The following is a 57,671-nucleotide window of genomic DNA, read 5'->3' as shown; positions in this document are numbered from 1 at the left end:
GGGGAAGTCTGGACATATTGGCCGCAAGATAGCTGCCACCCTGGCCAGTACCGGTACTCCGAGTTTTTTCGTGCACCCCGGTGAGGCCAGCCATGGAGACCTGGGAATGATTACCCGCGACGATTTGGTAATCGCCATTTCCAATTCAGGTTCTTCTGCAGAGGTCCTTACCTTGCTCCCCCTACTGAAGCGGCTGAGCATCCCAATGATTAGCATGACAGGTAAGACAGATTCTCCTCTGGCCCAGGCAGCGGATGCCAACCTGGATATTTCAGTTCAAACCGAGGCTTGTCCCCTAAACCTGGCCCCAACTTCCTCAACAACCGTCACCCTGGTGATGGGTGATGCCTTGGCAGTGGCACTATTGGAGGCCAGAGGATTTACGGCGGAGGACTTTGCCTTCTCCCACCCTGGCGGCGCCCTGGGGCGACGACTGTTGTTGAAAGTAGAGGATGTCATGCATGCAGGAGATGAACTTCCCCAAGTTCAAATGGATACTCTGCTATCCAAAGCCCTGCTGGAAATGACCAGCAAAGGCTTCGGCATGACGACTATTGTCGACTCAAAGGGGGAATTACTCGGTGTATTTACCGATGGTGACTTACGTCGAGTGATAGACCAGAAATTGGAGCTGGATAAAGCCACCATGAACCAGGTTATGAGCCGCAGACCCAAGACGGTTTCTGCCGAAACCCTGGCTGCAGAAGCGCTTCGAATCATGGAGGATTATAAAATTACTGCTCTGGTGGTAGAGGACGAAGCACACTTCCCCATCGGCGTTCTACATATGCACGATATACTCCGCGCAGGAGTAATCTGAGATAATTTAATAATTACCGAGCGGATTAGTACCGCCCACCAACAATATGTAAGGATTACCCTGGTGATTTCCGAAGAAGAATTAAATAGTGCGCTGATGAAAGTTCGTTGGCTGGTACTAGATGTAGATGGTGTGCTCACCGATGGCAAACTGTATTTCGATAATAGCGGAAATGAGCTAAAAACTTTCAATACGCTGGATGGACACGGTATCAAAATGCTGCAAAATTCTGGCGTTCAAGTAGCCATCATCACTGGCCGGCGCAGCAATGTAGTCGAGCGTCGGGCACACGACCTCGGAGTCAACAAACTGATCCAGGGCCGGGAAGATAAGTTTGCCGCCCTGCAGGAGCTTTTGACTGATGAGCCCTGCCGCCTGGAGGACATCGCCTACATAGGCGATGACTACCCAGATCTTCTGGTGATGACTCGTATAGGCTGCCCTATCGCCCCACCTAACGCCGCCGCCCCTGTGAGGGATCGCGCCCTTTGGATTACCAATACCCGCGGCGGGGAAGGCGCTGTAAGGGAAGTCTGTGATCGCATCATGCAAATTCAAGGCACTTTTGACGCTGCACTTGCTCCCTACATCGGAGAGCAGTAATGCGCACATGGTTACCGCTCTTATTGGTAGTAACACTAATCAGCGCAGGCCTTTGGTTTTCTGAGAGCCCGCCTGAGGAATTGCTGGGCATTCGACCGACCCCCCAACAGCATGACCAAGCTGCTGACTTGATCATTCGCGGTGCCAAGACACGCCATTTCAATGAAGATGGAAATCTGGCCTATCGAGTGGATGCGGAACAAATCACTTATTACCAGTTCAAGCTTCGGGACAGGGCCGAGCTGACAGAACCTCGCATGCTCTTTTATCAAGATGACCAACCCAAATGGCGCACAGAATCCAGGCAAGGGGTGGCATACAACCGCGGGGAGCGCCTTGTTTTAAGTGGCGATGTAGAAATTGATGAACTCCCCACTCCGGGAGGCATCAAACTACAAACGTCCAGTATTACCATACTGCCGGATAAGGAATTCGCCGAAACGGACAAAGTTGTTACTATTAGCTCCGGCCCTAACCGCACTATCGGGAAGGGTATGCGTGTGTACCTGAATGAAGATCGGGTGGAAATCCTATCCGATGTAAAGAGTAACTATGACCCTGACTAAATTATTTCACTTTGTAGTAAGGACTTTCGCTCTCACTACTTTGCTGACCCTAACCTCGGTAGCAAATGCACTACCTGAAGACCGCCAACAGCGTATTAATATCAGCTCTGACGCTATGAATGCCGGTTTAAGCAGCAACCTGGTCGTTTACAACCATAACGTAGTAATAACCCAGGGATCCCTGAAAATAGAAGCCGATCGGGTTGAAGTTTACTTCACGCCTGACAAAGAGATCAGTCGTGTCATAGCCTTAGGAAAACCTGCACGTTTTCAACAAAAAATACTGGAAGGGGAAAATCCAATTAAAGCCCATGCCCAGAAAATTGAATATGCAGTCAGCTCTGAACAACTCCAGCTTACCGGCAAGGCCTACGTAGACCGGGATGGCAATACTTTAACTGCTGAAAGAATTGACTACGATCTGACCACGGAGCAAATGAGCGCCGAGGGACAAGCGGGTAAACGGATAGAAATGATCTGGCAGCCGGAGAAGAAAGAAGGCAGCCAATAAGCCCAAGGGCACTCAAGTAGCACTCAACAACAGATAAAATTCGTACCTGTGGGCACTGCTTGTTCCCGCGGCATGACTAGATTTCGGTACACTCTATGCCAACGCTCAAGGCGTTACACCTAGCCAAGCAATACAAAAAGAGAAAAGTCGTCCAGGATGTATCTGTCTGCGTCTCCAGCGGCCAAGTAGTCGGCCTTTTGGGGCCCAACGGCGCGGGCAAAACCACCTGCTTTTACATGATTGCCGGCTTGGTACAAGCGGATGCCGGCCAAGTACTCATCGACGATGAGGATATCACGCACCTCTCAATGCACGGCCGCGCCCGCAAGGGAATTGGCTACCTCCCCCAAGAGGCCTCAGTATTTCGCCGCCTCTCGGTTCGGGACAACATCCTTGCCATTCTTGAGACCCGCAAAGACCTCACTCGCGCAGAGCGCCAACAACAGGCCCAAGAGTTACTCCAGGAATTTAACATTACCCACATTGAAAACAGCCTCGGTATGGCCCTTTCCGGGGGAGAGCGCCGCAGAGTTGAGATCGCAAGGGCCCTAGCCACCAACCCTAACTTTGTATTATTGGACGAGCCTTTCGCAGGTGTGGACCCAATCTCGGTCAACGACATCAAGGAAATTATTCGCCATCTGCGAGATCGCGGTATTGGTGTTCTCATTACCGACCACAATGTACGAGAAACCCTGGATATCTGTGAGACCGCCTACATCGTTAGTGAAGGACATATCATTGCAGCTGGCACACCAGATGCGGTGCTCGCCAACCAACAAGTTCGCGAAGTGTATTTGGGACATGAATTTACCATTTAGGGACAGGCCAATTCATTTGTCACCATTTACGCCAGTCCACAGCCATATCTGTCATAAATATTGAGGACATACACTAACTTGTTCCAATCTGACCGGCACGTTTATTGCTTGTAATACTCAAGGGGGCAGGGTAGTCTGCGCCATCTCAGGTTATTTAGATAAACCCCCTGTGGTATCAGTCTGCAGCACCTCAATATGAAGCAGTCTCTTCAGCTCAAGCTCGGCACCCAGCTGACCATGACCCCCCAGCTGCAACAGGCCATACGCCTGTTACAGCTGTCGACATTGGATTTGCAGCAAGAGATTCAATCCGCCCTTGATGGCAACCCTATGCTGGAAGCCGAAGCTGACGAAGCAGCACCTACAGCAAATGCCACAGAACCCCAAACTCAGCCCGAATCTATAGCCGAACCAGTCAATGCTTCCGAAGAGGCAATAGAGGAGCGGGAACTCGCAGAAGATGACTGGAACCAAAGCATCCCCGAAGAACTCCCCGTAGATTCCCGTTGGGATGATGTCTATACCAGTCACAGTGGAGGCACAGAGGGCGAGGAGGCCGGCTTTGAACGTCATTCCACGACTGACAGCCTACAGGATCATCTACGTTGGCAACTCAACTTGACCTCTCTATCCGATCTGGACAAATCAATCGGGGAGAGTCTGATCGACGGAATAGAGCCCAACGGCTTATTGAGCACTTCCATAGAGGAGATCTCCAGCTCCCTTCTGGTTGAGGAGGAAGAAGTTGTTGCAGTTTTGCGGGCCATCCAACAGTTTGAGCCTGCTGGCTGCGGCGCTCGCGACTTACAAGAGTGCCTGCTCCTGCAGTTACAGCAACTCCCCACTGAAACCCCCTGGATAAAACAAGCGCAAAATATTATCGAGCGCCACCTTGATCTGCTCGGCAAACGGGATTTCCGTCAGCTGAGCAGGCGCACCCGCCTGAATGAGGCCCAACTCGGCGAGGTTATTCGCCTGATCCAATCCTTGAACCCAAATCCAGGCGAAGGCTTTACAGAACAGGAGGCGGCCTATGTGATTCCGGACGTTATTGTATCCCGCAGGGGGTTAGGCTGGCAGGTAGATTTGAACCCGGAAATCACCCCCAAAATTCGGATCAACAGTCACTATGCCTCAATGGTCAAACGGGCAGATAATTCCAGGGACAATAACTTCCTCAGAGACCACCTACAGGAAGCGCGCTGGTTTTTGAAAAGCCTGCAGAGCCGCCACGATACGCTGCTCAAGGTAGCCAACTGTATCGTTGAGAAGCAACAGGGTTTTTTTGCGGAGGGCCCTGAGGCCATGCGTCCAATGGTGCTGGCGAACGTGGCTGAGGCCATAGGTATGCATGAATCCACCATTTCCAGGGTGACTACGCAAAAGTTCATGCTCACACCTCGCGGAGTCTTCGAGCTGAAATACTTCTTCTCAAGTCATGTGAGTACAGATTCCGGTGAGGACGCATCCTCGACCGCCATTCGCGCACTGATCCGCAAACTGATCGACACCGAGGCACCACGCAAACCCCTCTCCGATAACAAAATTACCCAGGAACTGGACAAGCAGGGTATCAAGGTGGCACGCCGTACTGTGGCGAAATACCGGGAATCGATGGGTATCCCCTCCTCCAGTGAGCGGAAGCGGTTAGTTTGAGCGCTGGCGCCTCTTTGTGACCGAGATAAAACCATAAGTCACAAACTGTCTGACGTCCCCAACCACCTATCTACAACCGAACTCCAAACTTTGAGTGTATCCTTCCATTCTGGCCTACTTCCTAGTAGGGTTGCGACCCAAAAGGGAAGCGCGCCGGTATGTGATGCACTCGATAAGGAGAAATCCATGCAGATCAACATTAGTGGCCACCACGTCGACGTTACCTCACCAATGCGCAATTACTGCGAAAACAAGCTGGAAAAACTCTCCCGGCACTATGACAACATTACCAACGCCCAGGTCATCCTGTCTGTTGAGAAATTGATTCAAAAGGCCGAAGCCCGAGTACATATTAACGGCCACGATCTCTGTGCCGGCTCGGAAGACAAGGATATGTACGCGGCCATTGATGCACTTACCGACAAGCTGGACCGCCAACTGAAAAAGCACAAAGAGAAGTTGCAGAACCACCGCTGAACTATGACACTGGAAGCTTTACTCTCTCCCCGCCTCAGCCTTTGCCACTTGGCGGGGAGCAGCAAAAAAAAATTACTGCTCAATATTGCCCAGGCTATTGCCGAACAATATCCGCAACACGACTCTGATACCATTTTCAACCAGCTGATCGCCCGCGAGCGCTTGGGGTCAACCGGGATTGGAGAGGGTGTCGCCATACCCCATTGTCGACTGCCCGGTTGTGAGCACCCTATTGGTGTAATCTGTACTATTGAGCCCGCCGTAGACTTCGATGCGATTGATCGCCAGCCAGTCGATTTACTATTTGCCTTGCTGGTCCCCGAGGATGCGGAGCAGCAGCACTTAGAAACTTTGGCCGAAATCGCCGCATTGTTTTCGGACGGCTTGGTAAGGGATAAATTGAGGCAGGCTAAGACCAGTGACGAACTCTATGCACTGGCCATAGACAGTGCCGCAGCAGCCTGAACCTTACCGAGGGCTTTACCGCGAACAAGACAGGAATAGATTTTAAATCTGGCGGCAATCCCTTTGCTGCCAGTATTATCGAAGCAAATATTCCAATAAATAGTGGTGTAAAGGCCTGATAAAGGGGATCCCCATGCGCTTGGTCATCATCAGCGGCCGCTCCGGCTCCGGTAAAAGCTCCGCCCTGCAACTATTGGAGGATGAGGGATTTAACTGTATCGACAACCTGCCTACCAGCCTGCTTCCCGAGTTGGTAAAACGGGTGAAAGAGCAACCCCCAGAAGAAAATACCCGCTTGGCATTGGGTGTAGACGCACGCAACCTGTGGCAGGACATCAAACAGGCCCCCCGGGTAATCGAATCTCTACGTGCCAGCGGCGTGCAGTGTGATGTGATTTTCCTTGATGCGCGCGAACCCGTACTGGTTCAGCGCTTTAGCGAAACTCGGCGCAAGCATCCCCTTAGCAATAATTGCACTCACCTACTCGAAGCCCTGAATCAGGAAAAAGAGCTACTCACTCCCATCTCCGCCATGGCGGATATAGTGATTGACACGAGCAACCTCAGCTTGCACGAACTTCGGGGCTTGGTAAAAAGCCGCGTAGTTGGCGAGCATTCCGAGGGTATGGCAATTCTGTTCCAGTCTTTCGGTTTCAAATATGGTGTCCCCGTAGACGCAGACCTGGTGTTTGACCTGCGCTGCCTGCCAAACCCTTACTGGGAGCCAACTCTAAGAAAGAAGACCGGCCTTGATCCGGAGGTTGCTGAATTTCTGCAGGCTCACCCTGAAACCGACAAAATGAAAGTGGATATCGCCAGCTTCCTTGAAAATTGGCTGCCCGCTTACCAGAAAAGCAATCGCAGCTATACCTGTATTTCTATTGGCTGCACCGGGGGGCGCCATCGCTCTGTCTATATGGTGGAAAAGCTGGCCAGTACTTTTTCAAAGCAATTCGACAATGTTCAAGTCCGCCACCGCGAGCAACAGAAATAGAACTCGATCAACAAAAAGACCTCCATGCAAAAACAGCGCCTGACTATTATCAACAAACTCGGCCTTCACGCTCGCGCTGCCAGCAAGTTTGCGCAAACTTCTGCACGTTTTACCTCTGATATTAAGGTGCGTTGCGAAGGTAAGTCAGTTGATGGCAAAAGTGTGATGGCACTAATGCTACTGGCCGCTGGCAAGGGTACTGAACTCGAGTTAGAGATAGAGGGGCGTGACGAGGACGATGCGCTGGGGGCAATCTCCAATCTGGTGTCAGACCGCTTCGGCGAAGCCGAGTAGTTTGCGAAGATAAACACCCCTGGATAGAGACCTGGCATAAGCATAAAATCGCCGCAGCTTCCCGGCGGCCATCGCCTCACCAATCACCACTAAGCAGTAAGGATTAGTCGTGTCCAGCCCACCCCAAGCCGAAATCAAGTTCCGCACCCAAAACCAGCTTAGTGAGCTGTTCGCCGCACTCGATAGTGGTACCGGGCAGGAAGTCCGGCGCATGCTCAAAACCCTCACCCCCCAGAGCATTGCGCAACTGCTGGAAAGCTCCCCTCCCCGAATTCGCCAGGTTCTATGGAATCTTATTGACCGGGATGTTGAAGGTGAAGTACTGCAGGAACTGACTGACGAGGTGCGCAGCCAGATCCTCGACACCATGGATACCGAGGAGATGGTGGAGATCATGGAGGGGCTCGATGCGGACGATATCGCCGATATCCTCCAGCAGCTCCCCGAGCGCGTCGTCTCAGAAGTCCTCTCTGCCATGACCGAAACCGACCGGCTTCGAGTGGAGAGTGTTCTCGCTTATGACGAGAACACCGCCGGCGGACTGATGGACACCAATACTATCTCGGTGCGTCCCAACCTGAGCCTTGACGTGGTTCTCCGTTACCTACGCCGCCATGAACAATTGCCGGAGTCCACAGATAGCCTCTTCGTGGTCAACCGTAAAGGACAATATATCGGGCTACTCCCCCTTTCCAAACTACTTACGACGGACCCGGCAGTCACCGTTCGCGAGGTCGTAAATACCGATGTGGAGCCCATCCCCGCCGATATGCGCGATACAGAAGTCGCCCGGCTATTCGAGAAGTACGATTGGATTACAGCGCCAGTGGTGGATGAGGACAACCGCCTGCTGGGGCGTATCACAATTGATGATATCGTAGACGTAATTCGAGAGGGCGCCGATCACTCGCTAATGAGCCTGGCCGGTCTCGACGAAGAGGAGGATACCTTTGCCCCGGTGCGTAGAACCGCTCGCAGACGAGCCCTGTGGCTAGGTATTAACCTACTCACCGCCCTGCTCGCTTCCTGGGTCATCAGTCTATTTCAGAATACTCTGGACAAGGTTGTGGCACTGGCCGTGCTAATGCCCATCGTTGCTAGTATGGGGGGAGTCGCAGGTAGCCAAACTCTTACCGTCGTCATCCGCGGCATGGCCCTCGGCCAGATTGGTAAAAGTAACCTGAGCTGGTTACTCTCCCGCGAGCTGGCTTCTGCCGCCTTAAATGCCCTACTCTGGGCCCTGGTAATGGGTGTAATCGCAGCCCTTTGGTTTAGCGATGTCACCATCGCCATTATTATTGTCGCAGCAATGGTCATAAACTTGATCACAGCAGCTCTTGCCGGTGCAATATTACCAGTTGCCCTGCGAGCTATGCGCATAGATCCCGCCCTGGCAGGAGGAGTAGCGCTCACAACAGTAACCGATGTTGTGGGGTTCATGTCATTCCTCGGCCTCGCCACCTGGCACTTTGGCTGAATCGAGAATTTAGCCTGGCGGTACAGCCGCAGGCACGAACAAAAACGGGGCTGCCCCAGCTAAATATATGGAATTCAAGATGTACGAGTACGACGACGAACCGCCAAAGAGCAAGACCCAGGTCAAAAAAGAGATGCACGAACTGCAAGAGCTGGGAAAGCGAGTTGCCGAGCTGTCCAAAGCCCAACTCGCCGAAGTGCCCCTGGATGAGGACCTGCGAGAAGCCATCGATACCTTCGGCCGCATCAAGTCCAATGAGGCCCGCCGCCGCCAAATGCAATATATCGGCAAGCTGATGCGCAACTCTGACCACGAGGCAATCGAAGCGGTCCTGCTTAAATTCAAAGAGCGTGATCAGCAGCACCTGCGCTTCGACAAAATGGCCGAGGACTGGCGCAAGCGCCTACTCGAAGAAGGCAACAGTGCCCAGGGTGCTTTTTTTGATCAGTACCCGCAGACAGACCACCAGCAGCTACGCCAGCTAGTTCGAGATTCCCAGCGCGAAATTAGAAACGGCAAGCCGCCCACAAATCAGCGCAAGCTATTTCGTTACTTGCGAGATTTTTTTATCCAGGAGTCGCAGTAACTCACCCACTGCAACGCTACTCTCAATGGCTTTATTCCGCTCTTTTAGTTGGCTTCAAAATAAAGCCTTTGCAGAAACAAAACCCGTACTGCAGTAACCACCTATGACTCCCCGAGCGTGACAGTTCCAAGTAGTTTTTAAACAGCCGACAGGAGAGTATTGGCAGCACTGTTCCTCCAGCGCTGCCACAGCAAACTCCCTACTTCTTTTTTACCTCTGCGGGTTCAAAATCCAGAGCAAGGGAGTTAAGGCAGTAGCGCAAATTAGTCGGTGCAGGGCCGTCTTTGAATACATGCCCCAGATGCTCACCACACTTGGACAATACTTCTGTGCGTCTCAGGCCCCAGCTGAAGTCGTCCTTCAATACAATATTTTGTGGGTAGGCCACATCCCAGAAGCTGGGCCAGCCGGTGCCTGACTCGTATTTGTGTGCAGAGCTGAAGACTGGCAGGCGACATCCAGCAGTGACATACACCCCCTCTTCCTTGTTGAAGAGTAGCTTGCCACTGAAAGCCCGTTCCGTATTCCCTTTCCAGAGAACCTTGTAACGATCTTCTGGCAGTATCTGTTTCCACACTGGCTTAGGGATCTGATCCAGGCCCCTACCTTCGGCAATACGCACCTTCGCCTCACCCACAGTCATGGCCTGAATTCTCTGGTCATCTGCTTCAGAACAGGCAGAAATCGCCAGGGCCGCCACGAGTAGGAAACCAGGTAATCTCGAACTCTCCATCTCCTAAACTCCCTTCTTCAGTGTGTAGCTATCACCTCAAGATTAGAGTGCCTGGAAAAGTGTCGGTTCAGATAGCTCACCCTCCTAGTACTGCAGAGACCTTCCCCCCAAGGATTAATGGCCTGCACTAACAGATGTTGGCGAAATTGGCTCACTAAAGTCAGTGCCAACTTGAGAACGGCTGTTATCTTTTTTCCTACTGGCGGCCCCCTGCCGCTCAGCGCCACCACCGTCAAAGAGTCTCTCAAAGCGCATTTGGGGGTCGGCCCAACCGCCGCTGATGCGGTAGCTGACGCTGGCCATTTTTTTCATCTGCTTTTTGAAGGCCTTACTGATAAGGTAAACCCCTGCTGCCGCGGGGAGCCCACCAGCCAATGCCGCCACCAAGGCAAGATTATTACTCACGGGCAAAGTCGCCACTAAGGTGAGGTCTAGATCCTCTCTCAGCAAGTTCACCCTGCCCGCCATCTGTAGCTCGCTGGTGGGCCCCTCAACCTGGATTGGCACCGCAATCAACAGCTGACCGTCCCCTTCAAAGACCACCTCTCCCCGAACACGATCAAAGGCCATGCCACTCTTATAGAGATCAGAAAAATCCAAACGCAAGCGCCGCGCCCAGGTATCAAAGTTAAACAGCGATAGCAGGCGTAAAACCGTAGATCCCGCCGCTCCCGTGGATCTCAGGAAGCGTCCATCCCTAATATCGATCTCCAGCTCCCCCGACAGCAGACTGCCCTTAACCAGGGCTGGAGAGCCATTCCAATGCAGGGCGGTATCGAAGCTCGCGGACTTGCTCTCGATCAGCGGCTCATGCCCCATTGAGCGCTGGATATCAGCGAGATCATCAGCGACCAGGCGGCCAATAAACTGGGAGGAATTTTTACCTTCAGCATCGCGCTTCCAGATTAGCTGGGCCCCCGGGCGCTTCTCCCCCTTGCCGCGTCCCTCCAAGCGGAAACCACGAATAGCGCCATGGATATTATCCAACACCAAACGCTCTTTGGATGGTCGCACATTGAAGGACCAACGTCCCAATTCCTCTTCGCCCAATTGCAGACTTTCGGTGCTGAAATCAATCACCGGCAGGCCCTGAAAATCGAAATCCGCCCAGGGGTCAGGGGCCTCCTCTGTAAAGGGTTCCAGAGCGAAGGGATCTTGCTGGAATTCCACTTTTTCCTCAGGAGACGGCAAGCGTAAATGGGCTAAATTCAGCTGTAGAGGTGCTTCGCCCCCCAAAATCCCACTCAACTTGCCCGCAACCATTTCGCTATCAAAATCCAGCTGCCATTTTGCTCCCTCACCCTGCCCAGTGATATGAATATGCTCAATATCAATAGCACCCAACTGAAGCCGGTCAGTACTGAGATCGAGGCTCACTGGCAATGGCTCTAGGGGGGCGGCAACTTCACCCTGATCATCAATGCTGGGCGATTGAGTGCGACTCACTATTGAAACCTGTTTATTTTCCGTTTCAACTGCAGACACCAATAGGTCACCAACTGCGGAAGGGATATCGTCCTGATACACTCGCAGTAGTTGCTCCCAGAGAGGCAAATCAATATTGGAAATATCACCAGTGATACTCAAGCCCCGTTCTGCGGGTAACTTGGCCTCGGCATTTAGAGCAATGGCAGCGCGCTCCAAAGCCCCCTGCACCAGCCAGAACTGCCCCTGCAAGTGCTCTCCATAGTCCAGATGGAATAAACTGCCCTGATCACCAATCGGTGCGCGCAACACAAAATTTGTCTTAACCTCAGCAGGCTTACCCAGTGGCTCAGGCAAGTTTACTGCGATACCTGCCAAACTGGACGTCAGCTCGAATACCGCCGCATAGGGGGCTTCTTTCGCTTTTGCCGGAATGGTGATCAACGCTTGGTAATCCAAAGCGCCATCCAGCCACTGCAATTCCGGTCGCTGGCTCCATTCATGGATAGACTCCGTAGCGGCGCTACCGTCTACAACTACCTGGGTATCCCGTAGAGCTCCCTTGCCAAAATGGCGAATATGTGCGGAAATCGGTCGTTCCCACAATTTACCAGTCACTTGAGTGCCAGTGAGACCTTCTGAGCTGTCATACACGATATCTCCCGACAGCTCCCGGGCATGTAGGCGCAGGTTTTGTAATTCAAGCTCCCCGCGGTTCAACTTCATTGCAACCCGCTGACTGGAAGCCACATCGCCTCCTCCGAGGGCTTGAATCAGGTTTAACTGCCCATTAATTTGCCCTCCCAGGCGCCACTCATCAAAGGTATTGCCCAGTTGTTGGCGCAGGGGGGACTCCCTCAACAGGCGCAAGCCATCGGCAGCGGGGCCTGAGAGCTGAGCCTGGACATCAAGCCGCGACCCTTTACCTGAAAGCGGTGAAATCCCGACAAAGATATCTCTGGCATCAATATTCCAAAGTTTGGCCCGCTCGGCACCGACTGATACTTTTCCATCATTAATAAGCAGGCGACCGTCTACAGCATTCGCCGAAGGCCAGTCATCGGCATATTTCAGGTTGGCATTGGCAAAATCCGCTGCCAACTGCACGGTTTGACGTTTTGGATGGGCACCCAGGACACGTAGCGATTTCTCTCTGCCATCTTGGCGATAGCTGCTACCACGATAGATAAATGCGGCAGTTTCCACTCGCCCAGAGTTGTTTATTCCCAGGCCTTCCTTTAACCACCTACGTAATTCTTCGCTGACGGTGGTAGGTACCAGCTGTTCTTGTGTCGTCACTAGGGCATCGCGCAAGGACAGAGCCAATAACAAATCCGCTGGTCGGCTTTGCGCAAGAACCGGCAGAGACAGAAAAAACTGCCCCTTGACCTCGCCGGTGGGACCATTTAATTGGAGGGGCCCGGAAAAGATGCTGACTTCGTTATTATCTTTGTCCAAATTCCAGGCCACCGTGCCGCTGGCCTTTTCAAATGAAAAGGAATTGCGGTACAAGTCGGGGAATTGAGCAGTTAGGGCCGTGTCATCCAGCTCGACGCGACCATTTGCCCCATCAAGCTCCAGATAGCCACTCAGGCCAGCAACTGCAGGAGCCCCCCGGAACGCCTCGGCACGAATATCATGCAGATTGGCTCTCAAACTGACCGAACCCGCGGGAGTTCGCAACAATTGTACCCGGCGCAACTGGCCTCCGGGATTCAGTGCCCGCAGCCAGTCATCTGCAGCGCCCTCCAACAGGTCCAGGCGTTTGAGAATATTGCTCCAACCAGACAAGTCGATGACATCGGCACTGAGCGACAGCCCCTGCTGATCGCTACTGACTTGCAGGTTCAGAGGGGGCATTTGCAGGTCTTGCCATTCAATCTCGATATCCTGTAAAGCCAAGCGCCAGCTCTCACCAGGCAACCAGCGCCCGGAAATATCACCAGAGAAGGCTCTTAGTGGCGCCATGAGATGATCGGCACCGACTGTGTCTCCCTGCTCGCTTTCCTTCCCTTCCAGGGCTTCCTCAAAGTTCTCCACCTGAGCAAGATCCACCTGTCCTGCTAGGCGATAGCCACTTTTGGCATCGTTATGAAGCCACAGCCGACCATCCGCCCATTTGCGGCCACTCCAGTGAAATTGATCTGGCAGGGGAGTCAGTTCATGCAAAAGAGAGACGATATCCTCGTCCAATAACAACTCGTTAAGTTGCATATAGCCGCGCAGAGAGAAATGCTTTTTATCCCGAGGGTTGCCGCGGCCTTCAAGTACAAATCGCAGAGTCTCGGAATGAACCTCCGCATTTTCCCCCTCCCGGGAGATAAAGGCGCGGGCAACAAGGCGATGAAAATCGCCCTGATTTTCCAACTGTACCTGCGGCAGGTTTACCTCAGCCAGCTTGTCATCCGGAAGCCGAACCTTAATTGTCGCATCCCGGATCTGGACTTTAGGGCTGAGTTGAAACAGGCGTGCCGGATCCGCTGCCTTCGGGTCTGCGACGATCCTGCCATCAGGTTTCAGGGAAATATCTGGAAAGCCATCCAGGCGCCAGTCTCCACGTACATTGCGACTGAGGCCGGCGGCAAAGTCGTGCATCTGCAGGTCTTTCCAAACCAGTTCGCGATTCCACAAGCTGGCCAAAAGATCCAGTTGAAACAGGCCATATCCCATACTCAGCTCGCCATTTTCGCCGAGGCGTAAGCCATCCAGTTGCAGAGCCACCTGCAAGGCCTCCCAACGCAGGGAGATCCGGTCCATCTGCACCGGCACACCCAGCTGACCGGAAAGCCACTGACTGATTTGCGGACGGTATTCCTCAACTTGTGGCGATAATAAACGGCCGGTTTGTACCAGGATCGCCAGGGCAATTACCAAGCTAACCGACAGCAGCCAAAACTTACGGGCGAACCAGCGCAATACAACCATTGTCACTGCCCCCAGGCCGCACAGCGACCGTAAACACCGCAGCATGCAATGGCAGATGGCAAAGGTAGGATCGTGAAAAAATCAAACAAGAACAATGTCGTACTGCTCCTGGTTGTAAATGGGCTCAACCTGAAACTGTATGGGACGGCGAATAAACTCCTCCAGATCGGCAACATTGGCCGACTCCTCGTCCAGCAGCAAATCTATAACAACCTGACTCGCCAGAACCATAATTTTCTCACTGTCGTAAGCCCGTGCCTCCCGGATAATCTCGCGAAATACTTCAAAACAGACAGTCTCGGCACTTTTCAAGGTGCCGCGTCCCTCGCACACTGGGCAGGGCTCGCAAAGGATTTGACCGAGGGACTCCCTGGTGCGCTTGCGGGTCATCTCCACCAAACCCAGCTCAGATACCCCTGTAATACTGGACTTGGCGTGGTCCCGCTCCAGGGTCTTCTCCAGAGTTCGCAGCACCTGGCGCTGATGCTCGGGGTCCTTCATATCGATAAAGTCGATAATGATGATTCCCCCGAGGTTGCGCAGGCGCAACTGGCGGGCAATTGCCGTAGCCGCCTCCAAATTGGTTTTGAATATAGTCTCCTCCAGATTGCGATGACCGACAAATGCACCGGTATTTACATCGATTGTGCTCATCGCCTCGGTCTGTTCGACAATAAGGTACCCTCCAGACTTTAAAGTCACCTTGTTTTGCAGAGCTCGCCGAATCTCTTCCTCTACGCCGTAGAGGTCGAAGAGCGGACGCTCTCCTGGATAGTGTTCCAGGCGGCCGGCGATTTCCGGCGCATACTTGCCGGCAAACTCCGCAGCGCGACCATGTGCCTCGCGGGAGTCTATACGAATCTTCTCGGTGTAAGGGCGCGCGAGATCACGTAGGGCGCGCATAAACAGTGGCAAGTCCTCATAGATAACCGAGGGTACCGGGCGTGCCTTGATACGCTGTTCCAGTTCCCCCCACAGTTTGTAAAGGAAAGGGATATCCCGCAGCAACTCCTCTTCGCTGACGCCCTCTGCCACGGTACGTAAAATAAACCCACCGTCGGCGGAAACGCCATCCTCAGCAAGCCGAGACGACGCCGCCTCGACCAACCGACGCAAACGCTCCCGCTCGCTCTCATCTTCGATCCGGTTAGAAATTCCAATATGGCGGGTTTGCGGCATATACACGAGATAGCGTGCAGATACAGACAGGTGAGTAGTTAGTCGCGCCCCTTTGCTACTAATTGGATCCTTGACTACCTGGACTACCAAGGACTGCCCTTCGCGCACCAGGGCGCGGATATCCGCTACTTCAGCATCCCGTGCTTCCATTCCCTCGTCATCCAGGGGGGCGATATCGGAAGCGTGGATAAACCCCGCCCGTTCCAGACCAATGTCCACAAACGCCGCTTGCATGCCAGGCAAAACCCGAATCACTTTGCCTTTGTAGATATTGCCGACGATTCCCCGGCGCGCACTGCGCTCCAGGTACACCTCCTGCAATACACCGTTTTCTACCAATGCAACTCGGGTCTCTGTAGGGGCAACATTGATTAATAACTCTTCACTCAAGACTGGGACTCCTGCCAATAAGGGATAGCAGCGTGCTCCAGCATGGGGATCAGCGCTTCCAGCGGTAAGCCGACAACATTGCTATAACTGCCGCTGATAGATTCCACCAGCGCAGCACCCATCCCCTGGATACCATAACCACCCGCTTTATCCACCGGCTCACCAGTCAGCCAATAAACTTCAATTTGGGGCTTGGATAAATGGCGAAAACGCACACGTGTCTCCACCAAGCGACTAAATTGCCTGTCAGCATTACGCAGGCAAATAGCACTCAGCACAGAATGCTCCACACCCGATAAGGCCAGCATCATGGATTCAAAGCCAGCATAATCCCGGGGTTTTTCCAGTACATTTTCCCCGCTGAGCACGATTGTATCGGCTCCCAGTGCCCACAGCCCTTCAGGGTCCTCAGAAGATTGCAGGCCCACAGAAGACTTATTGTGAGCCAGGCGCTGAATATATTCCTGTGGGCTCTCTCCGGGCTGCCTCTGCTCTACCACAGAAGGGGTTAGTTGAGTAAACGGAACACCGATTTGCGCCAATAACTCAGCGCGACGCGGGGAGCCGGAGGCCAGGAGAAGACGACCTGGAGTAGTGGTATTTGTCACTGTGCTACATATTCCCTGTGGGCCAGCGGCTGATTATAGCGATATTGCTCGAAAAATGATCAACCTTTTACGTTGATTTACAGTGTTGACGAGACGGTCAACGAATATGCAAGCGCGCACACACACGCAGTAAAGGGGGTGCGACGCAGGGCCACAAGAGTGCCGTTGTCAGCGCGGGCCAGAGAAAGGTCAATCCGGGCACAGTTTTTCCCTCAAGCCCATGCACCCAATTGCCCACCACCTGATTAATACCCACAAGAACAAACACCCACAAGAGCTGTTGCGCCGGATTGAAGGCCCTGGTGCGTTGATAGGTCAATAAACTGAAGTAGGCCAGTACCGCCAGAGCCAAAGCATGAGTGCCAAGGGTTGCCCCGGTCACCAGGTCTTCCAGTATCCCCACCAACCAGGCGAAACCCACACCCAAGGTCTGGGGCATTCGGGAAACCCAGAATATGATCAGCAAGGCGGGAAATGCCGGGCGAAACCAAAGCCACTGCTGTGGCAAAGGCATAACCACAAGCAGCATTGATAAGAAAATGGTAACGGCGATAAACCAGCGGTTACTTGCTTGCAAGACCCCGCCCCCTGTCGCCGATTACAGCCAATACGAAACGGCTGCGATTCATGCGACCACGGGGCAACACTTCAGCCTCAGCAAAAGGTTTTCCTGGGTCGCGAGTTACTGACATGACCTCTCCCACAGGGTAACCGGCCGGAAAGCGCCCCCCCAAACCGGAGCTGAGAAGTATATCGCCCTCGCGGATATCACTGGTATTCGCCAAGTGTCTCAGTTTGAGGCGGTAGAGATCTCCGGTGCCCTCTGCCACGGCACGCATACTGTTGCGCAGCACTTGCACAGGGATAGCATGACTGGAGTCCGTGATCAGGAGGATTCGACTAAATGAATCTCCCGCCTCAATCACTTGACCGAGCAAGCCCCCAGCATCCATTACTGGCGTACCCACATCAATACCGTCATTTCGACCTTTATCAATCAGCAGCACATGCTCCAGAGGGTCAGGAGAAACACCGATAATTTGGGCAACCAGTACCCTGTCATCCACCATTTCCGCCGAATTCATTAATTCCTTGAGCTGAGTATTTTCCGCTTTGACCGCCGCCAACAGCTGACTGCGATGCTCAAGCAACAACACCCGACGCTTCAGCCGATCATTTTCTTCCAGCAGCTCCTCCCGGGAACGAAACTGCTCACCGGCCCAATCACCAACTCGCTCCGGAGCACCAGTTATCCAGTACAGCGGAGCAACCACGTCAAATAAGCGTTCACGAGTTGATTGGAACCAATCGGTATAGTAACTAACCGCGAACAGCGCGATCGACAAAATGCCAAGGGCAATAAGGCGGGACTCAGGGGAGGGGCCGCGGGTAAATAGCGGTTTCAAAGGCAGCCCTCTTTGTACAGATCAATGGTTATTGGTCTCACAATATATCGGATGTCGCTGAAAGGTAAAGCCAGCTGCCGGCACGACCCCGGGCAGTTGCCGCCGGGGCGCTGCACCAGCTTCAAAGGACTCAGTTCGACATCAGGTACAGGCGGCTGCGATCCAGCATATCGAGCGCCTTACCACCACCGCGGGCTACACAGGTCAGAGGATCATCGGCGACAATCACCGGCAAACCGGACTCCTCCATCAACAAACGGTCCAGATCTCGCAGCAGCGCACCACCGCCAGTCAGCACCATACCGCGCTCAGCAATATCGGAAGCGAGTTCCGGTGGGGATTGCTCCAGAGCACTTTTCACCGCTTGCACAATACCGGTTAGGGGCTCCTGCAAGGCTTCGAGAATCTCATCGGAATTCAGGGTAAAGCTGCGGGGTACACCTTCCGCCAGGTTGCGACCGCGCACATCGATCTCACGCACTTCACTGCCCGCATATGCACAGCCGATCTCTTCTTTAATGCGCTCAGCAGTGGCATCACCAATAACACTGCCGTAGTTGCGACGCACATAGTTGACAATCGCCTCATCAAAACGGTCGCCACCAATACGTACGGAGTCGGAGTAGACCACGCCGTTCAAAGAGATAATGGCGATCTCAGTGGTACCACCACCGATATCCACCACCATGGAACCGCTGGCCTCTTCCACATTCAGGCCGGCTCCGATCGCCGCAGCCATAGGCTCTTCAATCAGGGATACTTCACGGGCGCCTGCACCCAGGGCAGACTCGCGAATCGCGCGGCGCTCCACTTCGGTGGACTGACAAGGTACACACACCAGCACGCGGGGGCTTGGACGCATCCAGCTGTTTTCATGTACTTTCTTGATAAAGTGCTGCAGCATTTTTTCAGTCACCTGGAAGTCGGCGATAACACCATCCTTCAGGGGGCGAATGGCCGTGATGTTACCGGGGGTACGGCCTAGCATACGTTTGGCTTCTACACCGACAGCCTCAACGATTTTCTGACCATTGTAGTGACGGATGGCAACGACGGAGGGTTCATCGAGTACTACGCCGCGATCGCGAACGTAAATCAGCGTGTTGGCGGTTCCCAGGTCGATGGAGAGGTCACTGGAGAACATGCCCCGCAAACGTTTAAACATGGAATTCGATTACCTTGTACTAAATTGGCAGCCCCCAGGTCGGGCACTGCGGACGCGGCTTGTTTTATGGATACAAATCCTAGTTAGTCCGCGCAAATAATTCTGAGTTCCGAGCCGCATTTCGAATCGGAATTTATGCAACACGCCGGAGGCTCGCAGCACTCGGCAGGATTGGGCAAACTCTAACAACGGCACCGGTTCAGGGCAAGGCTGAAGCCGGGCTAATTGATTGCGGAGAGCCCAAGTCGCCTGGGCCGATGAGAATAATGGCCTGTTGTGCTAAATTTGCCGACCCTGTCCAGCACACAACTGCGGCAGATATCGATTCGCAACTCAAGTCGGAGGAGCCCATCGCCATGGCAGTGGACACCCAAACTGTAGAGAAGCTGGCAGAACTGGCCCGCATCGCCATATCCAATGAAACCATTGAGGAAGTGAGTAGCCGTCTCGGCGATATCCTGCAGCTGATCGATCAGCTACAGGCCGTCAATACTGACGGCGTCGCCCCCATGGCACACCCACTCGATGAAGTGCAGACCCTGCGCACCGATTCAGTGACAGAACCCGACCAGCGCGAAAGCTTCCTCGCCCAGGCACCACAGTCAGAAGAAGGCCTCTACCTGGTACCCAAAGTTATCGCCTGAGCCGGGCACTATCGCAAGTCCACCCGATTGATCCAGTCTCGAGCCTGTCTAGAGCCTTTTAAGGGAATAACATGCATCAGCTTACCATCGCCGAGATCATCCGCGGATTGCGGAGTAAAGAGTTCTCCAGTACTGAGCTAACCCATCATTTACTCAGCCGTATCCAACAGCTGGACAGCAGCTACAACAGTTTTATCAGCGTCACCGAAGAACTCGCCCTGAATCAGGCCAAGGCTGCCGACAAATGCCTTGCTACTGGTGAAGCTCCAGCCTTGTGTGGTGTCCCCATCGCACACAAGGATATTATCTGCACCAACGGCGTTCGTACCAGCTGCGCATCAAAAATGCTGGACAATTTTATTCCACCTTACGACGCCACAGTCGTGGAAAATCTGAATTCGGTGGGCACCGTCACTCTGGGCAAAACCAACATGGATGAATTTGCTATGGGCTCCTCCAACGAAAGCAGCTATTACGGCCCTGTGAAAAACCCCTGGAACACTGGTTACGTACCCGGTGGTTCATCCGGCGGTTCCGCCGCTGCAGTGGCAGCCTTACTTGTCCCAGGAGCCACCGCTACCGATACCGGCGGCTCTATCCGCCAGCCAGCAGCATTAACCAACACGACTGGTCTAAAGCCCACTTATGGCCGTGTATCCCGCTGGGGCATCGTTGCCTACGCATCGAGTCTGGATCAAGCCGGCCCCATCGCGCGCAATGCGGAAGACGTAGCCTACTTACTATCCGCTATGGCCAGCCACGACCCGAAAGATTCCACCAGCCTGGATCGTCCGCAAACAGACTATACAGCGAAGCTGAATGACTCCATCACCGACCTTAAAATCGGCGTACCCAGGGAGTACTTCGGAGAAGGACTCAATGCTGGAACAGCAGCCCGTGTACAGGATGCGCTCAAGGAATTCGAAAAACTTGGTGCCGAGCTGGTGGATGTCAGCCTGCCCCACACTGAGTTGGCAATTCCCGCCTACTACGTAATCGCACCGGCAGAGGCCTCCGCCAACCTGTCCCGCTTCGACGGGGTGCGCTACGGGTATCGCTGCGAAGAGCCCTCCGATCTGCGCGACCTGTATATGCGCTCCCGTGGTGAAGGCTTCGGCGAAGAGGTACAGCGCCGAATCCTGGTGGGCACCTATGCCTTGTCAGCCGGCTATTACGACGCCTACTACAACAAGGCCCAGCAAGTGCGCCGCCTGATCAAGCAGGATTTCGTGCAGGCCTTTGAAAAAGTGGACGTTATTATGGGGCCCACCACCCCCTCTCCCGCCTTCAAACTGGGGGCCAAAAACTCAGATCCGGTAGCCATGTACCTGGAAGACATCTACACCATCGCCACTAACCTGGCCGGTCTACCGGGTATGTCCCTGCCCTGCGGGCTGGTAGACAATATGCCGGTAGGCCTGCAGATTACCGGCAATTACCTGGATGAAGCGCGCATGCTCAATATCGCGCATCAGTACCAGCAGGTTACCGACTGGCACAAAGCCAGCGCCGTATAAAGGAGACATATTGTGGAATGGGAAATTGTTATCGGACTGGAAGTACACGTACAGCTCTCCACCGAGTCAAAACTTTTCTCCGGCGCGAGCACCCGCTTTGGCGCAGCTCCAAATACCCAGGCCTGCGCAGTAGACCTGGCTATGCCAGGCACCTTGCCAGTGCCCAACGAGGAAGCCTTTCGCTATGCAGTGATGTTTGGCCTGGCGATGAACGCGGAGATTGGCAAGCGCTCCGTTTTCGAACGCAAGAATTATTTCTATCCGGACCTGCCCAAAGGCTACCAGACCACCCAACTGGGCCAGCCTATTGTCGGTGCGGGTGAAGTGGAAATTCACCTGGAAGATGGCAGCAGCAAGAAGGTGCGCTTGCACCACGCCCACCTCGAGGAGGATGCCGGTAAATCCCTGCATGAAGATTTCCATGGCATGTCCGGAATCGACCTCAACCGAGCCGGCACTCCGCTGATTGAAATTGTCTCTGAGCCCGACATGCGCAGTGCTGCAGAAGCGGTCGCCTACCTAAAAAAAATCCACAGTATTGTGACATATCTGGGAATTTCCGATGGGGATATGTCCCAGGGCTCCCTGCGTTGCGATGCCAATGTTTCCGTACGCCTGAAAGGCGAGGAAGAGCTGGGCACTCGCACCGAGCTGAAGAATATCAATTCTTTCCGCTTCGTTGAGCGCGCTATTAAAGTGGAAGCCGAACGCCAGATCGATATCCTCGAAGACGGCGGCAGCATAGTACAGGAAACCCGCCTCTACGACGCCGACAAGAATGAGACCCGCTCGATGCGCAGCAAGGAAGTCGCCAATGACTATCGTTACTTCCCTTGCCCCGACCTTCTGCCGGTAGTGCTCATAGAAGAATACATTGAACAGCTGCGTATGGAACTGCCGGAGTTGCCGGATGCCAAAGCCGAGCGTTTCCAGTCTGAGTACAAGCTCTCCGCTTACGATGCAGACCAACTGACCCAGGAACGCGCCAGTGCCGAGTATTTTGAAACAGTGTGCAAGTCCTGTGGCGAAGCTAAACTGGCTGCCAACTGGATAACTGGAGAGCTGGCTGCACTGTTAAATCGTAAGGAAATCGGTATTACCGAGTCCCCCGTTTCCGCTGAGCAACTAGCAGGCTTAATTACACGTATCAAAGATAACACCATTTCCAGCAAGATCGCCAAACAGGTATTCGAGGCTATGGGCGACGGCGAAGGCAACGCCGATGAAGTGATCGAAAAGCGCGGCCTTAAACAAGTATCGGATACCGGCGCTATCGAAAAAATGGTGGATGAGGTTATCGCTACGAGTGATACCCAGGTGGACAATTACCGCAAAGCTGATGAATCCAAACGCCCCAAAATGATGGGTTACTTTGTTGGCCAGATCATGAAGGCTTCCAAGGGCCAAGCAAATCCGCAGATGATCAATAAGATCCTGAAGGAAAAGCTGGATGCCCTGCTTTAAATGTAAATCTAAAAAATGCGTCCCTAGGCTCAGCCTGGTTGCATCGATAGTTGTAAGGATAAAATTTTGAACCTTAAAAAAGACAAACAGAAAGTACTCGGAGAAGTTTTCGGCCAAGAGCGCATCGCCGGTTTCCTGATTGGTAAAGCCCCCAAGGGAGTGAATCTGGATTACTACCTGCTTGAACGCGCCTACCGCAGTATGAAAGCGGAGAACTTTGTCACTTTTATACAACTCTTCCTTGCGGAAGGCCACGATTTGAACAGTGAGGGCCCCGACGGCAAAACCTTACTAGCCCGAATTGCTGAACACCGCCAAAGCAGTGAATACTCTGAAATACTTGAAGCCGCCGGCGCCGGGCAATAAGAATTTTGTAGCGCGCCAGTAAGAGAGAGAGTTATGACTTCAAACCCCGTCCACGGTATCGACGCGCTGGTGCGCGGCGTCCACCTAATAACCCGGCGCGAACTGCGCCCCTTTATCCTGGTCCCGCTACTGATCAACCTGGTGCTGTTTATTATTATCAGCGGCATCATGATTTCACAGCTGGGAGGACTCAGCGACTATATCAGCAGTTTGCTTTCACACACGCCTGTAGACACGGAGAATATGTCCTGGTGGGAGGCCATCATGGCCAAGGGAACTGCCTGGGTCGCCAGTATTTTCCGCTGGCTCGCATGGATAATAGCATTGCTAGTGCTATTCCTGTTCTTTCTGGTATACGGTTACCTATTTGGTGTTATCACCAATATTATTGCCGCACCCTTTAACGGCATTCTCGCGGAAAAAGTGGAAGAGCTGCTGACCGGCAAAGCACCGCCACCCGAGCCACTAATGCAAATGGTATGGCGTACCCTGGGACGGGAGCTACGCAAACTGGGATACTTTATTTTTTGGGGCCTGATTATTTTGCTGGTCGCCACAGCCACCAGTTGGACGATCATTGTTCCGGCAGTATTGACTGCCCTTTGGGGTGCCTGGTCCATGGCAATCCAGTATGTAGACTACCCCCTGGATAACCATCAACGACCTTTTAGTGAACTAAAAAGCGTGCTGCACCGCCGCAAGCTAACCAGCCTGACTTTTGGCGGAACCGTTATGCTGGCAAAGATGGTGCCGATTTTAAATATTTTTGTGATGCCAGCAGCAGTGGCCGGCGGCACCGCTCTGTGGATTGAACGTCTGCGTGAAGAGGGAGATCCAGGTACCGACAGCTTCCCTGCAACAACCTCCAAATCAACCATCGGGTAAAAGAACTTTCTTGCCTGCCCTTTTTAAGATGGGACCCTCCAAGGGTCCCGATCGATGGCAAAGTTCAATCATCAATTTAGCTACTTGTAGATTCCTGCAGCTACCTGCCCGAACGTTTTTTCTTCTTGATCATTCTATACCAGGGCTCTTGAACTTGTGCGATATGGGCCGTTGCCTCCAGACACATGACTAGCCCTTCCAGTTCCTCCATCAATGCTGCATCCATAAATTTTTCAGTCATCAAAGACTGAATTCGACCCACTAATAAAGCATCACGCAGACCCGCTGGCTCTTTTATGCCTGCGGCAAACATTTCGGGAAGCCATGCAGCCAAGTCCTTAGCACACAGGCGATCATTTCCCTGCTCTGGATATGCACTGAAATCATCACTAAAGGCCAGACCTGATGCATGAGGCAAAAAATTGTCATTTAGTAGACGATTGGAATCCTCAAACTGTAAGAAAAAATTTTCCGCACTACGACGCGAAGGTGCTAAAGCACTATCATCTGCGGCCATCATCGGTTTTAACTTAAGTATTTCAGACTCTGCTACACCAAGCTCAAGCAATTTATGGGTTAAAAGAAACTGCTTACGACCGACACCCTCGTTGACACGGCAGGAGGGAATTTCTATATTCCCGTCAAGAAGTGCCGAAAAATCACTGACAATATCTCCCCCTACCAAAGCAGTGCGGGTAAAAGACCGAACATGCAGAAACTCTTTGCCAAATACCTCCTGCCACACTTTTAACTTCGCAAAATAGTTATAGTAATCCTTGATATTATAATCGAGGGCAGGAAGAGCGTTTTCTGAATGGCCCAGTAATTTACTGGATGAGCTGACATTCAAAGCAGCGCCACGGGCGGCCTGCTTTTTGAATGAGTTCGCCTGCAGGTCTTGCCGACGTAAATAAACGATAATTTGAATACGATCAAAATACTTCGCACATATTCTGCAAATCTGCTCAATATCCTCTCGGCGGCAAAAAAACAGAAATGTTCAGCTGATATTATTGTAGTGCCGACGACATTTTGTTTTGAGGCTAGCAGCTCTTCAAATCTATGATTCACCTTAAAAGCTAGGTGTTCACCCAATTTAGATACATCAACACAACTGGAGGAGTTTCCTTTTTTTCCAAGAGTAAGAAACTCAATCCCCTGTGTTTTCAATGCCTGCATATGCCCCTTCAAAGCAAGCTGTAGTGAACTGGAACCTGTCTTGTGGAAACCAATGTGCAAATAGAGAGTCCGTATTCGGGATACAACATTTGTTACATAAGGGAGAGATTTGAAAATACAACAATACCTTCAATCACGGGATTCACCAGGACCTGTATTTTCTTAAGGTAATAGTGATTGGTATTATTTTAGAATAAAATCTAATAATTAAAGAGGTGATAAAGTCAAAAATGGTACATTTGTCGCAACTTGTATTTTAGCAGATGGCGACACTCTTATTTTTACGCAAACTATGTATAGGGCAGCTAATAAACGGGATGAACCCGCGCTTTTTTTGGAGAAAGCTTGCAGTTTAACCCTCTCGAGCTGCACGCGGCCACACGACCAAGGCTCGATCCGACAAGTGAGGAACCAGCTGCTCTGAGCCAAAAGTGCTCAAGTGATCATCATCGCGGTATAAAGGCTTACCTCCTACCTGGATCTGACAATCCGATCGACAGAGTTCAGATAGAAGACTTGCCCGCTGTATTTGGAATTCTTTAGTCAGAGTTTTATAGATCAGCCCCGCCCGACGATTACGCTTTAGAACCTGCTCCCGGGTTGGTGCCGCTTGCACCTGAGCCCCAATAAACTCCGCACTGGTAATAGCCAATGGAACCGAGAAGGGAATCTCTGGAACTCTCTCAACAATATGCACTTCCCGACCTGTTGCACGGATCCTTGCAACAGTTTCCCTGAGGCCACGGACAACTAATTAAAATTTCGAGCAGAGCCACCCTCTCTCTTCAGTGACTCCCCTGCACCTTTCGCTATGCCCATGACTGCCGGCGGACCACTTTCTCCCGGAGAACGAGAACCTTCCACTACCAGAGCCCAACGGGTCACTAAAACTACGGTCCCGATATCTGAGCGCTGCTCCAGCATTTCCATCACTTCGCTGTTGAAATTGTTGCAGCCATGGGGTGCCCCCTTCTCCAAGCGCGCGACGCCGAGTATTGGTGCGCAGGCGGACTTTGCGGCCACAATACCGTTACGCTCCTTCTCTTCTAACCAGCGTTCAAATCCCGCTAAAAAAGCGCCGAAATACCTGCCATAACCAGCCACATGAAGCCGCGACCGCGTAATGCGAGCTGGCAAAGCAATAGTGGAAAGCCGAGGTAAAACTGCTCTTCCTCCGACAGCGACCAGGTGTGCAACAATAGCTGTCAATTCGCGCCAGTGCCAAGCAATTCTCAGTACTCTGCCAAAACCAGCTATTTGAAACGAATAGCAATGTTGTCAGTACCGATTGTCCAAGCTCTTTCAACGGCTCCGGTGGTAGCACGAACCAACCTGCAGCGATAATCGCGATCAGGACAAAAATAGAGTGGGTAGGATACTGCGGACGCAGTGTTCGTAAAAATTCGCCAGGGAAAAGCGACCTGCGTCAATCTCCCTTATCAACCTTATAAAAATGCTGGTGATCAGATAACGTAAAAGATATCTACCCCAACATAGCCACCGGAAAATCCCGGCAGCCACGCATGGGCCAAAACAAGTGGGAGAACGGCTATAGCAGGCAAGCCGTCAATATCTCAACGGTACCCAATATTATTCATCACTTACTACCGTGAAATCTCTATATGCAAAAGCAAAATGCCAAACGCCACACTGAAACCAGAAACTAGTGACGACGGGGACGACGGTGCCCACGGCCACCACGATGATCGTCATGGCTGCGCTGCACTTTTACCTTTGGAGGCTCCACCAACAGCTCCTCAGGCGGAACTTCACATTTAAGTTTTCCACCTAGTAACTGCTCAATTGGCTCGAGACGCATAGCATCATCTTCACAGGCGAGACTGATTGAAGTACCAGTTTTTCCCGCGCGTCCGGTACGGCCAATACGGTGTACGTAATCCTCTGGCTCCTCCGGCAGGGTAAAATTCACTACATGGCTTATACCATCGATATGGATACCACGGCCGGCCACATCCGTTGCTACCAGAACTTTGGTCTTACCAGACTTAAAATCATCGAGGGTACGCACGCGCTTATTTTGCGCGACCTCCCCTGAAAGCAATCCTGCAGAGATACCATGGGCAAGCAGGTGCTCATGCAGACGTCGACACTGATCCCGGCGGTTGGCAAAGACAATCAGGCTCTCTACATCATCCCGTTGCAGAATGTTGTATAGGAGGGTGTACTTTTCTTCACTGGCTGCAAGATATACGTGTTGCTCGACAGAATCAGTAGCTACGCGCTCTGGCTCGATTTCCACAACAACTGGGTCCTCAGTCCACTGCTCTACCAACGAATCCACTTCTGGAGTAAAGGTTGCTGAGAAAAACATGGTCTGGCGATGGGTTTTGCGCGGGGTTTGACGCACGATACGGCGAACTTGCGGGATAAAGCCCATATCCAGCATGCGGTCTGCTTCGTCGATCACCAGGACCTCGACCTGATCCAGATAGCAGTCGCGGTTGCCAACAAAATCCAATAGGCGCCCCGGAGTCGCCACCAGGATATCCACCAAACGCTCATTCAGCTTGCGTTGCTGCTTCTCATAATCCATACCACCAACCAGGGTATGTATTTCTAAGTCGGTGTACTTGCACAGGGCTTTGGCGTCATCGGCGATCTGCATCACCAGTTCACGTGTGGGCGCGATAATAAGCGAGCGGGCTTCCCCTGCATAGCGCTCACCCTCGAAGGGATGGCGCAACAGATCTTCAATTACAGTAACCAGGAAAGCCGCGGTTTTGCCAGTACCGGTCTGAGCCTTACCCACCAGGTCGTGGCCATTTAGAGTATGTGGTAGAGAGCGGCCCTGGATGGGGGAGCAGTATTGAAAGCCCAATTCGTGAATAGCGCGCATCAGCTCCTCTGGCAGGCCCAAGTCGTGGAAACGGACCTTGCCTTCCTGCTCAGGAACCTGGAACTCCTCCAGTGACCAAGGAGTTACTACCGTTTCCGCCTTGGTCTTACGATTGCGCCCACGCTGAGGACCTTTTCCGCCGCTCCGGCGCGATTTCCCCTCGCCCTGACCAGTTTTGCCTTTGGCTGATCGGCCTTTCGCAGCGTGATCAACTGGCTTCTGATCATCTGTACGACGCTTGGAGCGCTCGTCTCCCTGGCGGGGGCTCTTGTCCTCTTTAGGGGAGGAACGACGGAACAACTTTCCTATCAAGTGAAATACTCGCTCAAATGTTCAAATAATCGGCGAGTATACCATCACTCTAAGTGGATTCCCGCCTGCTAAAGTGGCGGCACAGCCAATAATCAAGGCTGAAAAAGCGCCCAGCCCCGCCGCAGAGCAGCGCCAGCAACATGATGAAGTAGGTTGCGGAGAACTCAATACCATTCTTCAAGATGGTGATACCGCCGGTCTCAGACAGCCACTCGTAGTTGCCGTGTTCTTTTAGCAGCTCAACCGCCTTCTCCTTGCGGGTAATGGCTTTATCAATCAAATCCTCACGCCACTCCCAAGGGGCCACCAAAGTTTTATCGGGCAAAGCTGACCAGCCATTCTCCCAGTGCGCGGTTACCGCTGCTACCGCCATTACAAACATCAGCGGGATCGCCACCAGGCGGGTTACAAAGCCAAATAGGATGGCAATGCCACCAAAGAACTCCACCAATGCCGCCGCCCAAGCCATAAACATCGGCGCCGGCAAGCCCAGCCCCCAGTCAGGATTGCCAAACCACGCAGCCACCTCTTCAATACTGCTCATTTTGTTGAGCCCCGCCATAATAAATATAGGTGCCAGGTAGATCCGCAACGCCAAAGGCCCTAGCCAATCAATCTTGCGCACGAAGTGTAGAAAGCAACCATACCAGCGACTCAGGGTATTCATCCCTCCACTCATCCTCTTTGCTCATTTTTGGTGTGTTTGTTCACTTTAGTCGAGCAAACGAGACATCTCTTACACCGGGCTTCAGCTCGAGTGCTAACTATGCTTGTTCATCTATTAACAGAGTGAGATAAGCATGTGGTAAATACCTACGTACTGGTCCACGGCATGTTCCTCGGGGGCTGGTGCTGGGCTCGTGTCGCCAGGCTCCTTACTGGTGCCGGACACCGGGTTTTCACCCCCACCCAGACAGGACTTGGTGAAAGGCACCACCTGCTTTCGCCTTCAATAGGAATGGATACCTTTATCCAGGATCTGGTGAATGTGATTGAATTTGAGGAATTGGAGCAGGTAATTCTGGTGGGCCACAGCTTTGGCGGCATGGCCGCTACCGGCGCTGCCGATGCCCTGCCGAAACGTATTCGCCGCCTTGTCTACCTAGACGGCGCTGTTCCACAACCCGGCCACGCTTTTGCCGAGCAGCTGCCCACAGAAATCCGCTCAAAACGCTTGGCCGCCGCTCAGGAAGTCAGGGGTACCCGCTGCTTTATGCCAACGAATCCAGCTTTAATGGGCGTCAAGGCAGCGGACGAACTGAGCTGGTTTCACAGGCGTATGACACCACACCCGGTGAAAACTTACTTGGACCCAATTCAACTCAGGCAAGCCCCGGAGAAAGGACCCGCCTGCACCTTTATTCGCTGTAACAAGCCCTACTATTCTCCCGCTGATACTAGTGGAGAGCTCGCGCGCAACATCCCCGGGTGGCATTACAGGGAGATTGCCGAGAGTCATGGATGCATCATCAACGCAGCGCACAATGTAGCCAAATTATTGCAGGAAATACCTTTGTAACAACTGGGCGGAGAAAGGGTTTCACCGTAGAATACCCAGCCTTTTTGGCGTCGGGTTACCCGTGCTGTACATTCCTTTCCAGCTCCTTATTCGTGCCCTGAAGGTCATTTGGCATAGCCGATTGGTTCAATAAAACTGTACTGCCACAGTCCTCCGCTGGATTTGGCTGATATCCCACAATCATCAATAGGCACGACCCTAAAAAATCTGGTTTTTCCTTTGTTCAAGCTTTACCGACGCGCCATCTCCACCGAATTATCCCACCTGACCACTTTGGGAGGGCCCCTGGTGATCAGCAACCTGGCTGTGGTGAGCATGGGGGTTGTGGATACTATTGTTGCCGGTCGAGCCGGAGAGGTAGACTTGGCAGGTTTGGCCTTGGGTTCCAGCATCTGGGCAGTATGTGCTGTCACCTTGATCGGCCTCCTCGCTGCGGTCTCTCCGGTTGTCGCCCATTTGCGTGGCGGGCGAGATGAAGAGGGTTGCGCCAAGCAGCTGCACCAGGCGCTGTGGATCGGCCTTGTTGGCGGCATACTCGTGATCCTCGCCCTGCTCTCAGTGCCGATCTGGAGCCAGTGGATCGATACAGAGGAACCTGTTCGCCAGGTTCTACAAGGCTATATTCTGGCCCTCACCGTAGGAACATTGCCCTTCGCCCTCGGAACAGCGCTGCGCGGATACTGCGAAGGCATGGGACAGGTGCGTCCGGTGATGCGTATTTATCTTGCGGCGGCCTTGCTCAATATCCCCCTGGATATCCTTTTTGTCTTTGGCGCCGGCCCCATTCCTGCCATGGGTGGCGCCGGCTGCGGCTGGGCGACCGCCATGGTCAGTTGTTTGATAGCTTTGGCGCTATTTTGGCACGCAGGCAATGACCCGGCCTACCACGCCCTAAAACTCAAGTTGCTGCCCTCCAAACCACACTGGCCAACGTTGCAACACTTGCTCGCGGTAGGATTACCTGTATGTGTAGGTGCCGCCGGAGAGGTAACATTTTTTGCGAGCCTGACCGTTCTGCTCGCACCCTACGGTGCGGCAATCGTAGCAGCGCACCAGATCAGCATGAGTGTTGGTTCTATATTTTACCTCGTAGCCCTGGCACTGGCACAGGCACTCAGTATTCGCACGGCACAATTACTCGGCCAAGGCCGCCCCAAGCGAGCCCTGTTTACCGGCAAGGTGGGGATCGGCACTGGTCTGATTTATGCCCTGGGCACCGGTATTCTGCTCATCACCTTGCGCGGCCTGTTTGTACAGGCCTACACAAGCAACGCGGAAATAATCGCGGTAGCGACTAACCTGCTGTTACTCTGCGCCGCCTTCCAATTAGTGGATGTAGCCCAGGCCATGACTTGGGGGGCGCTACGAGGCTACAAGGACACCCGTGTTCCAATGTATATCCAGCTATTTTCATACTGGTTGGTGGGACTCTCCAGTGCTTACTGGCTGGGAGAAAACTTCTGGGGAGTCTACGGCTACTGGGTAGGTGTCTGTATTGGTCTTGGCACCGCCTCAATTTTGATGGTCTTGCGCCTGCGGCGAACCAGTCGCAAAGCGATAGAAAGCGCCTGGGGGCTCCAATAGTCCGCGATATGTCATATTCCTAGGGAACGCTTCGACTATATTGGCGCTCAAAGTCCCCATGTGTGCCGAGCGGAAGAAAAATCGGCAATGCCCCCCCAAAAAGAAGTTGACCGGAGTTATCGAATGATTTTGCGCCTCTCCTCTAGTAGCAGGCCACGTCGCCTGTTGAGCCTTGCCCTGTTATTGACCTCTAGCCAGGCAATGGCACTGAATAATGAGGACGGCAATGGGCTGGAGCAGGCCGTGCCCAAAGCGGAAAATCTCCAGCTGGACCAGCCGGTTATTAAAGAGCTAGGGCCGCCAATGGGGACCACCGAAAGTACCGAAACTGCGGAAGCACCTTCGGAAAACTCGGAAAGTGACGAGCAGCAATCCCTACCACAGGCAGAAAATTTACAGTTAGACCAGCCAATCGGCGAGCTTGAGCCCACTTCCGTCACAAAGAAAGAGCCCGGAGTCAAGTCCACTGCAGAGCCGGCACCCTCGGTACAAAATCCCTCGACGGGAACCATTTCTATTGAGGTGGAGAAGGCCAAACCACTTCGCCTGCTCGGCGCCGAAGTACCGCCAGCCACCTCCACCCGCCTGGCTTGGTCTCCCAGCCAACATTTCGAAGGAGTTTACAGCCCTACCGCGGTGTTGGTGGTCAACGGCGCAAAGCCCGGACCGGTACTCTGCCTCACCGCTGCGGTTCATGGAGATGAACTAAATGGTGTGGAAACTGTGCGAAGGGTTATGTATGACCTGGACGCTGAACAACTAAACGGTGCGGTTATCGGTGTGCCTATCGTCAACCTGCAAGGTTTCCACCGGAGCTCCCGCTATCTCACTGACCGTCGCGATCTCAACAGGCACTTTCCCGGTGATCCCAACGGCTCTTCCGCTTCACGCATTGCCAACTCATTTTTTCACGAAGTGATCAGCCATTGCGATGCGGTGGTTGATCTGCATACAGGCTCCTTTTACCGAACCAACCTGCCACAGCTACGCGGTGACTTGAGCAATCCCAAGATTGTGAAGATGACCAAGGGCTTCGGTTCTACTGTGGTATTACACAGCGCGGGAGCCAAGGGCACATTGCGGCGCGCCGCCGTGGAAGCGGGTATACCCACAGTCACTCTGGAGGCCGGCGCCCCCATGGTGCTGGACGAGCGCTCTGTTAGCCACAGCGTCAAAGGTATTCGCACCCTGCTGAACCAACTGGGTATGGTGAGCAAATTCCGTTTATGGGGTGATCCAGAGCCCGTGTACTACAACTCCACCTGGCAAAGGTCCTCCACTGGCGGCATTATTTTCAGTGAGGTACAGCTAGGCGAGTTTGTACGCAAAGGGGATCTACTCGGTACCGTCACCAATCCAATCACCAATGTGCGCACAGAAATACGCTCTGAGCACAATGGGCGCGTGCTCGGTATGGCGCTCGACCAAGTGGTACAACCCGGCTTCGCCGCTTACCATATTGGCATCCAGGCTCCCCAAGAGCAGATAAGCAAGCCCCAGGAAGTAATCTCAGAAGCACCTTCTGCGGAAAAGGTCCAAGTACAATCGAATAAACCCGTTGAAAGTGCCACTGATAGTGCTGCCGAATTACAGGGCGACAGGAACTAACCGATTATCCTGGACCGCTCACCTTATCTATAACCCTGAGCCTGACTTGCTCAATAGGCTCCGGCTGCAGGGTGATATGATCAATACCAAAGCGCTTGATCAGGGTTTCCCTCAAGCGCTCCAATACCGCCGGCCAGGCGTGCAGATCATCCACTACAATATGCGCTGACAGGGAGATAGTGCTGGAGTCCAGGCGCCAGATATGCAGATCGTGTACCGAGCGCACACCGGTAATCCCCGCCAGGGTTTCTCCCACTACCGGCAAACTCAACTCCCTCGGTACCCGCTCCATTAACACATCCACCGCATCGCGCAGCAGGCGCACACAGGAAATCAGAATCAAAAAGCAGATAAGCAGGGACAAAAGAGGATCGATAGGTACCCAACCAGTGAAATAAATCACGGCCCCTGATGCAAGTGCCGCGATGGAGCCCAGCATATCCCCCATCACATGCAGAAGTGCACCGCGAATATTGAGGGTACGCTCTCCTCGCAACAATACCCAAGCCGCCAGGATATTTATGAGTAAACCCACTGCTGCTATCAGCATCACGGTGCTACCGTGCACTGGCTGAGGGTTGCGCAGGCGATTGATTGCCATAAAGGAAATTCCCACAACAATCAGTAGCATGATGAGAGCGTTGGTTACCGCAGCCAGCACCTCTGCACGCCCCCAGCCAAAAGATAATTCACGGTCCGCCGGCTTCTTTGCCAGCATTGCGGCAATGGCACCGAGCGCCAAAGCAAAAGTATCCGTGAGCATATGTGCGGCATCCCCGAGTAATGCCAGAGAGCCCGATAACCACCCACCAATGGCCTCGACAACTGAAAAGCTCAGCGTAAGGATCAAGGCGATAAGTAGTGGACGCAAGGCGCCGTTGCCATTGCGGTGGTGGACATGATCGTGCATAAACTCCCTCCCTCTCAGTCCTCCAGGGTATTTTTCTATCTACTGTTGGGCCACAGTTATTTGCGCCCCAGCGTTAATCTCTCCCAGCCGGAATAATCCCTTCGACTCTCCACTGCCCGGTAACCCGCCGCAGTAAAAATCCCCCGTACAGATTCTGCCTGCTGCCAACCATGCTCCACCAGTAGCCAACCGCTGTCCTCCAGGTATTCACCGGCCTGAACGGCAATCTGCTCTATATCCGCAAGCCCCCCCCGGTCAGCCACCAGTGCGGTATGCGGCTCGAAGCGTACATCACCCTCACTCAAGTGCGGATCGGCCGCGTCGATATACGGGGGGTTACTGACAATCAGGGAAAAACGCTGGGGTGGCAACTGCGCAAACCAGTCACTCTCAAGCACTTGAACATTGGTGAACCCGAGGCGCTTCCGATTTTCTTCTGCCAGTGCCAGTGCTTTCTTAGATTTTTCCGCGGCCACAATATGCCAACTGGGTTTTTCCGAGGCCAGGGCAAAAGCAATAGCTCCAGTCCCTGTCCCCAGGTCGAGGGCGTGCAACCCTTCCTGAGGACAGAGAGTCAAGGCAACTTCCACCAACAACTCAGTATCCGGGCGGGGAATTAAGGTGGAGGGATCGACTTTTAAAGTCAGCGACCAAAATTCCCGCTCTCCAGTCAGATGTGCCACCGGCTCGCCGTTTTTACGCCGCTCTAGAAGCGCATCAAATTCGCTCTGCTCAGCGACTGAAAGCTCATATTCCGGCCAGGTGTAAAGCCAGGTGCGCTCGCGCCCGAGAATGTGGGCGAGCAGCACCTCCACATCGAGACGCGCCGATTCACTGCCGACCAATTCGATACTGCGAGCGACATTTACCTTGACGCTGGTCATTGGGAAATATTACCTGTGGTGACACCGCCGACTTCGGCGCACAAAGTCACAATTACTGGCCCATAGCCGCCAGCTGATCTGCCTGGTGTTCAGTGCGCAGCGGCTCAATCACCTCTTCCAGGGCCCCCTGCATCACCTCATCCAGTTTATAAAGGGTCAGACCGATACGGTGGTCGGTCACCCGCCCCTGGGGGTAGTTGTAAGTACGAATACGCTCAGAGCGGTCGCCGCTTCCCACCAGGCTTCTGCGTGCATCGGAAATTTCCTGTGCCGCTGCCGCTTCCTGTGCACTGGACAGCTTGGCCTGCAACAGCGCCATCGCTTTGGCCTTGTTTTTATGCTGGGAACGCTCATCCTGGCACTCCACCACAATCCCCGTGGGAATATGGGTGAGGCGCACGGCAGAATCAGTTTTGTTGACGTGCTGGCCACCGGCACCAGAGGCGCGATAAGTATCCACGCGCAGATCGGCCTTGTTGACCTCAATGGCATCGCGCTCATCGGGCTCTGGCATCACCGCTACGGTGCAGGCGGAAGTATGGATACGCCCCTGAGATTCGGTTTCCGGTACTCGCTGCACGCGGTGAGCACCAGATTCGAATTTGAGCTTGGCGTACACATCTTCACCGGCCACTCGAGTAATAATTTCCTTGAAGCCACCGTGCTCCCCAGCATTCTCACTGACAATCTCCATGCGCCAACCTTGTTTCTCCGCGTAGCGGGAATACATGCGAAACAGATCACCAGAGAAAATAGCCGCCTCATCACCGCCGGTGCCAGCGCGGATTTCCAGGAAGACATTCTTGCGGTCATTGGGGTCGCGGGGCAGCAGTAAAGTCTGCAATTCACGTTCCAGCGGCTCTAGCTGTGCCTCTGCTTCACGCAGTTCCTCCTGGGCCATTTCGCGCATTTCCGGGTCGCTCTCGTTGAGCATTTCCTGCGCTTCGACCATATCCTCCTTCAGCTGTTTGTAGCGGCTGTAGCATTTGACGACTTCCTCCAGCTCTGAGTACTCCCGCGACAATTCGCGAAACTGATCCTGGTCGGAGATCACACTGGCATCGCCGAGCAGTGCGGACACTTCCTCGTGGCGCTCCTGCAAATTTTCCAGTTTGTTCAGTAGTGATTCTTTCATCTGTCTTTTTTCTCTGATTCGATAGCAGCGAGATCGTCCAATCCGACGACTTCACGGGCGATACGCAGTCGCTCCAGGTCGCCCTCAGCCGTCGCTTTCTTGAGGCTGATCGTGGGCGCATGGATTAGTTTATTGGTCAGTGAACGGGCCAGCTGCTCCATCAGGCGGCGCGGATCGTCACCCTTATCCAGTTGCAACAGCACCCGCTCCAGCTCGGTGCCGCTGATCTGCTGGGCGCGCTGCCGGTAGCTGCGAATGGTATCCACCGCGCCAAGCGCACGACTTTCTTTAGTAAATTCCACCGCCGCGGCATCGACAATCTCCCTGGCCGCCTCCGCCGCCCTCTCCCGAGAGCGCATACCCTCGTCGATCACACCGCGCAGGTCGTCAACGGTGTACAGGTAGACATCGTCAAGCCTGCCGACTTGGGACTCAATATCCCGCGGCACTGCGATATCCACCATAAACATCGGGCTATGGCGACGCTTGCGCAGCGCCGATTCCACCGCGCCCTTACCCAAAATCGGCAGTTGGCTGGCGGTGGAACTGATCACGATATCTGCGCGATGCAGATGCCCGGGAATATCGGCAAGCAGAATGGCCTCTGCGCCAAAATCTTCAGCGAGTAACTGTGCGCGACTCAAGGTACGATTGGCCACAATCAGCTGTTTTATACCCTGCTCCAGCAGGTGACGCGCCACCAGTTCCACGGTCTCACCCGCGCCGATCAGCAGTGCAGTTTGCTTTTTCAGGTCAGTAAAAATGCGCGAAGCCAGATTTACCGCAGCAAAGGCCACAGATACAGGATTTTCGCCGATAGCCGTTTCGGTGCGCACCTTTTTCGCCACCGTGAATACCCGCTGGAAAACCCGGTGTAGCTCACTGCCGACACTGCCGGACTCCCGTGCCACCGCATAGGCAGACTTAATCTGCCCGAGAATTTGCGGTTCCCCCAGAACCAATGAATCAAGGCCACAGGCAACACTCATCATATGGCGCACCGCCTCCTCTCCGTTGAGGATATAGCTGCACCCCCGCAGCTGCTCTAGTGGCACCTGATGATATTCCGCCAACCACTGCAGCAATGGCTCCGCTTCCACATTCCCGTAGAGTTCGGTGCGGTTACAGGTGGAGAGAATTGCGAGTTCCCGGCAATTGAGTGCCTTGCGCGCATCCCCCAGGGCACCGGGCATCACCTCGGGTGCGAAAGCGACCCGCTCACGCACCTCAATAGGTGCGCTGTCGTGGTTAATCCCCAGGGTAACAATTGGCATAGAGTTCCGTCGGCGTTAAATCTAGAAGTACATCATCCGCATTGGGGGCGCATTTTCACGGGCTGCCGCTTTGCTTGCAAGGTCGGGAGGCGGTTTAATTGCGCGCTGATTTGACCTGGACGACCGGGACCCCACGTCCAGAAGCGGATTCGCGACTAGAATTATATGGCGATAATCGTTAAAACACGCGACTCGTACACCGCTTACGCGCAGCAGCAACGTATGGACACGATCTATGCTCCCACCCCGACAATCTGATTCAAACCGCAATGCCATTACCCCGCTGCTCCTGTCCCTCTACCTGCTGTTATCAGCCTGTGCAGAGGTACAACCCCTGGAAACGGCCACAGAAGAGTCCCCGCCATTGGCTAAAAGCCCAATAGAGAACACCGCCAGCAAACCACAAGAGGGGGAGCCACGAGCCTTTCCCATCGACACCTTTTACTCATTGCTGGTGGCGGAGGTGGCCGGTATCCGCGAGCAGTATGATGTGGCCCTGGCCAACTACTACCACCAGGCGGAGGTCACCAAAGATGCCGGTGTTGCCGCGCGGGCCACACGTATCGCCCGCTTCCTAAATGCCCGCCAGGCCGCTCTGCGTTCGGCCCAATTGTGGGTCAACCTGGAGCCGAAAAATGCCAGTGCCCAGCTGGCACTGACCGCGGAGCTGACCCTGGCGGGGGATATTCCAAATGCCCTGGCCCATGCAGAGGAAGCTCTCAAATTGGGTGGCAAGGCGCCGCTACAATCTCTCGCCGCCACCGCTATTGGCCACGAAAAACTCAACGAACAGATCAGCGCAGAATTTGCCCGCCTGGCAGAAACCTACCCCGGAAACGATGAGGTAACCCTGGCCCACGCGATGGTGCTGCGCGCCGAAAAACAATTTAAGCCCGCCCTGACATTGGTCCGCCGTATTCAGGAAAACCATCCCGACCAACTGGATGCGCCACTTTTGCAAAGCCACCTGCTCGTGGACCTCGGTAAGCGCCGCGAGGCCATTGAACTACTGGAGAAATTGGTCAGTGTATACCCCAATGAAACCCGTCTGCGCCTACAGTATGCACGCCTGTTAATTCGTGAGGATCTTGCACTGGCGCGCCAGCAATTTGCCGAGCTGGTCAATCAGCGCCCCGAGGATGGCAATCTGATTCTATCACTGGCTTTAATCCACTATGAAACCAACCAGATAGATGCCGCCAAACCCCTTTTCAGTAAACTGCTAGCACTGAAACAACACCAGTCAGCCGCACATTTTTACCTGGGCGGTGTTGCGGAGAAGCAGGGAGAAATCACCACGGCTGTGACGCACTTCCGGCAAGTGGAACCCGGTAATGATTACGTGGAGGCGATTACCAAGGGTACTAAATTGCTCGCCGCCAATGCCCTGCACGACGAAAACGAACAGTGGTTTACCCAACTCCGTCAACAGCACCCAAAACAGGAAGAACATTTTTATCTGATGGAGGTCGAACTGCTGCGTAAAAATGACGAGCCACAGAGAGCCTTGAAAAAGGTCGAGCAAGGACTTCTGGCAATGAGTCACAGTGGCCGCTTGATGTACACCCGCGCATTACTCAACGACCAACTCGGTAACGGCTCAGCTTTTGAACGGGATCTGCGTATCTTGCTTGAGCGCGACCCAGAGAATGCGACAGTGCTGAACGCCCTGGGTTATAAGCTGATCGATGATGATTCACGCCGCGAAGAGGCATTCGAATTAATCAGTAAAGCGTTGCAACTAGAACCCGAAGACCCGGCAATTATCGACAGCATGGGCTGGGTACAGTACCGTCTCGGTAATTACGCTGCCGCGGAAAAATATTTGCGCCAGGCTATGGAAAAATTACCCGATCATGAAATTGCCGCTCACCTGGGGGAAGTACTTTGGGTGCAGGGAAATCGTGAAGAAGCTCTCAAAGTCTGGAATGACGGGCTGAAGATCAACCCGCAGAGCAAGATTATTCCCGCTGCAATGAAACGTCTGCAAATCAAAGAGTCAATGGAACAGCATGCATCCGACAACTGAAGTTTCCATCAACCGCAAATTTTATTTTTTACTGGTAGCCGCATTCGCCCTGCTGGTCTCGGCCTGTGCCGGACAAAAGCCCAAGGAGCAGCCAGCCCCGGAGACTCCAGCGGAAGTTGCAGTTCCCACATCGGTAGCCCAACTGCAACAGTGGACCATCAAAGGCAAGCTCGGGGTCCGCTCCCCGGCCGACAGCGGCAGCGCCAACCTGACATGGCAGCAGAGTGGCGCGCAGAATTTTCGGATTCATTTGAGTGGCCCACTCGGTGCCGGCACCACAGTTATTACCGGCTCCTCCGGCGGCGTCAGCCTGGTACGCGGCAGTGAGCCTCCAGTTATCGCGAGGGACGCTGCGCAACTTACCCAGCAGACTTTGGGATGGCCGCTGCCCGCCAATGAAATGTTTTATTGGGTACGTGGCCTGCCCGCCCCAGGCCCCAAGGGTGCAGAGAGACACAATGGTCAAGGCCAACTGCAGAGCCTGCAACAATCAGGTTGGTCCCTGAGCTTCAGCGATTATCGTCAGAACGGCCCTTACACCCTACCCACTCGTATCAAGGCACTGACCAACGCCGCCGCCGGGCCGGTAAACGTAACCCTGGTTATCAAGGAGTGGGGTTTTTAAATGCCGAAAAGACAGCATAAGGGTATCATTGACCAACAAGAGTTAACCGGCCCGATCATCCCGTATGCTGAAGTTGCCTGCCCCCGCAAAACTTAACCTGATTCTGCGTATACTCGGCCGTCGCCCTGACGGCTATCACGAGCTCCAAACCCTTTTTCAATTACTCGATTACGGTGATTCCTTGGAATTTTCCGCACGAGCGGATGGAATCATCAGCCTGGATGCTGGCAACCTGGATGTTCCCGAGCGGGATAACCTGGTCTACCGGGCCGCACAGCTGTTACGACAAGAAGCTCAATTCGCAGACAATATATCGCCGGGTGCTCACATCCGGCTGATCAAAAAATTACCATGCGGTGGCGGTATCGGCGGCGGCAGCAGCGATGCCGCCACTACATTGCTGGGCCTTAACTACCTGTGGCGCTGCAACCTGCCCATTAATACTCTGGCTGAGCTGGGCCGACAGCTCGGCGCAGACATTCCAGTTTTTGTGCGGGGTCGCACAGCCTGGGCCGAGGGCGTTGGGGACAAGTTAACCCCTGTCGCCACAGAAAAACGCCGCTACCTGGTAGTAGCACCTGGTTGCGAAGTGAGCACTGCAAAAATTTTTCGCGATTCGCGTTTGACAAGAGATTCCGTCGCAATTACATTAGCGGCCCTTCGCGAGGGGCAGCTCACAGAGACGCCAATAAGCAGTGAAAAACTGGAGGCTTTTTCCAGTAACGACTGCCAGGCACTGGTTGAGAGTCTCTACCCTGAAGTTCGCAATGCCAGAGAATGGTTGCAACAATTTGCACCAGCACATCTCACCGGCACTGGAGGTTGTATTTTTGCAGCCTTCCAAAGCGAGCAAGCAGCCGATACGGCACTTGCCGAGCTACCGCGAAAATGGCAGGGTTTTGTAGCGAACGGTGTGCAGATTTCGCCGGTGCACCAACAGCTCGCGAAATTAACCTCAAGCGATTGAGGAAAAATACTGGGGCGTAGCCAAGCGGTAAGGCAGCGGGTTTTGATCCCGTCATGCGAAGGTTCGAATCCTTCCGCCCCAGCCATTTTCTTTTATACGCAGTGGCACTATCAAAAACCGGTTCCGACATGTTTCAGTCGACACTGACCCAGCCGGCCCAGGCCACCCGTAGTGGGCTTGAAGAAGCCCTCCCCCGAATACAGAAACTTGTCGAACACAGTTTTGCATGCAGGATTCTGACGGCGACCCGGAGGCTCTCCGAAAATCAAAGTAACCACCTAGGTGACCGAGGACGGCCAGCAAATTATTCCGCTTCGCCTTCCTTTTTATCACCCTACATAAAAGTGGTGCTATCGCATCCTGACCGCTAGCGGAAATTGCAGGCATCTACACTTCAAATCACTTCAAGACAGAATTAAAGGAACTCGCAGTGGCTGACTTAATGGTCTTTACCGGCAACGCAAACCCGGAACTGGCACAGAAAATTGTCGACCATATGGCGATCCCCCTGGGCGAAGCCATGGTTAAGCGCTTCTCCGACGGCGAGATTGCAGTTGAAATTACCGATAACGTGCGCGGCCGCGACGTTTTCGTGGTGCAATCCACCTGCCAGCCCACCAACGGCAACCTGATGGAGCTAATCCTGCTGGTAGATGCCTTGCGTCGTGCCTCTGCTGGTCGCGTTACCGCAGTAGTCCCCTACTTCGGCTACGCACGTCAGGATCGCCGCGTAAGATCCCAGCGTGTGCCTATTTCAGCAAAAGTAGTTGCCGATATGATGGTGAGTGTGGGCATCGACCGCGTACTGACTGTTGACCTGCACGCTGAACAGATCCAGGGCTTCTTCGATGTACCCGTAGACAACGTATATGGCTCCTCTGTACTGCTCGACGAAATCGAGCGCCAGAAGTACCAGAACCTGGTAGTAGTATCCCCGGACATCGGCGGTGTTGTGCGCGCTCGCGCAGTGGCCAAGAGCCTCGACTGTGAGCTGGCTATCATCGACAAACGCCGCCCGGCTGCTAACGTTGCAGAAGTGATGAACATCATTGGTGAAGTCAGTGGCCGCACCTGCCTGTTGGTAGACGACATGGTCGACACCGCCGGCACCCTGTGCAATGCCGCCAACGCTCTGAAAGAGCACGGTGCCGAGAAGGTGGTTGCCTACTGTACTCACCCGGTACTGTCCGGCAATGCCATCAGCAACTTGAACAACTCTGTACTGGACGAGCTGGTAGTGACCGACTCCATTCCCCTGGGTGACAAGATGGAGAAGGCCCCAAAGATTCGCCAGCTAACCCTGTCCGCCATGCTGGCCGAATCCATGCGTCGCATCAGCAATGAGGAATCCCTCTCCGCGATGTTCCGTTAAGGCCGGGATGGGAATGCACACCAAATAAAAGGCAAAGTGCCCCGCCATGCGGGGCACTTTGCCTTTGGCTCCGATTCCCGTAGAATACGCGCCCGCCCGGCACTGCCGGGCGATTACTTTTGGGCCCAACAGCCCAATTTACACAAACGCCAGAGTGGTCCGGTCGCAGGTCTCTCTGGACAGACAACCTGAGGTTTAACCCATGTCTGATATCAAACTGAACGCCATTGTCCGCAGCGATGAAGGGAAAGGTGCGAGCCGCCGCCTGCGTCGCCTGGAAGGCCGTGTACCCGGCATCGTTTACGGTGGTGAAGCTGAGCCGCAGTCCGTATCCCTGCTGCAAAAAGACCTGTTCAAGGCCCTGGAAAATGAAGCATTCTTCTCTTCCATGCTGACCGTGGACATCGATGGCAAAGAAGAGAAAGTGATCCTGCGCGATCTGCAGCGTCACCCAGCCAAGCAGCTGCTTCTGCACATCGACTTCCAGCGCGTTTCCGCCAACACCAAGGTACACGTTAAAGTGCCTCTGCACTTCCTCAACGAAGACACCTGCAAAGGCGTTAAAGCCGGCGGCATCGTTTCCCACACCCTGACCGAGCTGGAAGTAAATGCTCCTGCCGGCAAGCTGCCCGAGTTCATCGAAGTGGACCTGGCAGATCTGGAGCTGGACGGCATTCTGCACATCTCCGACCTGAAACTGCCTGAAGGTGTTGAGTCTGTAGCCCTGAGTCACGGCGAAGACCACAACCTGGTTGTAGCTTCTATTCACAAGCCTCGCGGTGCTGTTGAAGCTGAAGCCGAAGCTGGCGAAGGCGAAGAGTAATCGCCTTGGCTGTGGCACCGGATACCCCGATCCAGTTGATTGTCGGCCTGGGAAACCCCGGACCGGAATACGACCGGACACGGCACAACGCCGGTGCCGACTTTGTTGTCGAGCTGGCCCGACAACATGGTACCCAGCTCAATCAGGACGGCAAATACCACGGCCTCACAGGCCGTGTGCGGATCGGCAGCCAGGAAATCCGGCTGCTGATTCCCACCACCTATATGAATCGCAGTGGCCAGTCTGTCGGCCCGCTGGCGAACTTCTTCAAAATTCCCCCGGAAGCCATACTGGTTGCTCACGATGAGCTGGACCTAGCCCCCGGTATTGCGCGCCTCAAAGCCGGCGGCGGTCACGGCGGACACAATGGCCTGAGGGATATCATTGCCGCACTGGGCAACAACCGGAACTTTATGCGCTTGCGACTCGGCATCGGCCACCCCGGCAGTGCAAGCGACGTATCCCGGTTTGTACTCCAGCGAGCCCCTAGGGCAGAACAGGAAACACTGGCTGATGCCATCGATCGCTCGATCGACGTACTGCCCACCGCCGCCACTGGCGACTGGGGCGCAGCCATGAAAACGCTGCACACCGCCAAATAGATCCGCCCGGGTAGCTTGCCTTTTGCCCCGGAAATCTCGATAGTGTGCTGCGCCAAATTGCCGGTATTTTCCCGGCTGGCCCGGATCATTCGGTGGCCGCGCTACCCAGCCTGCCCAGACTTCCGCCAGCGCAATCACTACCGGACATCAAACGCAATTAGCAGAGTGCGCGCTTCGCGCCTCAGGCAAACGGAAAAATATCACCATGGGTTTTACTTGCGGTATTGTCGGCCTGCCTAACGTGGGCAAATCCACCTTATTTAACGCACTGACCAAGGCGGGCATCGATGCAGAGAACTTCCCTTTCTGTACTATTGAGCCCAATGCCGGCGTAGTGCCGGTACCGGACACCCGCCTCGACAAGCTGGCGGAAATCGTTAAGCCACAGAAAGTTATTCCGACCACGATGGAGTTCACCGACATCGCCGGTCTGGTAGCGGGCGCCTCCAAGGGCGAAGGCCTGGGCAATAAATTTCTCGCCAATATCCGCGAGACCGATGCCATCGCCCACGTTGTACGTTGCTTTGAAGATGACAACGTAATCCACGTGGCCAACCAGGTGCACCCTGTTGCTGACATTGAGGTGATTAACACCGAACTGGCCCTCGCCGACCTGGATACCGTTGAAAAAGCTCTGCAGCGCTTTACCCGCGCCGCTAAAGGCCAGGATAAGCACGCTATCAAGATGAAAGCGCTACTGGAGAAAATCCAGCCGCACCTGGATGAAGCCAAACCACTGCGCTCCTTCGGCCTGTCCGAAGATGAGCTGGCAGACTTGCGCGAGCTGAGCCTGCTTACCGTCAAACCCACCATGTACATCGCCAACGTGGACGAGGACGGCTTCGAGAACAATCCGCACCTAGATGCTGTCGCCGCCATCGCCGCTGAAGAGAACGCCGTGCTAGTGCCGATCTGCAATAAGTTAGAAGCGGAAATCGCCGAGCTGGATGATGATGAAAGACAGGAATTCCTGGAAGAGCTGGGCATGGAAGAGCCGGGGCTGAACCGCGTGATCCGCGCCGGCTACCAGCTGCTGGGCCTGCACACCTACTTCACCGCTGGGGTTAAAGAGGTGCGCGCCTGGACCATTCCGCTGGGAGCTACCGCGCCGAATGCGGCGGGCAAGATCCATACTGACTTCGAAAAGGGCTTTATCCGCGCGGAAGTGGTCAGCTATAGCGATTTTATCAACAACAATGGTGAGGCTGGCGCAAAGGAATCCGGCAAATGGAGACTGGAAGGCAAAGATTACATTGTTGCCGATGGTGACGTGATCCACTTCCGCTTTAACGTCTAATACCCTCTCTCTTTTTTTCACCTCCCCGTTGGCGGGGAGGCTTTTCCCATCAGCGTAGAAACCATGGCGCAATCAAACTGGAAGGTGGGCCTGCCTCTGGCCCTGGTCACTGTCTTTATGTGGGCGATACTGCCCATTGCCCTTAAAGGGCTGCTGGAACACATCAGCCCTGGCACCGCAACCTGGTATCGGTTTGCCGGCGCGGCACTGCTTGCTGGCCTCTACTACGGCCAGGCACGGCAGTTACAAATCGGCCCCCTGTTTAGCCGCCGGCTCCTGCCATTGACGCTGCTCGCTGTTACTGGCCTCCTGATAAACTATCTCGCCTACGCCAGCGGGCTGGATTACATCACCCCAGGTGCCGCGCAAGTCGTAATCCAACTGGCGCCACTGCTACTGCTCATTTCCAGTGTGCTGTGGTTGGGGGAGCGCTTCTCCCCACGTCAATGGGGTGGTGTGGTGCTGGTAGTGAGCGGCTTGCTGCTGTTCTTTAACCAGCGCCTGGGCGAGTTTACCAGCGGTGCCGGTGGCGATTATCTACTGGGTCTCGGCTATATCCTGATCGCCGCCGTCACCTGGGCTGTGTACGGCTTCTTTCAGAAAAAGATTTTGAGAAGTGCCACTCCCCAGAATCTGCTGGTAGTGATTTATATCGCCGGCACCCTGTGCTTCCTGCCAATGGCTGACCCGTTGAAGGTGATCCATCTCGGCTGGCTCGAGTGGGCACTACTGGCGTTCCTTACCGCCAACACCCTGATCGCCTACGGTGCCTTTAGCAAGGCCATGGTTTACTGGGAAGCATCCAGCGTTAGCGCTACCCTAGCTCTGGTACCCGTAATCACCCTGATGTTCAGTACCTTGATCAGCAGTATCTGGCCGAATTACATCGTGGTGGAGCCACTCAACTGGATTAGCTGGACAGGCGCAGCCGCCGTGGTCGTCGGTTCCGCTCTCGCTGCCATCAGTTCCAGGCGCGGTTTCAGCCCGCCTCGGGACGCGGGCAAAAAAATCGCTAACTAACTGAAAAGAATACAAAAAAAATGTTGACACACCCGGCGCATCGACTGATAATGCGCGCCCTCGGTAAGGCCGAGACAACAAAAGAAATGGCAAGGTAGCTCAGCCGGTTAGAGCGCAGCACTCATAATGCTGAGGTCGGGAGTTCGAGTCTCCCCCTTGCTACCATTTCAAAGCACAGAGACTATTCTTTGTGAACCTTGAAACTGGGGCGTAGCCAAGCGGTAAGGCAGCGGGTTTTGATCCCGTCATGCGAAGGTTCGAATCCTTCCGCCCCAGCCATCTTCCCGAATTTATCCCGCAGGCCCGATTCAGGGCAGCACTCCAGAAGATCAATACTCCGATTCCTCGGCCCACCTCTGCATGCCCCTATCTCACTAATTTAACTGCTTTAGGAGCAACTACTTAAGCCCCTGTATCAGCACCGAATCAGCTTTTGAGGAGCCACACTCACTAGCGAGATTCTGGCTATCACCCGATACCTGTCTGCTTTTTTCCCGGCGTAAACCCAGCGCCCGCAACCACTCAAAACCTGCCAGGCAGAGCAGTAGCGCCAGCAGCACCAGCGAACCGCCGTAGCCGCTCAAAGCCTCCCCCTCAGAGATACAGGTCCATACGAGCTGCACGACGCACAGGAAGGCCACGATTAGAAGCGTAGGTTTACGTCCAATCAGGCTCACCACAAAGACACCCAGAGGCGCCCCCAGGGCCACTACCGGCGCCGCTGCCAACCAATTACCAAATACCCCCGGCTGCCAGTCACCGGCCAAAGACTTCACCAACACGCCAAGCACGGAGCAAAATGCCATAATCACTACCGAAGTGGGAATAGCCACTTTGAGATCCACACGACTCAGCAGCACTAAAGCTGCATAGATCAACATATCTATACCCACGCCAGTTACCGCGACCACACAAAAACCCGCAAAGGCTCCCAATAGCAAGCCAACCCGGAAGTCTGTTGGGCACTGCGGATCACCCTTATGCTCACAATCAGTGATTTCACTAAGCCGGTACAGGTGGAAAATACCAAAACTGCCCCAGAGCACAGCAAAAGACAACTTTACCCACAATTCCGGAATCAGAGGGGCAAAAAGCAGGATACCCGTGGGTGTAGCTAACAAAGCCCCCAGGAAAGCCCCACGCAACATCGCCCAAGCCAGTTGCTGACGCCGACAAAAAATAAAAAGGCTAGCGCTAACCATACCGATGGACTGCACCGCAAAACTGAAATCACGGCCGAGGCTGGCCGGCATATCGAACACCAGCACCAATACGGGAAATCCAACGGTACCACCACCCATCGGTGTAGAACCGGCGGCATAGCTACCGAGCGCCATGGCCAGTGCCATAGACCAGTTTTCCAAAGCCAAGGCCAAGTTATTGCCCTGAAAAATCAGGAGCAACCACACCATATAAAACAACACCAACCAGGCAAACCAATAGCGGAGAGAGAGCCGCGCTAGGTATTTCATCTTATTATTCGCGAGCTAAAACGTCAGAGGGAGCTAATAGTGGTATGACAGAGAGAAGGGATCAAGATGGGATACAGAATGCTGATAACTGTATCCCGAAAACCAGAAAAAGGCAGGTCGCCCGACAACCACAGTTACCGGGCGGAAAAGGATCAGTTCAGACGCTTCCTGCGGATCAAGTTTTGTACCTGCATGGAAGACATCATGGAAGCGTAGATCGCCGGCAGAGCACCGCGCTTGCGCAACTCCAGGAAATCCTCATCGGATAGCTTATTCAACTTTTCTTCATCAACTACGAAGAAGCCGGTCAGATCATAGGGCTTGTCATCGTCGTTGACACGCAGAGTCAGCTTCTTCTGGGTGAACAGATCCTTGGATACCAGGAACTCAATGAACGACTCGGTAACCGCTACGCGCTGAGCAGTTTCAACCACCGCCTGGGCGCGGTTTTTCAAATAATCGGTCTGTTCGCCTTCACCATCGAACAGTGGCTCTCCTTCGGATTCACTCAGCATCTTGGATTCCTCATCAATACAGAGCACCGCCTGGTCGTCGTTTTCCGGGTTCTTAACCAGTACAAACGGATAAGTACGAACCTGCAACGGAACATAGCTGCCATTCCAACCGTCAGCACCGGAGAAAAGGTTCTCACCGGGACGCAGGCCAGTCAGTGCAACAACCTTGAACTGGTCAGTGTTCTGGTCTTTTACGAACAGGATCGGGTAGCTCTGGGCCGCCTGCACAATCTCCTGAACCACCAACGGCAGAATGTGGTTACCGCTTACATGGTCAAAAGTGATGTCCTGGGTCAGTTTCAGGTTGGCATGGGCCTTTTTATCCAAAGCTTTGATCTGTGCCATAAGTACAACTCCTAGCTACTTTTATAGTGACTTAATTTTCAGAGATACCCTAACGTACCACTTTATTGGCGTATTAACGATAACAAGAGCTTTCCTGCCGTCGCCGGAAACCAAGGCCAGCATTAAACAGGTAAGTGGGCCAGCAGGCAAACAAAGCCTGTTGTAAATGCCTTAAAGCAAAAACTAATCGATTATAGAGACAGTTTTCAAGACAACAGTACCAATAGTGGCTTCAGCCGCCCATAGAAACGGGAAATAACCAATAATGGCACCTTCTGATAAAAGCCCCTGTTGCAGGCACCTTCAAAATCTATGACGCACAGTATGCACAACAGCAATGGGCTCCCTTAAATACATGGGAGGACCCTGACCGGCGAACGGAATCGATAATCGCAAGCCGGCCCATATCAGGAAGGAATTAAAGCTTAGCCCTAAGCTCGTTCAGCGCTCTGTCGAGTACTTCATCCTTATCAGAGCGCAATGTAGCCAGCGTACTCTCAACCAGGATATCCGGCTTAATACCATAACCAACGAACTCCCTGCCATCGGGGAAGGTATCCCGCTTGGTACACACCCTGAAAGTACCGCCCCCAGGAAGGTCTACGAACATAGGTTGCCCCGTGCTGCCATAAGTTGGCTCACCCACAGTAGTAAAATGTTCGAGAGAATCTGCATATACTAGGAAGTCCTCAGCTGCTGAAACGGTATTTCGGCCGATCAACACATAGGTTGGCACTATGTGGTTACTATCCGATTTGGGCTCAACTATATCCTCGGGGTCTTCACCAAACTCCCACATAGTGCCTTCTGCATAGGGGCGATACTTCTCAAATTGCTCGAACTGATTGGCAAATGATCCCAAAGCTTTATAAGCCGCAATATGTTTGGGAGTTTTCCAAACAGAACCCTGTAAAATACGATCAGCCAAGTAAGAGATTATCTCTCCGGCATAAGCAGAGCTACCTCCAGTATTAAAGCGCAGATCAATAATCAACCCTTTGGACTTAACAATCTCATCGTAGTGAGATTTAAACTGATCAATAATCGCCCGATCGTGAAAACCATTTAGAGCCATATAGCCGATGTCACTTTCCAACCATTTAAACTCAAAAAGTTCACCATTGGAGGCAGGCTGCTTAATAGACGTATATTCAACCTCCCTACCACGGGCATCCCGTTTAACCTGAACCTCTTTCACTTTGCCGTCTGGAGTCTCAATAGAGAATTCTGCCATGGTATCCGGTTTACCACCCAAGGCATCCCGAACCGCAATACTCCAGAGAATATGCTGGGTCGAGCTGGCAATATAAGGCATTACCTGCTCCTTTAAATAGGCTTGTAGATCCTGCCCATTTACCGAAACGACAACAGAGCCCAGTGGAATCACGGACTCCAACCCCTTCTCAACCCCCGTAACTATTGCTTGATGGCCAGCTTCGGCCAAGCGAACAGCAGGCCAATCCAGGTACTTGGCTGACATACCTTTGGGGTAATAAATATTGGTATGGCCATCCTGCAGGAGTGCATTAAGCCGCTTTAGCTCACGATAATACTCATAAGTGTTTTCTGTAGCCAAAACCCGCGGAATAAATTCCTGATACCTTGCATCAAAGTCAAGATCTGGAACTTGATCGAAGAAAGCAAAATTGTAACTGACCTCCTTCCAAAACAAAGAAAGACCGTATAACTTTTCTTCATCAGATAAGTTCTCGGGCACTATATCAACACTATCTGCATAGGTAGTGCTCGCTGAGGCCGCCACAATAGAAAATGCTAGAACTATTTTTTTTAGCATAATATACATCCTAAAACCAAGGTGCCTCATACTACAGATTTAAATGAGATAGATAACTCAGCCCACCTTAGAAAATGAACATTTTATCGAGAATAGTTAGCCTCAAGCGTAGCTACTTCACTTTCATTCTTGTGGGTAGGCCTTTAGAGTAAGTGCCAATACTTCTTTCACCACCATTTCGGGCTCATCATTTTGAGGATAGTGAAAGCTCTTCTCAGTCAAAACAGCTTTACCTCGTGGAAACGCTTTGGCCCAATTTGAATGTAACTCTCCCCACATATCTCTGAGCTCATCAGTAAAGAAAAGGAGGATTGTCATACTTTTCAATTGAGGCAGTTACTGTGACGGGGATATCGGAAATTTTTGGGTAGTCAGGTAAAGGGTGTTTAGACCAAAAATCCAGGTACTGATTCGACATGCCGCCCTTCATATCATCCAGTTTCACCTGAGCAATCTGCTTTTCTGACAACTCCAAATTCAGCAATCGCATAATATCCACATCATGCTCAGAAGAAGGCTCTATCAGCATCAACGCTGCCATTCTTTCAGGGTACCATGCGGCAAAAATGCGGGCTACATGAGCACCATAGGAGTGCGCAATATCAGTAACTTTCTCTTTAACCCCCAAAGCCGCCTATAAAGCCTTGGCCCCTTGAGCATAATCCTCAGAGCTAAAATGCTTCTTAATGGCCGTTGATTTTCCGTTGCCGACACGAGAATAACGTATTACTCGTGCATGCTTCGCCAAGTCGTCATAGATGGAATTCCAATCTTGCATCCCGGCCGAACCCCCGGCTTCGAAAAACAAGGTGGCCTCACCAGAGCCTTTGATCTCATATTCAATATGATATTCACCAACAGAGATTGTCTCTGAATTCACAAATGCACTTAGCGGCAGAGTAAATATCATTATTAAGAGAGCTACACGCATATAGAATTCCTATTTATTAAAATTCCCGACCTAGAATTGGTAGGGGGCTGCTAAGTTGCAGCCACCCCCTGCCCCAGGCGCGCTTCATTGCCTGGTCCAGGTTGCTCCGGCACTAGTTGGGCCAAGCCAAGAGAGACCAGAGCCATCAAAGATCCGGCAAAGAACACCATAGCAGGAGAGGTTAGCCAGAGCAGGCCGAATAGAACAGGAATAATAACCGCTGCAACGTGATTAATAGTGAAACTAACACCCGCAGATGCGGCGATATCACACTCATCCACAATCTTTTGGAAGTAAGTTTTGATTGCAATGGCCATAGAGAAGAACAGATGATCAATAATATAGAGCGCCGCAGCTACTATCGCACTCTCCACTAAAGCATAACCGGCAAAAACCAGTATCAAACCGATATATTCCAAAGTAAGGATACGGCGCTCTCCGAACCTTACGATAAACTGACCGATTTTTGGCGCGATATATAAATTGAGCAGGTGGTTTACTGTATAGAGCGCAGCGATTTCCCCCACACTATAACCAAATTTTTCCACCATCAGGAAGCCCGCAAATACAATAAAGATTTGCCGTCGAGCCCCGCTCATCATGGTTAATGCATAATAGAGCCAATAGCGTTTCCGTAAAACCAGCTGCTTGCGCTGACTGTGGGGCTGGGGAAACTGCGGAAATAGTATCCAGGCCATTAAGGCGATTATTACCGTGGTACCGCCACCGATTAGGTAAACCCAGTAATAATCCAAATGAACCAAATTCATTAATCCCCAGACCAATCCATACGCCAATAATGCTGCCAACGAACCAGCAGCCGCCATACGCCCCATCCAAATCGCTGCAGTATTTTTAGGAAACCATTGTAATGCCAGTGAAGTCTGCAAAGTTTCATAGAAGTGAAAGCCCGTGGACATTAACAGCGTCGTTAGCAGTAACCCGGTAAGAGATGGAAAGAATCCCGTTAGCATGACTCCAAGACCAGTTGCAATTAGGGAGAGTAATGCTAAACGCTGCTCCTGAATCAACAACAATACAAAGATCACTAGGAATGCAAGAAAACCGGGAATTTCCCGAACACTCTGCAAAATACCTATTTCCACACCTGTAAATGCGGCCTTTTCAATCACGAAATTATTAAGAAGCGTATTCCAAATAGAAAATGAGAGCGGCATCGAAGCTGCCAGAATGAGCAAAAGAACTTCCGGTCGGCGAAGAATTTGTAGCATGGGTAGGCTCCTACAGCAGATCGAGCAATATACGCCGTAAGTAACAAGATGTAAATTGAGCACTACTATGAGTACAAATTATTTCGAGCGATTCTCTATCTAGACGTTTTTACCCGGAACCAGTGACAATCTACATTCTTTTTTGTTGGAAGGAAATGCACAAAAAATTAGGCAATCCTTTTTAGACTACTTTTTTGAAACCGCCAATTCCCTGGCAAGGAACACTAATCGTATACTAGCTAACAGGATTTAAAGAGCATTCTTGTCGCCCGTTGATGGCAAATCTTTCAGATACTACTACAAAGTTGTTCAGGCTCCATAAGTCAAACTTAACTCTTTTGACTGTGAATAACTTGAGGAGCCTATTCTGATTCACCCTTAACTCAGAGGCCCACCTGATTCACCTTTAAGTAGCATGTATCCAGGTAAATAACCCCTATACCGAAAAGTGCTTCTAAATGAAAAGTAACCAGCCCTTAAGCTATGCTTTTCTCAACAGTTACAATACTGTCTGGTAACCACTATATCCATGCAGGGGATAAGCAGCCCTGACCAGACAATCATTGGCGGGTCATTCATTAATTAATCCAACTTGTTGGAGCTGGTAAATGTACGCTCACCCCAACTTATTCAGCACACTACTCCAAATTTTTCTCTGTATTGTTTGCTACATTCTTATACCGGTCCAGACTGTAGCACAAGAAGGAAGCTTACCTAGCCAGCTCACATTAAAAGAGTGGAAGGTGCCATGGGAGGGTCTCCCCAGAGACCCACATGTGGATACCAAGGAACGCGTCTGGTTTTGTGGTCAGGCCGGAAACTATATCGGCCGATTCATTCCGACCGATCAAAATTTCAAACAATATGAAGTGCCCGCTGGAACCCATCCCCACAACCTGATTGTGGATCAGCGAGATCAAGTTTGGTATGCGGGTAACCGAAATGCTCATATTGGACGTCTGGACCCCGAAACCGGAAAGATCCATCAATACCCAATGCCCAAAGGCGTTGACGATCCCCACACATTGGTTTTCAACCGGGAAGGTAATATCTGGTTTACCGCTCAGCAGAGTAATCGTATTGGTTTTTTGAATGTTAGTAACGGGGAGGTCAAGGTGGCTACCCCCCAAACTGCTGACGCCCGCCCGTATGGCATCAAGATTGATAAGCAAGATCGCCCCTGGATTGCCCTATTTGGCACCAACAAGCTAGCCTGGGTAGACCCGAAAACCATGATTGTAACCGAAGTGACCCTGCCCCGTTCCAATGCCCGCCCTCGCAGATTAGAAATCGACCCCTTCGACAATATCTGGTACGTGGATTATCCAGGGGGTTACTTGGGCCGCTACAAGCCTGAAATTAAAGAATTCAAAGAGTGGAAACTCCCTAGCGAAAGTCCACGCCCCTATGGTACCGCGCTGGACAATAAGGGGCGGCTCTGGGTGGCAGATACCGGATCAATTCCCAATACTATCTTTGCCTTTGATACGAAAACAGAGAAGTTCGTTAGTCAAACCACCGTTCCCAGCGGCGGAAACATTCGCTACATGTACTTTGATAACAAAAATGGAAGCTTTTGGTTTGGAGTCGATACTGGATTCTTAGATCAAGGAATCCCCAAGAATTGAACTCCTAAATGCTTAGCACCTGAAAAGAAGAAAATTATTGGCCCCACCTGGATATTTTAGAAGGATTATAATTGAATCACAACAAGCTCGACCGATAAATCGGATGCCAAAAAATAGCACTTCATGCCTGCTATTTCTAATCAGATAGATATTTCACATCTATTCAGACATACAAAAATTTGCCTCATTAGTTACAATTTTTGTAATTCATACAGCATTCATCACAGATGGATGTTATTTCAAAAGCAAAGATGAGCGTGATGAAGAGATGCTGAGGCTTTGTGAGAAAGTCCCTAAATGATCAATGCATATTGCTGAAAACACATTTACCAAAATAACTTTCATGGAAGATGTTGGCCCAGAGAGCAACGATATCATTACATGCCCATCAGATCAGCTTCCGGCTGGATATGCTAACCGAAAGCATTAACCATTTAAAATAAAATATCTATCAATAAAGCGCTAAAAATTATCTCTATAAATTGATCTCATCAAATATGTTTATTCTTGTTTGGCGGTTGCTTTATTCCTTTTAACTAGCATATTTATTAAAATTGGTGTTCCCACTGGATCTGGTAGAAAGCATCCGCAGTCGAGGACACAACCACAAACTATTTCAAAGCCTCATTTAGTTCGCTTAGCTGAAAACTATAGGTAGAATTTTCAAAGGTCAATAAGTGAATTATTTTTCACCATGGCTTCTGCCTGGCGGAGTGCGGTTTCAGCTACATAAGAATGGGAGAAAATCCAAAATTGATCTTGTTCAATTCCATCAATAATTATTCTAGCGGCTTCTTTGGGGGCCATACCTTCGGCAACAACCTGCTCAACTTTGGTTTTGAATTCTTTTAGAGACCCTGATTCACAGTGTTTACCAATCATCTCCTGCGGCTGATCTCGAGTATAATCAAGAATATTGGTTTTGACCGCACCAGGGCAAAATACTGAAGTTTTCACGGCTGATCTACTTGCACGAAGATCACGCTCCAAACTCTGCATCAAACCTATTACTCCAAACTTAGAAACATTGTAAGCGCCAATAAAGCCCATCCCATACAAGCCGGACTCTGATGCCACAGACAATATATACCCCTCCCCTTGATTTTCCATATGCGGCAGGATTACATGGACACCGCAAATAGGCCCCCATAGATTGACCGACAAGACCCACCGCCATTCTTCTATGGAAGTTTCTGCTACAGTTCCGAAAGGACCAACACCAGCAACATTGCCCAACAAATGTACTCGCCCAAATCGCTCAATAGCTTTATCTGAGATATTTTGTACATCCTCAAGTTTGGAGACGTCGGCCCGAACACAAAGACATTCAGCCCCATGCTCCAGGATCATTTTTTCGGTGGATTCGAGTCGGCTTAGGTTAAATCCCGCTAACACCAGCTTCATTCCCTTTTTGGCCAAGGCAATAGCCAGAGCTTGGCCAATTCCACTTCCAGCTCCAGTAATGACAGCCACTTTCCCAGATAAATTCACAGGACCTCCCATAAGTTACCAAAGTAATATTCCATTACTATGAACATTAGATCATATAAATACTGTCATATTCTCAAACACGGCTTATACAATAATATATTTAATAGCTAATTCTCGTCTAATTTACAAACGAAACCGCATCTGAGCTCGAACGAAGAGAAGCAAATACAACTTGGTGTGGATGGATGCCTGTGACAACCTGAAAAATTTCACAAAAGTTTCACGCTTCGACTACCAAGGTTGACCAATTATAGTAAGACTTTTATAAACTATTGGTACATATCCTTTAGCTTGCCTTTCACTTCCAAGGTCGTCTTTTATTGATTCCTAATGATTATCATTCGGCAAGCAGAACAAAATAAAATGAACGCGCACTCCTGATTAACGCCTCACATAAAAATCATTGCATGGTATCATATTTTACCGAATTATTCCATATGCTAAAATTACGGCACAAAATATAAGCACCTTATGTCACCTATATATAAGCATAAAGACTCATGAAAAAGATATTTATTGTCACTGCTATTAGCCTCACTTTTATAACCAGTCCCATCTTGGCCGACTCCAAATCAAATATGATGACTAATGAAGCAATTGACCGCTTTCCGTCAACGAAATTCCCTGAAAATGGCTATAAATATTTGGAAAAACGCACACAAGCTGTAGATTTCGCTAAAAACGGGGGAGTGGATAAAAGCGATTCCATTGCTTGAAAAATTAAGTGAGCAGTATAAAGATGATGGCGACATCTGGTTTTTACTAGGGCATGGCTACCTGCAAACTGATCAGTTTGAAAAAGCCATACCTGTATTACAGCAAACTTTAGAGCTGGGTACAATAATGACGGGCATCAAATCTGCCTCATCTCCATCAAACGACATCATGATTAAAATTGCTCAATGTTATTCCGCCATTGGTGAAAAACAACAAGCTTTCTAATGGATAAAAAAAGCACTTGATTTCCGCTGGGATGACAGAAAATCTCTTATAAATAACCCTAAATTTAAAAATATTTCCGGCGAGAAAACCTTTAAAGAACTTTCTGGTGAAGCATTATTGGAAGAACCAACTAGGAATGAGGGATGGACTAAAGACTTAAACTTCTTGCTCAGTGAAATAAAGCGACTTCATGTAGATCCCTACCATAAAACATCAGCTAAACAACTTGAAGAACATACAAAATTAATTGAGACCAACATTTCCAACTTAACGGACCAAGAAATTGTATTTGAATTTATGCAGTTATTGGCAAGTGTTGGCAATGGGCACAATTTTATCGTGCCGACTCAATCCCTAAAAGGCACCTTTAGCCAGCTACCCATTTATTTTTACTGGTTCAATGACGGCATATATATTGTTAGTGCTGATCAAAGTCATAAGCATCTAGTTGGCCGTAAAGTTATTTCAGTAGAGGGCCTACCTATAAACTTTGTAATGGAAAAAATCTCCAGCATAAACGCTAGAGATAATGAAATGCAACGGTACTGGCTTGCCCCCTTTTACTTATCCTTACCGGAAGTTCTCAAAGGCCTGGGCATTGCTGCAGACACAAACAATGTTAGCTTAACTCTAGCTGACGAAAATGGCAGCACTGAAAAGGTAGTATTACATGGTAACCCCTTTAGCTCTACAGGATTCCCCACTCTCCCAAAACTGGAAAGTAGTGAAAATCCATTATATTTAAAAAGAAAAAAGGAAAATTATTGGCAATTAAACAACAAGGAGGACAACTATCTATATATACAATTCAATACTGTTGCCCAGAAAAAGTCACAATCACTACAACAGTTTAGCAAAGAAATAAGAAAAACCATCAATCAAGACAAGATAGAAAATATTATACTTGATTTGCGTCATAACAGCGGTGGTAATGGTTCAATCCTACCCGCACTAACACGAACTCTAATTTATTTTTCAGAGAAAAATACAAAAAATAAGCTATTTGTGATAGTAGGTCGAAATACATTTTCAGCTGCTCACCTACTGCTCGCAGATCTAAATCGGTTAACCGATGCCATTATTGTAGGTAAACCAAGTGGAAGTAGACCAAACCACCTGGGTGAAGCTGGATGGTTTAAACTTCCACACAGTGGCGCTAAGTTTTATACACAAGTTTTTCCAGTTTTATTGTAAAAATCAATGAGTTACAGTTTTGGCATGGTAAGAGCTACAGATTTGGATGGGTAATTATGCAGGACTGGGTCATGGACGAAGTGAAAAACCAAGTTATGGGCGATGTACGATTGAATAAGCGATTGTCCAATATTCTTAGGAATTTAAGTTCC

The 57,671-nt window shown here is 52.0% G+C and carries 57 protein-coding genes, 3 tRNA genes and 1 pseudogene (1 of these 61 running past the window's edge); 37 read left to right on the top strand and 24 right to left on the bottom strand.

Annotation, left to right across the window (positions count from 1 at the left end):
• The 12 genes from ACCI49_RS10605 to yjgA all read left to right on the top strand — a co-directional run.
• Nucleotides 1-820, top strand: partial view of a KpsF/GutQ family sugar-phosphate isomerase gene (locus ACCI49_RS10605; RefSeq protein ID WP_371838932.1) — the 3' portion only. It extends 152 nt beyond the left edge of the window; only the last 820 of its 972 coding nucleotides appear in the window; its start codon lies beyond the left edge, outside the window; its stop codon occupies nucleotides 818-820.
• 96 nt (nucleotides 821-916) lie between these two features.
• The gene (locus ACCI49_RS10600) at nucleotides 917-1,423 is read left to right on the top strand and encodes a KdsC family phosphatase (protein ID WP_371838953.1); all 507 of its coding nucleotides are present in this window, start codon (nucleotides 917-919) and stop codon (nucleotides 1,421-1,423) included.
• A complete protein-coding gene (gene lptC / locus ACCI49_RS10595; RefSeq protein ID WP_371838931.1) occupies nucleotides 1,423-1,989 on the top strand; it encodes an LPS export ABC transporter periplasmic protein LptC in 567 nt (188 codons plus the stop codon). The genes ACCI49_RS10600 and lptC overlap by 1 nt, the downstream gene beginning before the upstream one ends.
• Nucleotides 1,976-2,500 carry a lipopolysaccharide transport periplasmic protein LptA gene (gene lptA / locus ACCI49_RS10590; protein WP_371838930.1) on the top strand — a complete coding sequence of 175 codons (525 nt, stop codon included), beginning with the start codon at nucleotides 1,976-1,978 and terminating at the stop codon, nucleotides 2,498-2,500. The genes lptC and lptA overlap by 14 nt, the downstream gene beginning before the upstream one ends.
• Nucleotides 2,501-2,595: 95 nt before the next feature.
• Nucleotides 2,596-3,321, top strand: a complete 726-nt coding sequence (gene lptB, locus ACCI49_RS10585) for an LPS export ABC transporter ATP-binding protein (protein WP_371838929.1) — start codon at nucleotides 2,596-2,598, stop codon at nucleotides 3,319-3,321.
• Nucleotides 3,322-3,516: 195 nt separating this feature from the next.
• Nucleotides 3,517-4,977, top strand: coding sequence for an RNA polymerase factor sigma-54 (locus tag ACCI49_RS10580; RefSeq protein WP_371838928.1), 1,461 nt, complete (start codon nucleotides 3,517-3,519; stop codon nucleotides 4,975-4,977).
• 186 nt (nucleotides 4,978-5,163) lie between these two features.
• Nucleotides 5,164-5,454, top strand: a complete 291-nt coding sequence (hpf, locus tag ACCI49_RS10575; RefSeq protein WP_371838927.1) for a ribosome hibernation-promoting factor, HPF/YfiA family — start codon at nucleotides 5,164-5,166, stop codon at nucleotides 5,452-5,454.
• 3 nt (nucleotides 5,455-5,457) lie between these two features.
• Nucleotides 5,458-5,919, top strand: a complete 462-nt coding sequence (gene ptsN, locus ACCI49_RS10570; RefSeq protein ID WP_371838926.1) for a PTS IIA-like nitrogen regulatory protein PtsN — start codon at nucleotides 5,458-5,460, stop codon at nucleotides 5,917-5,919.
• A gap of 133 nt (nucleotides 5,920-6,052) precedes the next feature.
• Nucleotides 6,053-6,913, top strand: coding sequence for an RNase adapter RapZ (gene rapZ / locus ACCI49_RS10565; protein WP_371838925.1), 861 nt, complete (start codon nucleotides 6,053-6,055; stop codon nucleotides 6,911-6,913).
• Nucleotides 6,914-6,937: 24 nt separating this feature from the next.
• Complete coding sequence (locus ACCI49_RS10560) at nucleotides 6,938-7,207, top strand: HPr family phosphocarrier protein (protein WP_371838924.1); 270 nt, start codon at nucleotides 6,938-6,940, stop codon at nucleotides 7,205-7,207.
• A 109-nt stretch (nucleotides 7,208-7,316) separates the two neighbouring features.
• Nucleotides 7,317-8,684, top strand: a complete 1,368-nt coding sequence (mgtE, locus tag ACCI49_RS10555) for a magnesium transporter (protein WP_371838923.1) — start codon at nucleotides 7,317-7,319, stop codon at nucleotides 8,682-8,684.
• A 67-nt stretch (nucleotides 8,685-8,751) separates the two neighbouring features.
• A complete protein-coding gene (gene yjgA / locus ACCI49_RS10550; protein WP_371838922.1) occupies nucleotides 8,752-9,270 on the top strand; it encodes a ribosome biogenesis factor YjgA in 519 nt (172 codons plus the stop codon).
• 199 nt (nucleotides 9,271-9,469) lie between these two features.
• Here yjgA and msrB read toward each other — a convergent pair whose 3' ends face one another.
• The 7 genes from msrB to ACCI49_RS10515 all read right to left on the bottom strand — a co-directional run bounded on the left by msrB (nucleotide 9,470) and on the right by ACCI49_RS10515 (nucleotide 19,101).
• Nucleotides 9,470-10,003 carry a peptide-methionine (R)-S-oxide reductase MsrB gene (gene msrB / locus ACCI49_RS10545; protein ID WP_371838921.1) on the bottom strand — a complete coding sequence of 178 codons (534 nt, stop codon included), beginning with the start codon at nucleotides 10,001-10,003 and terminating at the stop codon, nucleotides 9,470-9,472.
• 114 nt (nucleotides 10,004-10,117) lie between these two features.
• Nucleotides 10,118-14,353, bottom strand: a complete 4,236-nt coding sequence (locus ACCI49_RS10540; RefSeq protein WP_371838920.1) for a YhdP family protein — start codon at nucleotides 14,351-14,353, stop codon at nucleotides 10,118-10,120.
• 81 nt (nucleotides 14,354-14,434) lie between these two features.
• The gene (gene rng / locus ACCI49_RS10535; protein ID WP_371838919.1) at nucleotides 14,435-15,922 is read right to left on the bottom strand and encodes a ribonuclease G; all 1,488 of its coding nucleotides are present in this window, start codon (nucleotides 15,920-15,922) and stop codon (nucleotides 14,435-14,437) included.
• Nucleotides 15,919-16,530 carry a Maf family protein gene (locus ACCI49_RS10530; protein ID WP_371838918.1) on the bottom strand — a complete coding sequence of 204 codons (612 nt, stop codon included), beginning with the start codon at nucleotides 16,528-16,530 and terminating at the stop codon, nucleotides 15,919-15,921. Before ACCI49_RS10530 ends, rng begins: the two co-directional genes overlap by 4 nt.
• 97 nt (nucleotides 16,531-16,627) lie before the next feature.
• Entirely contained in the window at nucleotides 16,628-17,107 is a 480-nt protein-coding gene (gene mreD, locus ACCI49_RS10525) for a rod shape-determining protein MreD (protein ID WP_371838917.1), read from the bottom strand.
• On the bottom strand, nucleotides 17,094-17,936 hold the full coding sequence (mreC, locus tag ACCI49_RS10520; RefSeq protein WP_371838916.1) for a rod shape-determining protein MreC: 843 nt from the start codon (nucleotides 17,934-17,936) through the stop codon (nucleotides 17,094-17,096). The genes mreD and mreC overlap by 14 nt, the downstream gene beginning before the upstream one ends.
• A gap of 130 nt (nucleotides 17,937-18,066) precedes the next feature.
• Nucleotides 18,067-19,101 (bottom strand): rod shape-determining protein, encoded by a 1,035-nt coding sequence (locus ACCI49_RS10515; protein ID WP_020412569.1) that lies wholly within the window; start codon nucleotides 19,099-19,101, stop codon nucleotides 18,067-18,069.
• A gap of 356 nt (nucleotides 19,102-19,457) precedes the next feature.
• Here ACCI49_RS10515 and gatC point away from each other — a divergent pair, with 356 nt between their 5' ends.
• The 5 genes from gatC (at nucleotide 19,458) to cysZ (ending at nucleotide 23,977) form a co-directional block, all read left to right on the top strand.
• Entirely contained in the window at nucleotides 19,458-19,745 is a 288-nt protein-coding gene (gene gatC / locus ACCI49_RS10510) for an Asp-tRNA(Asn)/Glu-tRNA(Gln) amidotransferase subunit GatC (protein WP_371838952.1), read from the top strand.
• A 71-nt stretch (nucleotides 19,746-19,816) separates the two neighbouring features.
• Nucleotides 19,817-21,262 (top strand): Asp-tRNA(Asn)/Glu-tRNA(Gln) amidotransferase subunit GatA, encoded by a 1,446-nt coding sequence (gene gatA, locus ACCI49_RS10505; RefSeq protein WP_371838915.1) that lies wholly within the window; start codon nucleotides 19,817-19,819, stop codon nucleotides 21,260-21,262.
• 12 nt (nucleotides 21,263-21,274) lie between these two features.
• On the top strand, nucleotides 21,275-22,726 hold the full coding sequence (gene gatB / locus ACCI49_RS10500; RefSeq protein WP_371838914.1) for an Asp-tRNA(Asn)/Glu-tRNA(Gln) amidotransferase subunit GatB: 1,452 nt from the start codon (nucleotides 21,275-21,277) through the stop codon (nucleotides 22,724-22,726).
• Between the two features lie 66 nt (nucleotides 22,727-22,792).
• On the top strand, nucleotides 22,793-23,092 hold the full coding sequence (locus ACCI49_RS10495; RefSeq protein WP_371838913.1) for a PA4642 family protein: 300 nt from the start codon (nucleotides 22,793-22,795) through the stop codon (nucleotides 23,090-23,092).
• A gap of 33 nt (nucleotides 23,093-23,125) precedes the next feature.
• Entirely contained in the window at nucleotides 23,126-23,977 is an 852-nt protein-coding gene (gene cysZ / locus ACCI49_RS10490) for a sulfate transporter CysZ (protein WP_371838912.1), read from the top strand.
• A 100-nt stretch (nucleotides 23,978-24,077) separates the two neighbouring features.
• Here the strand turns inward: cysZ and ACCI49_RS10485 are convergent, their stop codons facing one another.
• The 6 genes and pseudogenes from ACCI49_RS10485 to ACCI49_RS10460 all read right to left on the bottom strand — a co-directional run bounded on the left by ACCI49_RS10485 (nucleotide 24,078) and on the right by ACCI49_RS10460 (nucleotide 28,992).
• Nucleotides 24,078-24,827: a hypothetical protein gene (locus ACCI49_RS10485; protein ID WP_371838911.1), complete on the bottom strand. Its 750-nt coding sequence runs from the start codon at nucleotides 24,825-24,827 to the stop codon at nucleotides 24,078-24,080.
• Nucleotides 24,824-25,216, bottom strand: coding sequence for a hypothetical protein (locus ACCI49_RS10480; RefSeq protein ID WP_371838910.1), 393 nt, complete (start codon nucleotides 25,214-25,216; stop codon nucleotides 24,824-24,826). Before ACCI49_RS10480 ends, ACCI49_RS10485 begins: the two co-directional genes overlap by 4 nt.
• A gap of 292 nt (nucleotides 25,217-25,508) precedes the next feature.
• Nucleotides 25,509-25,886, bottom strand: a pseudogene (locus ACCI49_RS10475) (SGNH hydrolase domain-containing protein); the annotation flags it as partial.
• 20 nt (nucleotides 25,887-25,906) lie between these two features.
• Nucleotides 25,907-26,365, bottom strand: coding sequence for an SGNH hydrolase domain-containing protein (locus ACCI49_RS10470; RefSeq protein WP_371838909.1), 459 nt, complete (start codon nucleotides 26,363-26,365; stop codon nucleotides 25,907-25,909).
• Nucleotides 26,366-26,819: 454 nt separating this feature from the next.
• The gene (rhlB, locus tag ACCI49_RS10465) at nucleotides 26,820-28,313 is read right to left on the bottom strand and encodes an ATP-dependent RNA helicase RhlB (RefSeq protein WP_371838908.1); all 1,494 of its coding nucleotides are present in this window, start codon (nucleotides 28,311-28,313) and stop codon (nucleotides 26,820-26,822) included.
• A gap of 61 nt (nucleotides 28,314-28,374) precedes the next feature.
• Nucleotides 28,375-28,992 (bottom strand): HvfX family Cu-binding RiPP maturation protein, encoded by a 618-nt coding sequence (locus ACCI49_RS10460; protein ID WP_371838907.1) that lies wholly within the window; start codon nucleotides 28,990-28,992, stop codon nucleotides 28,375-28,377.
• A gap of 135 nt (nucleotides 28,993-29,127) precedes the next feature.
• On the opposite strand from ACCI49_RS10460, the gene ACCI49_RS10455 reads away from it, so the two are divergent.
• The 3 genes from ACCI49_RS10455 to ACCI49_RS10445 all read left to right on the top strand — a co-directional run bounded on the left by ACCI49_RS10455 (nucleotide 29,128) and on the right by ACCI49_RS10445 (nucleotide 33,036).
• Nucleotides 29,128-29,844 (top strand): alpha/beta fold hydrolase, encoded by a 717-nt coding sequence (locus tag ACCI49_RS10455; protein ID WP_371838906.1) that lies wholly within the window; start codon nucleotides 29,128-29,130, stop codon nucleotides 29,842-29,844.
• A 219-nt stretch (nucleotides 29,845-30,063) separates the two neighbouring features.
• A complete protein-coding gene (locus ACCI49_RS10450) occupies nucleotides 30,064-31,428 on the top strand; it encodes an MATE family efflux transporter (protein ID WP_371838905.1) in 1,365 nt (454 codons plus the stop codon).
• A gap of 87 nt (nucleotides 31,429-31,515) precedes the next feature.
• The gene (locus ACCI49_RS10445; RefSeq protein ID WP_371838904.1) at nucleotides 31,516-33,036 is read left to right on the top strand and encodes a succinylglutamate desuccinylase/aspartoacylase family protein; all 1,521 of its coding nucleotides are present in this window, start codon (nucleotides 31,516-31,518) and stop codon (nucleotides 33,034-33,036) included.
• A gap of 4 nt (nucleotides 33,037-33,040) precedes the next feature.
• Here the strand turns inward: ACCI49_RS10445 and ACCI49_RS10440 are convergent, their stop codons facing one another.
• The 4 genes from ACCI49_RS10440 to hemA are packed head-to-tail and all read right to left on the bottom strand — an operon-like array spanning nucleotide 33,041 to nucleotide 37,239.
• The gene (locus ACCI49_RS10440) at nucleotides 33,041-33,946 is read right to left on the bottom strand and encodes a cation diffusion facilitator family transporter (RefSeq protein ID WP_371838903.1); all 906 of its coding nucleotides are present in this window, start codon (nucleotides 33,944-33,946) and stop codon (nucleotides 33,041-33,043) included.
• Nucleotides 33,947-34,002: 56 nt separating this feature from the next.
• Complete coding sequence (prmC, locus tag ACCI49_RS10435; RefSeq protein ID WP_371838902.1) at nucleotides 34,003-34,830, bottom strand: peptide chain release factor N(5)-glutamine methyltransferase; 828 nt, start codon at nucleotides 34,828-34,830, stop codon at nucleotides 34,003-34,005.
• A 52-nt stretch (nucleotides 34,831-34,882) separates the two neighbouring features.
• Nucleotides 34,883-35,965, bottom strand: coding sequence for a peptide chain release factor 1 (prfA, locus tag ACCI49_RS10430; protein ID WP_371838901.1), 1,083 nt, complete (start codon nucleotides 35,963-35,965; stop codon nucleotides 34,883-34,885).
• Entirely contained in the window at nucleotides 35,962-37,239 is a 1,278-nt protein-coding gene (gene hemA, locus ACCI49_RS10425) for a glutamyl-tRNA reductase (protein ID WP_371838900.1), read from the bottom strand. Before hemA ends, prfA begins: the two co-directional genes overlap by 4 nt.
• Nucleotides 37,240-37,474: 235 nt before the next feature.
• Here hemA and ACCI49_RS10420 point away from each other — a divergent pair, with 235 nt between their 5' ends.
• The 11 genes from ACCI49_RS10420 to ACCI49_RS10370 all read left to right on the top strand — a co-directional run bounded on the left by ACCI49_RS10420 (nucleotide 37,475) and on the right by ACCI49_RS10370 (nucleotide 46,253).
• Complete coding sequence (locus ACCI49_RS10420) at nucleotides 37,475-39,268, top strand: tetratricopeptide repeat protein (protein ID WP_371838899.1); 1,794 nt, start codon at nucleotides 37,475-37,477, stop codon at nucleotides 39,266-39,268.
• Nucleotides 39,252-39,893: a lipoprotein insertase outer membrane protein LolB gene (lolB, locus tag ACCI49_RS10415; protein WP_371838898.1), complete on the top strand. Its 642-nt coding sequence runs from the start codon at nucleotides 39,252-39,254 to the stop codon at nucleotides 39,891-39,893. Before ACCI49_RS10420 ends, lolB begins: the two co-directional genes overlap by 17 nt.
• 64 nt (nucleotides 39,894-39,957) lie before the next feature.
• Nucleotides 39,958-40,860 carry a 4-(cytidine 5'-diphospho)-2-C-methyl-D-erythritol kinase gene (gene ispE, locus ACCI49_RS10410; RefSeq protein ID WP_371838897.1) on the top strand — a complete coding sequence of 301 codons (903 nt, stop codon included), beginning with the start codon at nucleotides 39,958-39,960 and terminating at the stop codon, nucleotides 40,858-40,860.
• Between the two features lie 10 nt (nucleotides 40,861-40,870).
• A tRNA-Gln gene (locus ACCI49_RS10405) sits at nucleotides 40,871-40,945 on the top strand.
• A gap of 357 nt (nucleotides 40,946-41,302) precedes the next feature.
• Nucleotides 41,303-42,232 carry a ribose-phosphate pyrophosphokinase gene (locus ACCI49_RS10400; protein WP_371838951.1) on the top strand — a complete coding sequence of 310 codons (930 nt, stop codon included), beginning with the start codon at nucleotides 41,303-41,305 and terminating at the stop codon, nucleotides 42,230-42,232.
• Between the two features lie 202 nt (nucleotides 42,233-42,434).
• The gene (locus ACCI49_RS10395; RefSeq protein ID WP_371838896.1) at nucleotides 42,435-43,055 is read left to right on the top strand and encodes a 50S ribosomal protein L25/general stress protein Ctc; all 621 of its coding nucleotides are present in this window, start codon (nucleotides 42,435-42,437) and stop codon (nucleotides 43,053-43,055) included.
• Nucleotides 43,056-43,060: 5 nt separating this feature from the next.
• On the top strand, nucleotides 43,061-43,657 hold the full coding sequence (pth, locus tag ACCI49_RS10390; RefSeq protein ID WP_371838895.1) for an aminoacyl-tRNA hydrolase: 597 nt from the start codon (nucleotides 43,061-43,063) through the stop codon (nucleotides 43,655-43,657).
• 205 nt (nucleotides 43,658-43,862) lie between these two features.
• On the top strand, nucleotides 43,863-44,954 hold the full coding sequence (gene ychF / locus ACCI49_RS10385) for a redox-regulated ATPase YchF (protein ID WP_371838894.1): 1,092 nt from the start codon (nucleotides 43,863-43,865) through the stop codon (nucleotides 44,952-44,954).
• A gap of 63 nt (nucleotides 44,955-45,017) precedes the next feature.
• Entirely contained in the window at nucleotides 45,018-45,974 is a 957-nt protein-coding gene (locus tag ACCI49_RS10380) for a DMT family transporter (protein ID WP_371838893.1), read from the top strand.
• A gap of 88 nt (nucleotides 45,975-46,062) precedes the next feature.
• Nucleotides 46,063-46,139: transfer RNA gene (locus ACCI49_RS10375), tRNA-Met, on the top strand.
• Between the two features lie 39 nt (nucleotides 46,140-46,178).
• Nucleotides 46,179-46,253 (top strand) — tRNA-Gln (locus ACCI49_RS10370).
• 119 nt (nucleotides 46,254-46,372) lie between these two features.
• Here the strand turns inward: ACCI49_RS10370 and ACCI49_RS10365 are convergent.
• The 6 genes from ACCI49_RS10365 to ACCI49_RS10340 all read right to left on the bottom strand — a co-directional run bounded on the left by ACCI49_RS10365 (nucleotide 46,373) and on the right by ACCI49_RS10340 (nucleotide 52,264).
• Nucleotides 46,373-47,446, bottom strand: coding sequence for a sulfite exporter TauE/SafE family protein (locus tag ACCI49_RS10365; protein WP_371838892.1), 1,074 nt, complete (start codon nucleotides 47,444-47,446; stop codon nucleotides 46,373-46,375).
• 152 nt (nucleotides 47,447-47,598) lie between these two features.
• A complete protein-coding gene (locus tag ACCI49_RS10360; protein ID WP_371838891.1) occupies nucleotides 47,599-48,306 on the bottom strand; it encodes a SapC family protein in 708 nt (235 codons plus the stop codon).
• A gap of 418 nt (nucleotides 48,307-48,724) precedes the next feature.
• Nucleotides 48,725-50,101, bottom strand: a complete 1,377-nt coding sequence (locus tag ACCI49_RS10355; RefSeq protein WP_371838890.1) for a S41 family peptidase — start codon at nucleotides 50,099-50,101, stop codon at nucleotides 48,725-48,727.
• Nucleotides 50,102-50,393: 292 nt separating this feature from the next.
• Nucleotides 50,394-50,729 carry an alpha/beta fold hydrolase gene (locus ACCI49_RS10350; RefSeq protein ID WP_371838889.1) on the bottom strand — a complete coding sequence of 112 codons (336 nt, stop codon included), beginning with the start codon at nucleotides 50,727-50,729 and terminating at the stop codon, nucleotides 50,394-50,396.
• A 6-nt stretch (nucleotides 50,730-50,735) separates the two neighbouring features.
• On the bottom strand, nucleotides 50,736-51,032 hold the full coding sequence (locus ACCI49_RS10345) for an alpha/beta fold hydrolase (RefSeq protein ID WP_371838888.1): 297 nt from the start codon (nucleotides 51,030-51,032) through the stop codon (nucleotides 50,736-50,738).
• A gap of 50 nt (nucleotides 51,033-51,082) precedes the next feature.
• Nucleotides 51,083-52,264 (bottom strand): MFS transporter, encoded by a 1,182-nt coding sequence (locus ACCI49_RS10340; protein WP_371838887.1) that lies wholly within the window; start codon nucleotides 52,262-52,264, stop codon nucleotides 51,083-51,085.
• A gap of 776 nt (nucleotides 52,265-53,040) precedes the next feature.
• On the opposite strand from ACCI49_RS10340, the gene ACCI49_RS10335 reads away from it, so the two are divergent.
• Together ACCI49_RS10335 and ACCI49_RS25135 are read left to right on the top strand one after the other, a co-directional pair.
• Nucleotides 53,041-53,892: a Vgb family protein gene (locus tag ACCI49_RS10335; RefSeq protein ID WP_371838886.1), complete on the top strand. Its 852-nt coding sequence runs from the start codon at nucleotides 53,041-53,043 to the stop codon at nucleotides 53,890-53,892.
• 304 nt (nucleotides 53,893-54,196) lie between these two features.
• Nucleotides 54,197-54,322: a phenolic acid decarboxylase gene (locus ACCI49_RS25135; RefSeq protein ID WP_503629703.1), complete on the top strand. Its 126-nt coding sequence runs from the start codon at nucleotides 54,197-54,199 to the stop codon at nucleotides 54,320-54,322.
• Nucleotides 54,323-54,555: 233 nt separating this feature from the next.
• On the opposite strand, the gene ACCI49_RS10330 is transcribed toward ACCI49_RS25135, so the two are convergent.
• The gene (locus ACCI49_RS10330; protein ID WP_371838885.1) at nucleotides 54,556-55,383 is read right to left on the bottom strand and encodes an SDR family NAD(P)-dependent oxidoreductase; all 828 of its coding nucleotides are present in this window, start codon (nucleotides 55,381-55,383) and stop codon (nucleotides 54,556-54,558) included.
• A 500-nt stretch (nucleotides 55,384-55,883) separates the two neighbouring features.
• Between ACCI49_RS10330 and ACCI49_RS10325 the strand changes: the two genes are divergently transcribed.
• From ACCI49_RS10325 to ACCI49_RS25130, 4 genes are all read left to right on the top strand, one after another.
• Nucleotides 55,884-56,099, top strand: a complete 216-nt coding sequence (locus ACCI49_RS10325; protein WP_371838884.1) for a hypothetical protein — start codon at nucleotides 55,884-55,886, stop codon at nucleotides 56,097-56,099.
• Nucleotides 56,092-56,325: a tetratricopeptide repeat protein gene (locus ACCI49_RS10320; RefSeq protein WP_371838883.1), complete on the top strand. Its 234-nt coding sequence runs from the start codon at nucleotides 56,092-56,094 to the stop codon at nucleotides 56,323-56,325. The genes ACCI49_RS10325 and ACCI49_RS10320 overlap by 8 nt, the downstream gene beginning before the upstream one ends.
• A 117-nt stretch (nucleotides 56,326-56,442) precedes the next feature.
• Nucleotides 56,443-57,519, top strand: a complete 1,077-nt coding sequence (locus ACCI49_RS10315; RefSeq protein WP_371838882.1) for a S41 family peptidase — start codon at nucleotides 56,443-56,445, stop codon at nucleotides 57,517-57,519.
• Nucleotides 57,520-57,575: 56 nt separating this feature from the next.
• On the top strand, nucleotides 57,576-57,671 hold a 96-nt coding region (locus ACCI49_RS25130; RefSeq protein ID WP_503629704.1), incomplete at its 3' end, for a transposase DNA-binding-containing protein.

Origin of the sequence: Microbulbifer epialgicus, assembly GCF_041447265.1 — a bacterium.
GTDB classification, from domain to species: Bacteria; Pseudomonadota; Gammaproteobacteria; order Pseudomonadales; family Cellvibrionaceae; genus Microbulbifer; species Microbulbifer epialgicus.
The sequence above is the reverse complement of the archived record's forward strand: the minus strand, read 5'-3'. Positions and strand labels throughout refer to the sequence as shown.

Excerpts from the sequence above, each read along its gene's own strand:
- ACCI49_RS10600 (WP_371838953.1), top strand. The coding sequence starts at position 917 with ATGAAAGTTCGTTGGCTGGTACTAGATGTAGATGGTGTGCTCACCGAT.
- lptC (WP_371838931.1), top strand. The coding sequence starts at position 1,423 with ATGCGCACATGGTTACCGCTCTTATTGGTAGTAACACTAATCAGCGCA.
- lptA (WP_371838930.1), top strand. The coding sequence starts at position 1,976 with ATGACCCTGACTAAATTATTTCACTTTGTAGTAAGGACTTTCGCTCTC.
- lptB (WP_371838929.1), top strand. The coding sequence starts at position 2,596 with ATGCCAACGCTCAAGGCGTTACACCTAGCCAAGCAATACAAAAAGAGA.
- ACCI49_RS10580 (WP_371838928.1), top strand. The coding sequence starts at position 3,517 with ATGAAGCAGTCTCTTCAGCTCAAGCTCGGCACCCAGCTGACCATGACC.
- hpf (WP_371838927.1), top strand. The coding sequence starts at position 5,164 with ATGCAGATCAACATTAGTGGCCACCACGTCGACGTTACCTCACCAATG.
- ptsN (WP_371838926.1), top strand. The coding sequence starts at position 5,458 with ATGACACTGGAAGCTTTACTCTCTCCCCGCCTCAGCCTTTGCCACTTG.
- rapZ (WP_371838925.1), top strand. The coding sequence starts at position 6,053 with ATGCGCTTGGTCATCATCAGCGGCCGCTCCGGCTCCGGTAAAAGCTCC.
- ACCI49_RS10560 (WP_371838924.1), top strand. The coding sequence starts at position 6,938 with ATGCAAAAACAGCGCCTGACTATTATCAACAAACTCGGCCTTCACGCT.
- yjgA (WP_371838922.1), top strand. The coding sequence starts at position 8,752 with ATGGAATTCAAGATGTACGAGTACGACGACGAACCGCCAAAGAGCAAG.
- msrB (WP_371838921.1), bottom strand. The coding sequence starts at position 10,003 with ATGGAGAGTTCGAGATTACCTGGTTTCCTACTCGTGGCGGCCCTGGCG.
- ACCI49_RS10540 (WP_371838920.1), bottom strand. The coding sequence starts at position 14,353 with ATGGTTGTATTGCGCTGGTTCGCCCGTAAGTTTTGGCTGCTGTCGGTT.
- ACCI49_RS10515 (WP_020412569.1), bottom strand. The coding sequence starts at position 19,101 with ATGTTTAAACGTTTGCGGGGCATGTTCTCCAGTGACCTCTCCATCGAC.
- gatC (WP_371838952.1), top strand. The coding sequence starts at position 19,458 with ATGGCAGTGGACACCCAAACTGTAGAGAAGCTGGCAGAACTGGCCCGC.
- gatA (WP_371838915.1), top strand. The coding sequence starts at position 19,817 with ATGCATCAGCTTACCATCGCCGAGATCATCCGCGGATTGCGGAGTAAA.
- cysZ (WP_371838912.1), top strand. The coding sequence starts at position 23,126 with ATGACTTCAAACCCCGTCCACGGTATCGACGCGCTGGTGCGCGGCGTC.
- ACCI49_RS10460 (WP_371838907.1), bottom strand. The coding sequence starts at position 28,992 with ATGAATACCCTGAGTCGCTGGTATGGTTGCTTTCTACACTTCGTGCGC.
- ACCI49_RS10445 (WP_371838904.1), top strand. The coding sequence starts at position 31,516 with ATGCCCCCCCAAAAAGAAGTTGACCGGAGTTATCGAATGATTTTGCGC.
- ACCI49_RS10440 (WP_371838903.1), bottom strand. The coding sequence starts at position 33,946 with ATGCACGATCATGTCCACCACCGCAATGGCAACGGCGCCTTGCGTCCA.
- prmC (WP_371838902.1), bottom strand. The coding sequence starts at position 34,830 with ATGACCAGCGTCAAGGTAAATGTCGCTCGCAGTATCGAATTGGTCGGC.
- prfA (WP_371838901.1), bottom strand. The coding sequence starts at position 35,965 with ATGAAAGAATCACTACTGAACAAACTGGAAAATTTGCAGGAGCGCCAC.
- hemA (WP_371838900.1), bottom strand. The coding sequence starts at position 37,239 with ATGCCAATTGTTACCCTGGGGATTAACCACGACAGCGCACCTATTGAG.
- ACCI49_RS10420 (WP_371838899.1), top strand. The coding sequence starts at position 37,475 with ATGCTCCCACCCCGACAATCTGATTCAAACCGCAATGCCATTACCCCG.
- lolB (WP_371838898.1), top strand. The coding sequence starts at position 39,252 with ATGCATCCGACAACTGAAGTTTCCATCAACCGCAAATTTTATTTTTTA.
- ispE (WP_371838897.1), top strand. The coding sequence starts at position 39,958 with ATGCTGAAGTTGCCTGCCCCCGCAAAACTTAACCTGATTCTGCGTATA.
- ACCI49_RS10400 (WP_371838951.1), top strand. The coding sequence starts at position 41,303 with ATGGTCTTTACCGGCAACGCAAACCCGGAACTGGCACAGAAAATTGTC.
- ACCI49_RS10395 (WP_371838896.1), top strand. The coding sequence starts at position 42,435 with ATGTCTGATATCAAACTGAACGCCATTGTCCGCAGCGATGAAGGGAAA.
- ychF (WP_371838894.1), top strand. The coding sequence starts at position 43,863 with ATGGGTTTTACTTGCGGTATTGTCGGCCTGCCTAACGTGGGCAAATCC.
- ACCI49_RS10380 (WP_371838893.1), top strand. The coding sequence starts at position 45,018 with ATGGCGCAATCAAACTGGAAGGTGGGCCTGCCTCTGGCCCTGGTCACT.
- ACCI49_RS10365 (WP_371838892.1), bottom strand. The coding sequence starts at position 47,446 with ATGAAATACCTAGCGCGGCTCTCTCTCCGCTATTGGTTTGCCTGGTTG.
- ACCI49_RS10360 (WP_371838891.1), bottom strand. The coding sequence starts at position 48,306 with ATGGCACAGATCAAAGCTTTGGATAAAAAGGCCCATGCCAACCTGAAA.
- ACCI49_RS10355 (WP_371838890.1), bottom strand. The coding sequence starts at position 50,101 with ATGCTAAAAAAAATAGTTCTAGCATTTTCTATTGTGGCGGCCTCAGCG.
- ACCI49_RS10345 (WP_371838888.1), bottom strand. The coding sequence starts at position 51,032 with ATGCGTGTAGCTCTCTTAATAATGATATTTACTCTGCCGCTAAGTGCA.
- ACCI49_RS10340 (WP_371838887.1), bottom strand. The coding sequence starts at position 52,264 with ATGCTACAAATTCTTCGCCGACCGGAAGTTCTTTTGCTCATTCTGGCA.
- ACCI49_RS25135 (WP_503629703.1), top strand. The coding sequence starts at position 54,197 with ATGCATATTGCTGAAAACACATTTACCAAAATAACTTTCATGGAAGAT.
- ACCI49_RS10325 (WP_371838884.1), top strand. The coding sequence starts at position 55,884 with ATGAAAAAGATATTTATTGTCACTGCTATTAGCCTCACTTTTATAACC.